At 40.5% G+C, this 57,671-nt stretch carries 55 protein-coding genes and 2 pseudogenes (1 of these 57 cut by a window edge); 15 read left to right on the top strand and 42 right to left on the bottom strand.

Translation table 11 applies throughout. The features are described 5' to 3' along the window. Window positions 1-273: 273 nt before the first annotated feature. On the top strand, window positions 274-1,443 hold the full coding sequence (locus tag NKF87_RS01160) for a hypothetical protein (protein ID WP_055181723.1): 1,170 nt from the start codon (window positions 274-276) through the stop codon (window positions 1,441-1,443). 215 nt (window positions 1,444-1,658) lie between these two features. Here NKF87_RS01160 and NKF87_RS01155 read toward each other — a convergent pair. The 15 genes and pseudogenes from NKF87_RS01155 to NKF87_RS01085 form a co-directional block, all read right to left on the bottom strand. Continuing rightward, window positions 1,659-1,820 (bottom strand): annotated as a pseudogene (locus tag NKF87_RS01155) (sporulation transcriptional regulator SpoIIID); the annotation flags it as partial. Then, window positions 1,807-3,366, bottom strand: coding sequence for a recombinase family protein (locus tag NKF87_RS01150; protein ID WP_055284194.1), 1,560 nt, complete (start codon window positions 3,364-3,366; stop codon window positions 1,807-1,809). The pseudogene NKF87_RS01155 and the gene NKF87_RS01150, both read right to left, overlap by 14 nt. Before the next feature lie 138 nt (window positions 3,367-3,504). Next, window positions 3,505-4,164: a hypothetical protein gene (locus tag NKF87_RS01145; RefSeq protein ID WP_253583824.1), complete on the bottom strand. Its 660-nt coding sequence runs from the start codon at window positions 4,162-4,164 to the stop codon at window positions 3,505-3,507. Between the two features lie 33 nt (window positions 4,165-4,197). Further along, complete coding sequence (locus tag NKF87_RS01140) at window positions 4,198-4,722, bottom strand: hypothetical protein (protein ID WP_055284192.1); 525 nt, start codon at window positions 4,720-4,722, stop codon at window positions 4,198-4,200. A 6-nt stretch (window positions 4,723-4,728) separates the two neighbouring features. Continuing rightward, the gene (locus tag NKF87_RS01135) at window positions 4,729-4,995 is read right to left on the bottom strand and encodes an ECs_2282 family putative zinc-binding protein (protein WP_055284191.1); all 267 of its coding nucleotides are present in this window, start codon (window positions 4,993-4,995) and stop codon (window positions 4,729-4,731) included. A gap of 15 nt (window positions 4,996-5,010) precedes the next feature. After that, window positions 5,011-5,715 (bottom strand): RloB family protein, encoded by a 705-nt coding sequence (locus tag NKF87_RS01130; RefSeq protein WP_055284190.1) that lies wholly within the window; start codon window positions 5,713-5,715, stop codon window positions 5,011-5,013. Continuing rightward, window positions 5,708-6,934 carry an AAA family ATPase gene (locus NKF87_RS01125; protein ID WP_055284189.1) on the bottom strand — a complete coding sequence of 409 codons (1,227 nt, stop codon included), beginning with the start codon at window positions 6,932-6,934 and terminating at the stop codon, window positions 5,708-5,710. The genes NKF87_RS01130 and NKF87_RS01125 overlap by 8 nt, the downstream gene beginning before the upstream one ends. Window positions 6,935-7,125: 191 nt before the next feature. Then, entirely contained in the window at window positions 7,126-7,290 is a 165-nt protein-coding gene (locus NKF87_RS01120; protein ID WP_172677227.1) for a hypothetical protein, read from the bottom strand. A 68-nt stretch (window positions 7,291-7,358) separates the two neighbouring features. Continuing rightward, window positions 7,359-8,147: an ATP-binding protein gene (locus tag NKF87_RS01115; protein WP_055284188.1), complete on the bottom strand. Its 789-nt coding sequence runs from the start codon at window positions 8,145-8,147 to the stop codon at window positions 7,359-7,361. After that, a complete protein-coding gene (locus NKF87_RS01110; RefSeq protein WP_278336659.1) occupies window positions 8,147-8,641 on the bottom strand; it encodes a replication initiator protein A in 495 nt (164 codons plus the stop codon). Before NKF87_RS01110 ends, NKF87_RS01115 begins: the two co-directional genes overlap by 1 nt. Before the next feature lie 657 nt (window positions 8,642-9,298). Then, window positions 9,299-11,023 (bottom strand): hypothetical protein, encoded by a 1,725-nt coding sequence (locus NKF87_RS01105; protein ID WP_055284187.1) that lies wholly within the window; start codon window positions 11,021-11,023, stop codon window positions 9,299-9,301. A gap of 282 nt (window positions 11,024-11,305) precedes the next feature. Next, window positions 11,306-11,419: pseudogene (locus NKF87_RS01100) on the bottom strand (sporulation transcriptional regulator SpoIIID); the annotation flags it as partial. 104 nt (window positions 11,420-11,523) lie between these two features. Next, on the bottom strand, window positions 11,524-11,859 hold the full coding sequence (locus tag NKF87_RS01095) for a hypothetical protein (protein ID WP_242859264.1): 336 nt from the start codon (window positions 11,857-11,859) through the stop codon (window positions 11,524-11,526). Between the two features lie 12 nt (window positions 11,860-11,871). Next, the gene (locus NKF87_RS01090; protein ID WP_055284185.1) at window positions 11,872-12,279 is read right to left on the bottom strand and encodes a helix-turn-helix domain-containing protein; all 408 of its coding nucleotides are present in this window, start codon (window positions 12,277-12,279) and stop codon (window positions 11,872-11,874) included. Window positions 12,280-12,432: 153 nt separating this feature from the next. Further along, window positions 12,433-13,014, bottom strand: a complete 582-nt coding sequence (locus NKF87_RS01085) for a manganese efflux pump MntP family protein (protein WP_022415450.1) — start codon at window positions 13,012-13,014, stop codon at window positions 12,433-12,435. A gap of 355 nt (window positions 13,015-13,369) precedes the next feature. Here NKF87_RS01085 and NKF87_RS01080 point away from each other — a divergent pair, with 355 nt between their 5' ends. The 3 genes from NKF87_RS01080 to NKF87_RS01070 all read left to right on the top strand — a co-directional run bounded on the left by NKF87_RS01080 (window position 13,370) and on the right by NKF87_RS01070 (window position 15,654). Then, window positions 13,370-13,960 carry a pseudouridine synthase gene (locus NKF87_RS01080; RefSeq protein ID WP_226853323.1) on the top strand — a complete coding sequence of 197 codons (591 nt, stop codon included), beginning with the start codon at window positions 13,370-13,372 and terminating at the stop codon, window positions 13,958-13,960. Between the two features lie 114 nt (window positions 13,961-14,074). Then, the gene (locus NKF87_RS01075; RefSeq protein WP_006426148.1) at window positions 14,075-14,761 is read left to right on the top strand and encodes a helix-turn-helix domain-containing protein; all 687 of its coding nucleotides are present in this window, start codon (window positions 14,075-14,077) and stop codon (window positions 14,759-14,761) included. Beyond that, the gene (locus NKF87_RS01070; protein WP_226851847.1) at window positions 14,761-15,654 is read left to right on the top strand and encodes an IS3 family transposase; all 894 of its coding nucleotides are present in this window, start codon (window positions 14,761-14,763) and stop codon (window positions 15,652-15,654) included. Before NKF87_RS01075 ends, NKF87_RS01070 begins: the two co-directional genes overlap by 1 nt. A gap of 134 nt (window positions 15,655-15,788) precedes the next feature. Here NKF87_RS01070 and tig read toward each other — a convergent pair whose 3' ends face one another. Next, window positions 15,789-16,904, bottom strand: a complete 1,116-nt coding sequence (gene tig / locus NKF87_RS01065; protein WP_242859261.1) for a trigger factor — start codon at window positions 16,902-16,904, stop codon at window positions 15,789-15,791. A 249-nt stretch (window positions 16,905-17,153) separates the two neighbouring features. Here tig and NKF87_RS01060 point away from each other — a divergent pair, with 249 nt between their 5' ends. Next, window positions 17,154-17,594 carry a hypothetical protein gene (locus NKF87_RS01060; protein ID WP_055284182.1) on the top strand — a complete coding sequence of 147 codons (441 nt, stop codon included), beginning with the start codon at window positions 17,154-17,156 and terminating at the stop codon, window positions 17,592-17,594. A gap of 27 nt (window positions 17,595-17,621) precedes the next feature. On the opposite strand, the gene NKF87_RS01055 is transcribed toward NKF87_RS01060, so the two are convergent. The 20 genes from NKF87_RS01055 to NKF87_RS00960 all read right to left on the bottom strand — a co-directional run bounded on the left by NKF87_RS01055 (window position 17,622) and on the right by NKF87_RS00960 (window position 39,860). Further along, on the bottom strand, window positions 17,622-18,077 hold the full coding sequence (locus tag NKF87_RS01055; RefSeq protein ID WP_055284181.1) for a DUF1934 domain-containing protein: 456 nt from the start codon (window positions 18,075-18,077) through the stop codon (window positions 17,622-17,624). An 8-nt stretch (window positions 18,078-18,085) separates the two neighbouring features. Continuing rightward, window positions 18,086-18,907, bottom strand: coding sequence for a glutamate racemase (gene murI, locus NKF87_RS01050; RefSeq protein ID WP_055284180.1), 822 nt, complete (start codon window positions 18,905-18,907; stop codon window positions 18,086-18,088). Between the two features lie 219 nt (window positions 18,908-19,126). After that, window positions 19,127-19,720 (bottom strand): DUF6553 family protein, encoded by a 594-nt coding sequence (locus tag NKF87_RS01045; protein WP_242859260.1) that lies wholly within the window; start codon window positions 19,718-19,720, stop codon window positions 19,127-19,129. A 70-nt stretch (window positions 19,721-19,790) separates the two neighbouring features. Continuing rightward, entirely contained in the window at window positions 19,791-20,756 is a 966-nt protein-coding gene (locus NKF87_RS01040; protein ID WP_055284179.1) for an alpha/beta hydrolase, read from the bottom strand. Window positions 20,757-20,859: 103 nt separating this feature from the next. Beyond that, window positions 20,860-21,828, bottom strand: coding sequence for an ABC transporter permease (locus NKF87_RS01035; protein WP_055284178.1), 969 nt, complete (start codon window positions 21,826-21,828; stop codon window positions 20,860-20,862). Window positions 21,829-21,844: 16 nt separating this feature from the next. After that, window positions 21,845-23,329 (bottom strand): sugar ABC transporter ATP-binding protein, encoded by a 1,485-nt coding sequence (locus NKF87_RS01030; protein ID WP_055284177.1) that lies wholly within the window; start codon window positions 23,327-23,329, stop codon window positions 21,845-21,847. A 95-nt stretch (window positions 23,330-23,424) separates the two neighbouring features. Beyond that, complete coding sequence (locus NKF87_RS01025) at window positions 23,425-24,420, bottom strand: sugar ABC transporter substrate-binding protein (RefSeq protein WP_055284176.1); 996 nt, start codon at window positions 24,418-24,420, stop codon at window positions 23,425-23,427. A 93-nt stretch (window positions 24,421-24,513) separates the two neighbouring features. Beyond that, the gene (locus NKF87_RS01020; RefSeq protein WP_055284175.1) at window positions 24,514-25,983 is read right to left on the bottom strand and encodes an ATP-binding cassette domain-containing protein; all 1,470 of its coding nucleotides are present in this window, start codon (window positions 25,981-25,983) and stop codon (window positions 24,514-24,516) included. Then, window positions 25,983-27,029, bottom strand: coding sequence for a sensor histidine kinase (locus NKF87_RS01015; protein ID WP_055284174.1), 1,047 nt, complete (start codon window positions 27,027-27,029; stop codon window positions 25,983-25,985). The genes NKF87_RS01020 and NKF87_RS01015 overlap by 1 nt, the downstream gene beginning before the upstream one ends. 12 nt (window positions 27,030-27,041) lie before the next feature. After that, window positions 27,042-28,655, bottom strand: coding sequence for a response regulator transcription factor (locus NKF87_RS01010; protein WP_117598598.1), 1,614 nt, complete (start codon window positions 28,653-28,655; stop codon window positions 27,042-27,044). A gap of 273 nt (window positions 28,656-28,928) precedes the next feature. Then, the gene (gene pfkA, locus NKF87_RS01005) at window positions 28,929-29,909 is read right to left on the bottom strand and encodes a 6-phosphofructokinase (protein WP_055284172.1); all 981 of its coding nucleotides are present in this window, start codon (window positions 29,907-29,909) and stop codon (window positions 28,929-28,931) included. 80 nt (window positions 29,910-29,989) lie between these two features. Beyond that, entirely contained in the window at window positions 29,990-33,466 is a 3,477-nt protein-coding gene (locus tag NKF87_RS01000) for a DNA polymerase III subunit alpha (protein ID WP_117598597.1), read from the bottom strand. A 79-nt stretch (window positions 33,467-33,545) separates the two neighbouring features. Next, a complete protein-coding gene (locus tag NKF87_RS00995) occupies window positions 33,546-33,794 on the bottom strand; it encodes a hypothetical protein (protein WP_055284170.1) in 249 nt (82 codons plus the stop codon). A gap of 59 nt (window positions 33,795-33,853) precedes the next feature. Next, window positions 33,854-34,693 carry a S1 RNA-binding domain-containing protein gene (locus NKF87_RS00990; protein WP_055284212.1) on the bottom strand — a complete coding sequence of 280 codons (840 nt, stop codon included), beginning with the start codon at window positions 34,691-34,693 and terminating at the stop codon, window positions 33,854-33,856. 47 nt (window positions 34,694-34,740) lie between these two features. After that, window positions 34,741-35,460 carry an acyl-[acyl-carrier-protein] thioesterase gene (locus tag NKF87_RS00985; protein WP_055284169.1) on the bottom strand — a complete coding sequence of 240 codons (720 nt, stop codon included), beginning with the start codon at window positions 35,458-35,460 and terminating at the stop codon, window positions 34,741-34,743. A 2-nt stretch (window positions 35,461-35,462) separates the two neighbouring features. After that, window positions 35,463-36,134, bottom strand: coding sequence for a stage II sporulation protein R (gene spoIIR / locus NKF87_RS00980; RefSeq protein WP_028086527.1), 672 nt, complete (start codon window positions 36,132-36,134; stop codon window positions 35,463-35,465). 131 nt (window positions 36,135-36,265) lie between these two features. After that, a complete protein-coding gene (locus tag NKF87_RS00975; protein WP_117598596.1) occupies window positions 36,266-36,943 on the bottom strand; it encodes a GntR family transcriptional regulator in 678 nt (225 codons plus the stop codon). A gap of 2 nt (window positions 36,944-36,945) precedes the next feature. Beyond that, the gene (gene ispE, locus NKF87_RS00970) at window positions 36,946-37,821 is read right to left on the bottom strand and encodes a 4-(cytidine 5'-diphospho)-2-C-methyl-D-erythritol kinase (RefSeq protein WP_055284166.1); all 876 of its coding nucleotides are present in this window, start codon (window positions 37,819-37,821) and stop codon (window positions 36,946-36,948) included. A 35-nt stretch (window positions 37,822-37,856) separates the two neighbouring features. Beyond that, window positions 37,857-39,413: a DUF3794 and LysM peptidoglycan-binding domain-containing protein gene (locus NKF87_RS00965; protein ID WP_117598595.1), complete on the bottom strand. Its 1,557-nt coding sequence runs from the start codon at window positions 39,411-39,413 to the stop codon at window positions 37,857-37,859. A gap of 27 nt (window positions 39,414-39,440) precedes the next feature. Then, window positions 39,441-39,860 (bottom strand): protease complex subunit PrcB family protein, encoded by a 420-nt coding sequence (locus NKF87_RS00960; RefSeq protein ID WP_242998924.1) that lies wholly within the window; start codon window positions 39,858-39,860, stop codon window positions 39,441-39,443. Between the two features lie 102 nt (window positions 39,861-39,962). Here NKF87_RS00960 and NKF87_RS00955 point away from each other — a divergent pair, with 102 nt between their 5' ends. The 5 genes from NKF87_RS00955 to NKF87_RS00935 all read left to right on the top strand — a co-directional run bounded on the left by NKF87_RS00955 (window position 39,963) and on the right by NKF87_RS00935 (window position 45,589). Beyond that, the gene (locus NKF87_RS00955; RefSeq protein ID WP_028086532.1) at window positions 39,963-40,697 is read left to right on the top strand and encodes a lysophospholipid acyltransferase family protein; all 735 of its coding nucleotides are present in this window, start codon (window positions 39,963-39,965) and stop codon (window positions 40,695-40,697) included. 102 nt (window positions 40,698-40,799) lie between these two features. After that, window positions 40,800-42,254: a nicotinate phosphoribosyltransferase gene (locus tag NKF87_RS00950; RefSeq protein ID WP_117598593.1), complete on the top strand. Its 1,455-nt coding sequence runs from the start codon at window positions 40,800-40,802 to the stop codon at window positions 42,252-42,254. Window positions 42,255-42,271: 17 nt separating this feature from the next. Next, a complete protein-coding gene (locus tag NKF87_RS00945; RefSeq protein WP_117598592.1) occupies window positions 42,272-43,336 on the top strand; it encodes a D-alanine--D-alanine ligase family protein in 1,065 nt (354 codons plus the stop codon). Window positions 43,337-43,351: 15 nt separating this feature from the next. Beyond that, the gene (locus NKF87_RS00940; protein ID WP_117598591.1) at window positions 43,352-44,722 is read left to right on the top strand and encodes a UDP-N-acetylmuramoyl-tripeptide--D-alanyl-D-alanine ligase; all 1,371 of its coding nucleotides are present in this window, start codon (window positions 43,352-43,354) and stop codon (window positions 44,720-44,722) included. A gap of 48 nt (window positions 44,723-44,770) precedes the next feature. Beyond that, window positions 44,771-45,589: a Cof-type HAD-IIB family hydrolase gene (locus tag NKF87_RS00935; RefSeq protein ID WP_028087725.1), complete on the top strand. Its 819-nt coding sequence runs from the start codon at window positions 44,771-44,773 to the stop codon at window positions 45,587-45,589. 598 nt (window positions 45,590-46,187) lie between these two features. Here the strand turns inward: NKF87_RS00935 and NKF87_RS00930 are convergent. Next, a complete protein-coding gene (locus NKF87_RS00930) occupies window positions 46,188-47,126 on the bottom strand; it encodes a radical SAM protein (RefSeq protein WP_242998923.1) in 939 nt (312 codons plus the stop codon). A 218-nt stretch (window positions 47,127-47,344) separates the two neighbouring features. Between NKF87_RS00930 and NKF87_RS00925 the strand changes: the two genes are divergently transcribed. The 4 genes from NKF87_RS00925 (at window position 47,345) to NKF87_RS00910 (ending at window position 50,855) form a co-directional block, all read left to right on the top strand. After that, window positions 47,345-48,232, top strand: coding sequence for a DegV family protein (locus tag NKF87_RS00925; protein ID WP_055284944.1), 888 nt, complete (start codon window positions 47,345-47,347; stop codon window positions 48,230-48,232). 71 nt (window positions 48,233-48,303) lie between these two features. Further along, the gene (locus tag NKF87_RS00920; protein WP_117598590.1) at window positions 48,304-49,182 is read left to right on the top strand and encodes a DegV family protein; all 879 of its coding nucleotides are present in this window, start codon (window positions 48,304-48,306) and stop codon (window positions 49,180-49,182) included. A 93-nt stretch (window positions 49,183-49,275) separates the two neighbouring features. After that, entirely contained in the window at window positions 49,276-49,962 is a 687-nt protein-coding gene (locus NKF87_RS00915) for a helix-turn-helix domain-containing protein (RefSeq protein ID WP_055284358.1), read from the top strand. Next, on the top strand, window positions 49,962-50,855 hold the full coding sequence (locus tag NKF87_RS00910) for an IS3 family transposase (RefSeq protein WP_226851847.1): 894 nt from the start codon (window positions 49,962-49,964) through the stop codon (window positions 50,853-50,855). Before NKF87_RS00915 ends, NKF87_RS00910 begins: the two co-directional genes overlap by 1 nt. 102 nt (window positions 50,856-50,957) lie before the next feature. On the opposite strand, the gene NKF87_RS00905 is transcribed toward NKF87_RS00910, so the two are convergent. The 3 genes from NKF87_RS00905 to NKF87_RS00895 form a co-directional block, all read right to left on the bottom strand. Further along, a complete protein-coding gene (locus NKF87_RS00905) occupies window positions 50,958-52,454 on the bottom strand; it encodes an alanine/glycine:cation symporter family protein (protein ID WP_117598354.1) in 1,497 nt (498 codons plus the stop codon). Between the two features lie 235 nt (window positions 52,455-52,689). Beyond that, on the bottom strand, window positions 52,690-53,634 hold the full coding sequence (locus NKF87_RS00900; protein WP_207731582.1) for a DMT family transporter: 945 nt from the start codon (window positions 53,632-53,634) through the stop codon (window positions 52,690-52,692). 16 nt (window positions 53,635-53,650) lie between these two features. Beyond that, window positions 53,651-54,928, bottom strand: coding sequence for a serine dehydratase subunit alpha family protein (locus tag NKF87_RS00895; RefSeq protein WP_117598389.1), 1,278 nt, complete (start codon window positions 54,926-54,928; stop codon window positions 53,651-53,653). A gap of 174 nt (window positions 54,929-55,102) precedes the next feature. Here NKF87_RS00895 and NKF87_RS00890 point away from each other — a divergent pair, with 174 nt between their 5' ends. Continuing rightward, on the top strand, window positions 55,103-55,975 hold the full coding sequence (locus tag NKF87_RS00890; protein ID WP_117598355.1) for a LysR family transcriptional regulator: 873 nt from the start codon (window positions 55,103-55,105) through the stop codon (window positions 55,973-55,975). 92 nt (window positions 55,976-56,067) lie between these two features. Here NKF87_RS00890 and NKF87_RS00885 read toward each other — a convergent pair whose 3' ends face one another. Together NKF87_RS00885 and NKF87_RS00880 are read right to left on the bottom strand one after the other, a co-directional pair. Then, the gene (locus NKF87_RS00885) at window positions 56,068-56,994 is read right to left on the bottom strand and encodes an exonuclease domain-containing protein (RefSeq protein ID WP_117598356.1); all 927 of its coding nucleotides are present in this window, start codon (window positions 56,992-56,994) and stop codon (window positions 56,068-56,070) included. Window positions 56,995-57,137: 143 nt separating this feature from the next. After that, window positions 57,138-57,671 carry the end of a glycoside hydrolase family 13 protein gene (locus NKF87_RS00880; RefSeq protein ID WP_117598390.1) on the bottom strand. Its footprint extends 1,113 nt past the window's final position, so the window shows 534 of its 1,647 coding nt (coding positions 1,114-1,647); its start codon lies beyond the right edge, outside the window — the gene reads right to left on this strand; the stop codon is at window positions 57,138-57,140.

The raw sequence follows: 57,671 nt of genomic DNA, 5'->3' as shown, positions 1-57,671 counted from the left end.
CTTTTTGCAATTTTTAACAACATTTCATACATCCGATTTATTTATCTCTTCTATTAATATATCCATTTTTATATTAGCATTTCAATAAAATTTTTTCAATTCATAATAATTATGCATAGTTTATTTTTATTATCTACTATCATTTTATCTTATGTGCACAATTTGTAAACAACGATTGACTTCTATTTAATTATATAGTATCTTATTACTATGCGTTTTATATAAGCTGGGAAACTTGGATAAAATACGTGTATAAAATATTGGAGGTTTTTTATGGGAAACAAAAGAACAAAAAAATCCATCAGTCTTGAAGGATTCGTCTTTCTGGCAATCTTTTTAGGAATTTTCGGTGGTATGGGTATGAAAATGGGCGGTGTCAATATGCTGAACACATTGATGAACACCGGCTACCAGCTGCTTCTTGAGACAGTCTTCTATATTATGGCAATCGCGGTTCTTGCCGGAGCCATTTCAGGACTGTTCTCAGAATTCGGTGTCATTTCGATGGTGAATAAATTACTGTCACCGCTGATGAAGCCACTTTATAATCTGCCGGGTGCCGCAGCACTCGGTGTAATCACTACTTATCTGTCCGACAATCCGGCAATCCTGGGACTTGCTGAAGATAAGAATTTCCGTAAATATTTCAAGAAATTCCAGCTTCCGGCTTTAACGAACCTTGGAACATCTTTCGGAATGGGACTGATTGTAAGTACATTCATGATCGGTCTGAAGTTAAAAGGTGGACACGCCGGAACTGCTGTACTGGTCGGTAACTTTTCCGCTATAATCGGCAGTATCATCAGTGTCCGCATCATGCTTCATTTCACCAAGAAAGAATATGGAACCGAAGAATACTGCATACAGTTCGAAGAACATGAAGACATGGATGCCATCATGAATACCCGCGAGATCCGTGACGGAGGCATCGGCGGACGTGCCATCGAGGCACTTCTTGAGGGTGGTAAAAACGGTGTGGATGTCGGCCTTGCCATCATCCCGGGCGTTATCACCATCTGTACACTGGTCATGATGCTGACCAACGGCGCATCTGCAGACGGAACTTACACCGGTGCCGCTTATGAAGGAATCGCTTTCCTTCCATGGCTTGGAAAGAAGCTTGAATTCATCTTATCACCGCTTTTTGGATTCACAGATGCATCCGGAATCTCCGTTCCGATCACGGCACTCGGTGCTGCCGGTGCCGCAATCGGACTGGTACCGCACATGGCAGAAGCCGGAACCGTCCTCGCCAATGACGTAGCCGTATTCACTGCAATGTGCATGTGCTGGAGCGGATACCTCAGCACACATGTGGCTATGATGTCTTCACTTAAAGTGAACAAGCTAACCGGAAAAGCAATTTTAAGCCACACGATCGGTGGACTCTGCGCCGGGGTCGCCGCCAACTGGATCTTTAAACTGGTGATGTTGTTCTTATGATTATGAAGGCTGTGTTTTTACAATTCGAGACATCATAATTCTTGGAAATAATTAGTTGTATAAAAACTCCGCAAGGATATTCGAATGAATCGTCTATATATGATGCTTCTCCAGAATATCTGTGCGGAGTTTTTTGTTCTGTTGTTATCTTTTATCCCATGAAATCGACTCGTTGCTGTCCGAAATTATAAGAGCTTTTTGTTCTGTTACTCTCTTTATCCTGCGTGCCGATGCTGATGAAGATATTTCTCCCGGGTGGCAAGTCCGCCGCGGATGTGGCGTTCCTGTTTGTTCACGTCAAGAACTTTGCGGACGCTCTGCGCCAGGGTCGGGTTGATCTGCTCCAGGCGGTCGGTGCAGTCTTTATGTTTGGTCGTCACAATTTAGAACGGTTTCATTTTCTTCAATTAATACAGACTCATCTAACCCAAGATCTCCAAGCAAGCGTAAATAAATATCTACATTTCCATCCTTATCTACTTCTATCTTCTGAATCAATCGCTTTAACTGCTGATTGGTCATCTGGTGTACATCAGTAATGTCTTCAATTTCTTTAAATGTATTATTTAAAATATTCTCTAACTGTTCCCCTTTGGTTAAATGATAAGATACCATCTTGAGTTCATTTTCTATTCGTTCCATTTCCTGGCGAGAACCACCAATCTTCTCATTCAACTCTTCACGAGAAATCAAATCATCCGTATACATATCCATATATTTTTGTCTGGTCTTTTGCAATTTAGCAAGTTCTGCATTTAATTCTTTTTCGTACTCTACATTTTCATCTTTAGCTTTATATACACGCTGAAACTCATTTACCACATGAGCAATCACTTTTTTCTTTTGTTTCAATACATTTGTAAAATATTCCTGCAGAACTTCAATGAGTTCTTCCTCATCCACAACCGTTTTATTGGGGCAGCTATCTACGCCCCGGCCATTTCGCCCCGAGCATACCCACCGTACATACGTGTTCTTATAAGTACGAACCGTTCTACGGAAGGACCAGCCACATTCTTTACATTTGATCAATGTCGAAAACAGATGCTTATTACTCTGCCGTTCGTGACTAAGATTAAATGCATCATGTCTGCCTCTTAAAATCTCCTGTGCTTTTTCAAATGTCTCATCTTCTATGATTCGAAGTTCCGGCCGCTCCACTACCATCCATTCTGTCTCGTCCTTATCTCTTCTCTGACCTGTTAGGAAATCACTGACTTCTTGCTTGCCATTGATAATTTTTCCAGTATATATTTCATTTGTCAAAATACGGCAAGTTGCATTCTGACTCCATTTGCAATTTCGTTTTGTCTTATAACCTTTTTCATTTAGCATATTGGCAATCTTAGCAGCACCGTAACCTTCTTCTGTGTACCACTTGTAAATCTGCTGTACAACTTTAGATTCTTCTTTATTGATTGCAAGATTAAAATAATCTCCGATTGTTTTGTCGTATCCATATACAATATTCGGAACTCGTCCTTTTTCTGCGTTCATCTTCTTTCCAAATTTTACACGCTTGGAAGTATTGGCACTTTCTTCCTGTGCTAGAGCTCCAAAGATGGTAAGTACAAATTCGCTGTTTCCCATGCTGGTCATATTTGCGGTTAAGAACTGCGTTTCGATTCCCAATGATTTTAGCTTACGGACATTTTGTAAAAGATCTACAGTATTTCTTGCAAAACGAGAGATGTCTTTTACAACAACCATATCAAATAATCCCTGCTCTGCATCAGCCATCATGCGAAGAAATTCTTTACGATTTTTAATTTTAGTTCCGGAAATGCCTTCATCTGCATATACTCTTACTAAAGTGTCCCCTGTGCGTTTTGTGTATTCTGAGAAAAATTCCTTTTGGGCTTCCAGACTGTTGAGCTGATCGGCTTTGTCGGTGGAGACTCGACAATAGGCTGCAATGTTCATAGTATCACCTCTCTGTTATAGCTGTATCGTTCTGTTACATCTTTTATTATATATCCAAAAAAGAATTTGTAAACAAAAAAAGGAAGTAGATCACCCCTTTCATTAATAAGTGTTCTACTTTCTTCAACACATACTTTATTATTCTTTCCAAATAAATTTCTTGGGCAAGCCATACTTTTCCACTAATTCATCATTTGTAGAAATCATTTTCTCATGAAAATCTTCCATTCCGCTTGCTGCCTCCAATGTTTTCAGTTCGCGCATAGAAGAATTATAAAAAATTGAAGGATTTACTTTTTCTCCTATCAAATCATATCTAATACACGATGCTAACAAAGGCATTGAATAGAAATAATATTTATATGATTCTAAATCTCCTTTACCATTTTCAAGTTTCATTTGAATACTATTATAGGAATCAAAAAATAGATTTACAAGTTCAGTAGAACCATACGCCGCAATCTTCCCTTTAATGTTCTCTAACTCTTCCGAATGCATTTGCATATAATTAGGATAATTACTATCTATTTTTATAAGTTCATCAGCTTCACCATTAGCATCGGCAACTAAATAGAATACTGCTTTACTTCCATGACTTGATAAAGTCATATATTCACTCATCAAATCATCTGCCAATTCTAACCTATTAGAAAATCGTTGTTCTTTGAGAGTTGAATTAATTTGTGCAAACCCCAAATATACACCAATGACCGTACATATTGCAGTTATAAACATTATAATTAGTTCTATCAGATTTTTTGATTTTTCGATCTTATCTATCACATTCTTTAATTTCACTGTTTTCTCCTTCTGTATTCCCTATTCATATTTTCAACAACTACGCAATTGCTCGTTCAAAAATTCATTTCCCATTTCATCTTCCCATTTCGAAATCACCTTAAACTTAGGAGCTGATTGCATATGTATTACAACACATTCTTCAAAGCTATTTCCTGGTTCAAGATATTCAAATGGCATCTTGTCTTTCATAATAATGACACTATATTCTTTAGGAATAGAAACCTCAACATTATATGCTGTTTCATTACCTGAATTCCACACTTTCAATCTATAACTTCCTTTTGAAATCTTAATAACTCTTGCTTCTATATTAGCTTTTTTCTCCTTATTTTCTTCTGCTTGAATCTTTTCTAATTCACGTTTCTTTAATGCCAATTCATATTCCTTTAATTTTTCTTCCACTTCTGATAACTGAACTTGTACCTTCATCGTATCATTAGAACGTTTCAATGCAATAAGTGAGACAATAAAAGCCGCTATCGGCATAACGTACAATGCTACGCCTTTTACAACTTCTATTACAATATTAAAACAATTCACAATTTCCTCGTTCATCTAAGACTATCTCCATTTCTTTAGTACTTTCGATAATTCTTTTTCAAATTCCTTAACAGCCTCTTTTTTTATATCCTCTATATTAGCCTCTATTACTTCTTGATTTAATTCAATCAACTCAGCTTTCGTGAAAATCTTTCCACAATCCGAACATTGCATCTTTGTTTCATCTGGAGCCTCCTTTAATTCACAGTCAATATCATTTATTATTGAAAATTGATCATTACCGCATACATCACAATATAATTTTACATTTCTACTTAAATCTTTCATTCACACTCTTCCTCTCTAGTCAAAACATTTCTTCTGTTTCCCCGGCAAATACTTCGCCAGTTCCTCCACCAACTCATACACCTTCGTTCCTGGTGCTATCTCCGCAGGTGTTTTCCCTTTTCCATTGTTAATAATCCGTCTTGCATATCGAATTGCCAACTTCGGATTTCCACCATTCATCAGCGTCTCAAATATGTCATCCATATTCTTCTCATACTTCCCAATTCCCAGTTCCTGAAATTTCTCATTCAAAAACTTTTTATACTCAGATCTGTGATTATTTGCCGTATAATATGCAAAATGTAACATGAACCAGAATTCGATACACTCGTTACTCCACGCCGCATGATACTGAATATCCGGATTCTTTTGATTTAATACTTCTGCCCGCTGGACTACTCCATTGACATCACTGGATGGGAAACTGTCTTTATCATAGACACACCATATCTGCCCTTTCGTAATCTTATTCTCACGCACATACTCTTCAGCCTTTCCGATTACCCGCATCGTCTCAGCCTGGCAGCCTTCAATTTCAATCAAAACCATATCTCGATAAATGGGATTATCTTCAATATACCGTTTGAATCCTTGAAAATATTTAGGTTCCGTTGCTTGTCCCTCGCAGAAAATGTAGTAGCGGAATTCTTTCTTCTCCAGATATTCCTGCCGACGTTTCTTCTTCCAGTTGTCTTTCTCTTTTCTGCCTCTTTTAGCCATTCACCGTCCCCCAATCTATAATCTTTCTGAGGTATGGATCTGCACCATATTTCCCTTCCAGATACTGTTTATCGAACTTGGCATCCTTTCGTACAGATTCACCTTTCTTATTTTTAAATTCTACAAGAGAATATAATTTTGAGTTCTGACGGTTTCCTTTTGCTACAAACCAGATTTCATCTCTTCTGAATACTTCACTGTTCATAGTAGACAGATCATGTGATGTAAAAATCAACTGTGCACCCTTTTTATTTTTTTCCATATTACTGAAAGTCATAATAAGGTATTTAAGTAATACCGGATGTATCTTTGCATCCAATTCATCAATCACAAGTGTCGTTCCTCTCAATAAACTTTTTGCAATAAATGGGAGCAATCCAAATAATTTCTTTGTTCCACTGGATTCATCAAATAAATTCAATTCTGCTTCATATTCATCTACTACGTGTTTTGTAAATACTTCGATCCGGTCATTCTCCTTTTCTTCTACACGGAAATCTACAATATCCAAATCCATCTCCTGAATCATCTGAAGCATCAGTCTTTTTACATCCTCTGACTTAGAAACAGCCATTCGTAATTCCTGCATAGGATTTCCATAATTCAGGAAATCAATCTCTTCATCAAACCAGTCAAGCACATCCTGTACCACTTCATTTTTGCTGTAAGTAATTCCAAGATACGATAACAACGGCAATGTATCGGATAATTCATCACTGGTTTTCAATCTTGCAAATGCACCTTTCAAATTAATTTCATCTTCATCTCGTTCAAAAAGTGCTGATTTCCGCCCTGTTTCTAATTTTATACGATCCAACCTTTCGTATTCGATTACTTCTTTTTTTACGGTTAATTCATAGCGATACTCTGCCATTGCCGTTCTAAAAAACAGTTCAAATTCTGTTGGCTCATTTCTTGTTTCTTCATCAAAAGCAAACGGCTCTATCACAAGCTTTTTCATTTTTATTGCAATCTCTTCGTTATTACTTGTAGCATATAATGGTCTCAACACCTTCGTAACCAGACTGTGTAACGCTTCAAGAACATTAGATTTGCCTCCACCATTTGGTCCGTATACAGCAGATACCGGTAAATATAATTCCTCATCTTTATCTTTTATAATTCTGTCTTCATGCTCAGAAATGGCGGCAGCCTGCATGTCAAATGTTACCTCATCCCGTATACTCTTAAAATTTTTCACTGTAAATTGGCATAACATCTTATTTACCTCCATTAGTCCAAACTTCTTGCCTATATCCTTATTATATTCCGTTTTTTTATTTTAGCAATAGTTTTATGAGATGAAATCTCATATTTTATATTATAATTTACATTTCGGCAATTTTCGGCAAAATTATACACCTTAGACTTCATATTAATGACTTTCAATCCATTCCTCATCTATCCGCTTTATCCCAGTTCACATTCATTTACTTCCATCTGCACCATATTCTCCCGCAATATCTTCTCCACCTTCTCAGTATTCGCTTCTATCATCACTTTCAATATGTAATCGGCGGTTACTTCCACCGGATTTGGATTATGAAATCGATAGTTCAGTTTTCTTTTCGCCACGGTGAAGTTTCCACCTCCTCCCTGCTCACTCTTTGTCCATTACTATGAAAATTCCTCCTGAAATAGTCCTAGATTTTCAGAATGTTTTTCATAGTCTGCATATTGTCATTTGCCATGGCTTCTCGTCTGCTGACTCCATCAATTTTTACCGGAATACATCTTTCCAGAATTCTGTCATAAATTCTTTTCTTCTCAATTTTTGTCTCTTGTTTTAATTGTGCTAAAGGAAGATTTGTTGTGATAATCAAAGGTTTCCCCGATCGATATCTCCAATCAATCACACCGAAAATATTTTCTAATGCATACTCACTGCTCCGTTCTACACCAAGATCATCAATAATTAAAAGCTCATATCCATTCAATAATCTGATATATTCTGTCTTGTCTTCAGCTGCAAACAAATCATTTAATATGGTGTTGAAATTTGTCATTTTCACGGTAACTTCTTTTTCCAGCAATGCATTCGCAATACAAGCAGCCAGATAACTTTTTCCTGTTCCAACTGGTCCCCAGAACAAATATCCCATATGGTTTTGCTTCATTTTTTGCCAGTTTGTTACATATTCTTCTGCGATTCTTATAACGCCACTATCTCTTTCTACATTTTGAAATGTAAATCCCTCCATTTCTTTTTCCTCAAAGCAGATTTTCTTATTTCTTGCGATTAGCTCCCGATGCTCTTTTTCTTTATAATATTGTGCCTCTTCTGCATATGCCTTCCTTTCACACGCACACTGCCTGTGATGCTTTCTCATTTCAAGCAAAGAACCTTTTGGATAAAATGCTTCTACGGGTTCTTTACAAACAGTACAATGCATCAATCCATCTGCGCCTAAATATGTTTGTATCTCATACATCACAGGCTTTCTCCCTCCCCACACTCATAATTCATCTTTTGATTCTTTATACTGTAACTACTTACTCCATACTTATTACTTGAGTTATTTTTCTCTATTACTTTATTAGATGCCGTATTTATATCCTTCGTAGAGTTATCATTCTGACCATATGAAAGCTCATTTTTTAACTCTCTATCGGCTTTCTTTATATCTGTCTGTAATTGTACCTTTCCAGAAACCTCTACTTTGTCTGGTATCATTACATACATATGTCTTGGTTTTGAAAATCCACCAAATTTCCGAATTAGCAGTCCTGCATCATCTAGTTCTTTCAAAGCCTTTTTAACAGAAGATTTGCACTTCCAGGTTTTCTGTGATAGTTCTTCAATTGGAAATATTGCATATACTCTTCCATCCTCATCTGTCCAATTATTCTTTCGTGATATTCTCGCCCGGTCATACAACAGCATATAAATAATTCTTGCATTCTGACTTAGCTGTAATTCCAGCAAGAATTTTGGAAATTAATAATACTGCTTCTGCCGCTCCTGCTCATTCATGTACAAATATTTCATTTGTTTCTTCCTCACCTTCTCAATATTTGAGGAAATATATTTTTGAATTTTATATCCACAAAAATTTATCCCTCTATATATACAAAGGGAGAGGGCATAAAATACAGCCCCCTCATCAGAATTTTTTTAATTTTTTCATAATTTCATTACTGTGCATCCCAAAATTCCGCATAATCTTAAAGATAAGCAGAGAACCAGTTAAGGTACTATAAATCCCTAGTGAATCTCGCTCTTTGTTATTTCTTTCTTCTTTTTAATCTGAATTTTTATACAAGAGCAAGATTCACCTGTGTTTAACAAGTTTATTCTTGATGAATATTCTATTTTTATCCTCTTGATTCAATTTCATCTTCATCTAATTAGCTTCCATCAAAGATTTCCGCACCATTTACATGATATTTTCTTTCAAAATATTCAAAAAAGCACCCGGCTTCTGCCAGATGCTCTGTAAAAAATATTCAATTTTTACCTGCTTACATTTTCAATGTAGCCAATATAATATTCCTAATTTCTAAATATTATTTTCAATTATTACGATACGGTATTACCCGGATGGATCTTGCTCTTTATTATTCATGTAGAATTTCTTATATATTAATTACTTTGCAGAATTGACTGATAAATGCTATTATCAATTTCTAGTCTTTCCATTTCTCCAATAGTCTCTTCTCTATTACTTATACGCAATATTTTATCGTTCCACTCTCTAACAACATCTTGAAATAAAAGATATTGAATTGATTTTATAATTTTCGAAGCACTATATATTTTTTTATCCGTCACTAAAACAGCTAAATCTGTTAATTCTGTGTTTCGAACAACTATTTCATTATTTGAATCGATTTTTTGCCATTCAACATATCCTGAAAGTAAAGAAGGCTTCTTTTCTGCAAGAAGTGTATATAAATCTTTATATACATATTTTTGTTCCATATCATACGCAAAATATGGGGTAATTTTTCCATCCACCGGATTAATATATATATGATTATAATAATCAATATCGACAATGCAGCCATGAATACTACCATCTCCACCAATTGATTTAATTACTTTAGAGATATTCAACAATTTATCCATGTAAGAATTCATTATTGTTTTTATATTAGACACATATTTATCGAGATTTTTGTAATAATAATTCAATTCATGATAAAGCTGTTTTGGACTACCTCCATTTAATAGCATCAGTTTATTACTACGATTATAATATACAAACATATGTGCAAAGCCCTTTTTTAATAATACAATTTGCTTTCCATCATTTTTCTTTTTTAATCTAACATTTTTCCCAATATTAAAATCAATATATTGTTCATATGTAATCTTATAAATACCATCAGAATAATTTATAAAGCTATCATATGTACCGTTAATTAAAAAGTATCTCAAATCGTAATCATCACTAGAATATCCAACCTGATTGTCTGCGAAAACTGTTTTATCTGAGGACATATGAAATATATTATGGTGTGTATGCCCACTAAGATAGATGAAATTAGAATTATAGCCCCTTTCACTCCAATTATCCAGCGGACAATGGGTTGCAATAATAACATTATAATTAGATAATGCTTCTAATACTTTTAAATATGCTTTTTCACTTTTTTCTGCTTGTATAATATCTTCCGCAAGCGTAGGAACAGCATCTCTATATAATCCTATATCAGCATTATATATACTACCTTCTGATGTTAAAGTTTTACACTTTCCGGAAAAACCTAGTCCTCCAAATACAATCATTTTTGCTTTTTCTGCATACACTTGTATTTCATCAATTGCTAACTCTGATAATTCATTTTCCGAAATTACATGATGATGACTGAACGAAAGTAATTCTCCATTTCCTGTTCTATCATCATAAAAGAATGCCAATTCATTTTGTAGCATTATCACATCATGTTTTTTACAAATAACTCGATACCTTTTAATTATTTCATCTAAATCAGAAACCGCCATGTCATAAGCCCATATCTCATGATTTCCCAATACAAAAATTATAATACCATCTCTGCGCATTCTAAGCTGTGAAAAAAAATAATCCACATTTTCTGTACAACAATCAATATCTCCCACTATAATCAATGGATTATCCCCAAATGGATCATCTCCGTTCATCTTTTTAATAACATGATTTATATATTCCTTATCAGAAAAATCCTTAAATCCCTTTTTCATTTTCATATCACAATGAATATCACTTATATAAAAAACTTTTCTTCTTCCCTGCATTGTCATATTATTATGTACACAAGGCAAGGAATCAACAACTGGTTCGAGAGCACATATTTCTTCATAAATATTCTCACATTTTCTCAATTAAATGGTCCCCCAATCCTTTCAATATATCTTCCTTTTTATTTTCTTCTGGTATATTTTTAATGTAAATCAATTATCCTAATCAATAATTCCATTTTCATTATCTAAAATATAACACCTATCTATTTCCTTTTCAATCTGCTATCTAACTTCATATAAAAACACTAAAAGCAAGCCCAAACAAATATTTCCACCCAAATATTTCTTCAAACTTGCTTCCTTCTATATCTTATTTGATTGAATATATTATATTTGTATAACGTTCTATTTTATTACTACTATATGTATCGTACTCTTACTAACCCCAAACTCCTTCGCGGTCTGACGCACAGTGGCTTTATGTTCGATGATATAATATGCGATTTCTACTGCCCTCTCCTCAATGTAATCTTTCATAAAAATAACCCCTGCATAAATTGTTTTTTACAATCTATGCAAGGGCATTTTGATGTATGTCTGCATTTTCCTTTTGTACTTTCGGAGTTTCCCTTATATAAGCCTTATAAACCAACTCTTCCTAGACACACCAGCAATCCAATCGCTCCGACAGCCACAAACACTAACCCCATACCGGCTGCCTTTTTCCTTTTCTCCATAACCACTAACTGTCTGCTGTCTATGGAATTCATCGGATAGTTCCTTCGACCTATTAGATATAGTAACAACCCACTCGAATTATTCCCGTTCGCAGCAAGCAGTCCCCATAATTTTGGATGTTTTAATCCACGGGCGGCTGCATCCATCACCGTTAACTGATAGATCTGATATACCGTTTCCATAGCTCCGACAACTGCGGCCGCACCAAATATCACAGCCAATACAATATTTTTATCCATCATATTTCTCCCTTAAATACGTCTGATAATCTGATAAAGCAATACTGCTGAGCTCACAATAGCCAGACAAAATACCATAATCAGATAATATATCTTATCCGGCAGGAACATACTTAAGGTAATCAATAGAATAACCGTGATAATATTAAGTATGATCGCTCCTATCAATTTTTGATTGCTTTTGACTACATTTGTGCTTTCTTCCAGATGTTCCATCATTCTTTCGTCCCCTTTCAATAAATCATCAAGACTTATGGAATAAAGGCTGCTCAACTCAATGACGCTTATAATATCCGGATAGGATTTTTCATTTTCCCAGTTTGAAATGGTCTGTCTGGACACATTGATCTTTTCTGCAACTGTTTCCTGGGTAAATCCGGATTTCGTACGAGCGTCTTTTAATTTTTTCCCAATTTCCATATCTGCGTTTCTCCTTTCAGGAACATCTTTCCACATTGCGTGTCCAATGTCTATCAAACTTCCTTTACATGACCGTTTTTCGCATCAATTTTCGTGTCAAAATTATTTTACACAGCGTATTTACGCAGCCTGCCACCGGGGACAGAAAAAAAGTCACATTCCCCGTCCCCATGACACAATTCCGATTCCTATCAAGATTACACCTCCCAGAACATCTGCCTTTCCTGACAGCTTTGTTCCCAGAGTCTTACCGAGGCACAGCCCTGTCTCACATATCACAAACGTTACCACTGCCACGATCAGTGAACAGACTACAGCCATAACCAAATCATACCCGGCAGTGGTAAATCCTACCGACAACGCATCAATCGATGTTGCAATCCCCTGCATCATAAGCACGGCAAAACTTAATCTTTTCACTTCTTCCTTTTCCTCTTCACTCTGCATAGATTCTTTGATCATGCTTCCTCCGATATACAAAAGCAAAATCAATGCGATCCACGGAATGAACTTCTGAAACTGTCCAAAAACCTGTACGATCGTATGCACACATATCCATCCTATCATAGGCATCAGGAACTGAAAGAATGCATATACTCCCGCAATATAAGCCATTCTTGATTTCTTCATATTTTTTTCATTCATTCCATTTGCCAGCGAGACAGAAAATGCATCCATTGCCAGTCCCACTCCAAGTAAGACACTGTTCATAAAGAATAAAAAATTCCACTCCATTATCATTTCCTCCAAAATTAAGTTCAAACGCATGACAACAAAAAAACCAGATACAGCAGCTGCCTGCCATACCTGGTCTATACTTTCTTTATAGGATAGAGAGAGTCCACGCATAGATATTACAGCTACACATGAGTCTCACAAATTAAAACAAGCCAGATCCATCGATCAGTATGTTGACTTGTTGCGTTATACGCCTGTTACTCCCCCATCGGTCATTTATCATCTAAAAGAAAATATCATAATTAATAAATTTTGTCAATAAGCAATCATTTATTCCTTTTTCTGTGGTATGCTTTACACAGAGATTTTCCCCGGAACAACTCTGAAAAGAACCAATAAAGGAGTCACAACAATGCCTCACTACTACATGTTTCACAAACCTTTCGGCTGTGTCACTGCCAGACGCGATGACCGCTATCCGACGGTTATGGACTATTTTGAAGAATTACATAATGACAGGCTTTCTCCGGTCGGACGCCTTGACCGTGAGACGACCGGACTTCTCCTGATCACGGATGACGGTATCTTCAATCAGAAGCTCACTCATCCTTCCTATCACAAAGAGAAAACTTATGAATTCACCCTTCTCGGCAATCTGACACCGGAACTGGTACACAAGCTGGAAACAGGTGTCATTCTGAAAGGCGCCGATACCCCGACCGTCCCGGCTGAAATTACCGTAACAGGACATGCGGTAATGTCCGATATTCTTTCCACATTACCGGTGGAGATTCAGAAAGATATCCACAAAAACCGTCCTGAACACCCTGTTACCTATGGAATAATTACCATTTCCGAAGGGAAGAAACGTCAGATCCGGCGCATGATGAAATCGGTCCACTGCTGCGTGATTGAATTGAAACGCATTTCCATCGGAAATATTGTACTTGATGAATCGCTGCGTCCCGGTGAGTGGAAAGAAATCTTTCCGGATAATGCTTAAGATAAAAAAACTCCCCGTCTATTCTGCCGCACCAGAATGGTGCCATGCCAGAAACTGATATGCTACCCTCATATAGGACAATGAAATATAAAAGTCCTATATGGGGGTATTTTCATGTTCAGAAAGAGTAAGATAGAACCAGTAGAAAAAGTAAAAATAGTCGAACGCTACCTTGCAGGAGAAATTGGCATACAGCAAGCAGGAAAAGAATTAGGAGTTGATCATCATAGTATTCGAAATTGGATTTCTATTTATCAGTATGATGGACCAACTGGATTACTCAATCAACCGAAAAACAAATCTTATTCAAAAGATTTAAAAATATCTGCTATAAATGATTATCTTAACGGAGAAGGATCTCTTCAGGATATTTGCACAAAATACGGAATTCGTTCACACAGACAGCTTTCCGATTGGATTAAGGTGTATAATTCTGGTGGAATATTAAAAACATCCACTGGAGGTGCTTACATGAAAAAGGCAAAGAACACTACACTTGATGAGAGATTAAAAATAGTAACAGATTGTCTTGCAAATGATAAGAATTATGGTGCAATGGCACTCAAATATGATTGTTCCTATCAACAAGTTCGCAATTGGGTAATACGATACGAAAAGATGGGTCAAGCGGGTCTGGAAGACAGACGTGGACGTCGTATAGCTTCTCTTCCAAGCAGAACACCTGAAGAAGAGCTACGTGACAAGATAGCTGAACTGGAAAGAAGAAATCTAGACTTACAAATGGAGAATGATCTGTTAAAAAAAGTCAGAGAACTGGAAAGGAGGGGTCGCTATCTTTAATCCATCGGTTAGCCGAATATGAAGCCATCCAAAAACTATCGTCTACTAAGCATTATCCCATAGATAGACTTTGTAAATATCTTAATGTTACACGTTCTGCGTATTACCGCTGGGGAAAATATCCGAAAAGTAATAATGAACTTCGAAACGAAAGACTATCCACTGAAATCCAAAGGATTCATCACCAGCATCCAGATATGGGATACCGAAGGATTCGTGATGAATTAGATGGACATAAAGGAATTCATGTGAATGATAAACGAGTACTTCGTATTTGTAGGAAATACGATATAAAATCAAATATTAAATGGAAACCTAAGAGTTGTACCAGAGGAGACAGAAATCCTGATCACATAGCAAAAAACTATTTACACCGTGAATTTCACGCCGAAAAACCGAATGAAAAGTGGCTTACAGATGTTTCTGAATTTAAATACTACAACGGAATAGAAGTTCATAAAGTTTATCTGAGTGCTATTTTAGATTTATATGATAGAAGGATTGTTTCCTTTAAAATCAGCGATCATAATGATAATCCATTAGTTATGGACACGTTTGATGAGGCTGTTCGTCAGGAGCCAGATGCACACCCATTAGTTCATTCTGATCGAGGCTTTCAATATACAAGCGCACAGTTTTATACTAGATTAAAAAAACATCATATGAAGCAGAGTATGTCTAGAGTTGCCCACTGTATTGACAATGGACCAATGGAAGGGTTTTGGGGAATTCTAAAACGAGAAATGTATTATAAACAGCGTTTTAATGACAGAAGCTCTTTGATTACTGCGATAGCTAATTACATAGATTACTACAACAACCAACGACTTCAAAGGAAACTGCATGTAATGACACCAATGAAATATCATGAGCAATATACAAAAGCAGCATAAAATATCGCCAGCCATAGCATGGCTGACGATACAAAAATTTATTATTTTTTATTGTCCTCTTGACGGGGAGCATACCAAACTCCGGGGAAGTTTTTTTATCTTTATATTTTCTTTTGCTTTCAATTCAGTCCGGCTTAATTGCCTGAGTCTGAACTACTTGAACTTGATGAATCACTCGAGCTTGATGAACTGCTTGAGCTTGTCTCAACCTGAATGCACTGGTTAGCCAGCCATTCTTTTACAAGATCATTCAGTGCAATCTCTTTCAGTTCTGACTTGGATGCGGCTTTCTTCAGAGCCTTCACACTGTCGTATCCGTATGCATCCGCAATCTTCTTAAGCTCTGTCTTATAAGTCTCATCATCTAACTTAATGTTCTCTTTATCTGCAATTGCCTTTGTTACCAATGTCTGCTTTACACTGGATTTTGCAGCTTTTGTTACCTGCTTTTCGAATTTCTCAACAGTTGTTCCCATCTGCTGTTCGATCAGATCATCATATGACATATTGTAAGCTTCTGCAACAGATTTGTACTGAGAGATCAGAGAATCTTCAATCTTCTTTACATCTTTCTCAGGGTATTTCTTAACTTTTGTATTATCAAGAACCTTCTGCCATGCTGCCTGCTGTAAAGAATCATTATATGTCTTCTCGTTATCTTCCTCGAGAGACTTCTTCACTTCTTCTTTATATTCTTTTACTGTCTTAGATTCCTTTGACACCTTCTTTACAAACTTGTCCGTAAGCTTCGGTGTCTTCTTTTTGGAAATAGATTTTACTGTAATTGTAAATGTAACATCTTTTCCTGCCAGGTCAGAACTTCCGTAATTCTCCGGAAACTTTCCGTTCCAGTCAAAGGTATCGCCTGCATTATGTCCGATGATACTGTCTTCAAATCCATCGATGAAAGAGTTTGAACCTATCTCCAATGGATAATCTGTGGATGATCCGCCGTCAAATGCTTCTCCGTTCATCTTTCCGACAAAATCAATTGTCGCTGTATCACCTTTCTTTACTGCACGGCCTGTTACTTCTTCTGTTGTCGAATTTTCATCCAGTACTGATTGAATCTGTGTATTCACATCATCATCCGTTACTTCACTTGGTTTGTCAACCTTATCTACTTCAACGCCTTTATAAACAGAAATCTTAATATTCTCTGTTTCCAGACCTTTGGCAGACTGGCAACCAGTCATCATAAGAGAGACTGCCATAACACCTGTTAATAACATTGCCACTTTCTTTTTCATAGTGCACCTCGTTTTATTATTCATTTTAAGGTGGGCATCATAATCCCATCTGATTTCTTGGTATACGTTTACGCATACTATTTTGTTATATCACATTTAGAAAAACTTTCATAGCATTTTCACATATATTTCATTCTTTTATCAAATTTTTCATTTTGAAATCGTCTACTTTTCCCGTATACTTCTTGCACTCCCACCAAAACAATGTTAGAATATTTGTTATGGAATATAGAATATAGGAGGTTTATTGTGAAGACATTTACAATTGTATTATTGGTAATCCTTGTGATTTTGATCGTTGCATGTGTTGTATTATATTTCGTTGGAAAGAAAGCCGAGAAGAAACAGGCAGATCAGCAGGCACAACTTGATGCAGTTGCACAGACTGTTTCCATCCTGGTTATCGATAAAGGTCGTATGAAATTAAAAGAAGCCGGCTTACCGGATATCGTAATCGAAAATACACCAAAGTATCTTCGTCGTTCTAAAGTACCGGTAGTAAAAGCCAAAGTCGGACCAAAGATCATGACACTTATGTGCGACGCACAGGTTTATCCTTTGATTCCGGTTAAGAAAGAAGTAAAAGCTACTATCAGCGGTATTTACATCACAGCAGTAAAAGGTGTAAGAGGTCCGCTGGACGTACCGGAAAAGAAAAAGGGATTTTTTGCAAGATTAAGAAACAAATAAGTACTTAATAAATAACAGCATTGGAACCTATCGACCCAATGCTGTTATTTTTATGTCTATATTACAGTCTGCAACCGGATCTCCGTTGATGTCCAGCGCATAGTTCACATGTACCGTGATCTTTTCATCCTGTTCTTCGAACCGGATATCTTTTGTAAATACCCCGATCATCATCTCACCGTATGGTGTCTCATACTGTGTCATATTGATCTTGTCTTTCTCGAATACCATATGCGTATTTGTAATCCCGCTCTTAATGATCTCAACCTTCCGGTCATCCATAATTCTGACCTTATTCTTGATCGTTCCCGGAATTCCTTCTACCAGTTCATCATAAATCACATAATGTTTTCCGTTTTTTTCATAATAATTCGCAGGTGCGATCACTTCGATCGGTTCATTTCCCGGCTCATCACCCTGCGCTTCTATCCCGGTCACATCCTGATGCAGACCGGATATACTTAATAATACGTCTTTTGTCATATATTCTCCTAATAATCTTCAATATCAATTGCCTGTGTCTTATCTACATCATATGGCAGGATTGAATTGGCAAATTTCTTAAATTTTTCTGCTGCATCACTGACATAAAAATCATATGCCGCCGGTTCTCCCGATGTATTGGCAATTTTCTGCTCTTCCAGTATCTGCTTCAAATCCATCGCTGTCTCGTACGCCGGATTTACAATATGTACAGACTCTCCAAAATATGCCATAATCCGGGATCTGAGAAGCGGATAATGGGTACATCCCAGAATCAGTGTATCAATCTCCGACTTTCTCATATCAGACAGATAGATATCGATCACTTCTTCTGTGATCTTATGCTTTGCAAATCCTTCTTCTACCAGCGGAACAAATAACGGACATGGTTTTCCTATAACTTCCGCTTCCGGCATAAGTTTTCTGATCTCTTTGGTATAAGTCTCGCTCTTGATCGTTGCCTCTGTACCAAGTACGCCGATCTGACCGTTTTTCGTCTCTCTTACGGCAGCTCTTGCTCCGGGTACGATCACTCCAATGATCGGAATATCAAATTCTTCCTTCACCGTCTCCAGCGCCAGTGCACTGGCCGTGTTGCATGCGATCACGATTGCCTTTACATTCTTTGTCTTCAGGAAACGGATGATCTGTCTGGAAAAACGGATAATGTTATTCTTTGACTTACTTCCGTATGGAACTCTTGCTGTATCCCCAAAATATACTACATTTTCATTCGGCAGCTGACGCATGATCTCTCTTGTGACGGTCAAACCGCCGACTCCCGAATCAAACACACCGATTGCTGCAGTGTTCCTGTTTTTATTTTCCACGATATTAAATCTCCTTTTATGAATACTCCACCATATTTTACTATTGTACCGTCTTGGACGTGCATTTTCAAGTAGTAATTCTCCGACATTTTTAAAAACAAAAAATCGCTGTAATCCAATAAATTCAATGGATTCAGCGATTTTTTATTTTTAAATTCTCAAAGACCAAACTATAAAAATAAACATTCGTTCTACATAAAATTTAGAAATAAGATTATTCTAAAATGGCAGATTATTTTCCGAAAAATATTCTTTATTCGGGTATAATTGTCTAAAAGCCAAAAGTGCTGCTTCCTGTAATAATGCAAACTCTTTGTCCATATGAAGCAAATGTGGTGCCTGAAATGCGATCATATTAATTTGTTGTGCTATTTTTTTCGCAATTCCTTCTTCTGTTAGTTGTCCCACTCCAAATACAAATGATGTAAAATCTCGACCATTTCTGCTAACCTCAATATATTTCAAAAATACATTCTGAAGTTCTTCTAGAAGAATTTTATGATACAATTCGTCCCGACTCTCTATTTCCGACATTCCCAAAGTATCAATAATCTGCATTCCCTGCTTTCTTCGTTTTCCTCCCCAATCTATCGTTATGACCTCTGCCAGATATTTTAAATCCAAAAGGCATCCTACAAATTCATCTTTCACAGGACTACTTTTTCCATATCTTGCAATCCAGAGTTGGTTCCGATACTGTTCTTCTTTCCTTTCTCCATTACCTGTATTTTCTCTCAACAATTCCATTCTTCTTACTGGATTTGTTTCCTGATAAAAAATTGTTGTCCACGTTTTATCCATTTTTACATTCATTCCTTTCGCACTGCTCAAGGCACAAAACATCATGAAAAATGTTCGCTTGTTACAGGCAGGCAGCAAAGATTTAATTATTAACAAAGTCAGCTGCTAATTCCAATGCTTCAAAGCTTTTTCCATAAGTACGATTAATGAATCCATGAAGCATCCCTTTCAAAATATGATATTCTACCTTCACTCCTGCATCTTGAAGTTTCGCCGCATACTGTAAGCCCTGATCTAAAAGTGGATCACATTCCGCCGAAATAAAACACGCAGGCGGAAGTCCTTTCAAATTATCTTCCAACAGTGGCGATGCTAATGAATTTTTAACATCTTCCTCATTTTCAAAATAATGTGCCATCGGATTATTCATACAATTATAATTAAGAAAATATCCGACTTGATAATGTTGTTCTGAATCTGTGATTTCTTCTTCATAATTTGTGGTCAGTGGATAGAAGAGTATCTGTTTCCGAATTTTCGGTCCTTCTTGATCCCTTGCCATAATCGAAACTGCTGCTGCAAAATTTCCGCCAGAACTATCACCTGCCACACTAATATTTCCCTCATCTCCATAGTATAATCCAATATTATTTTTTGTCCATACTAGAGTTTCATATGCCTCATTTAGTCCTGCCGGAAACTTATACTCCGGCGCCAGATGATAATCTGGTGCCACCACAATCATATTACCGGTATATGCAAGATATCTGCACACATACTCATATACTTCTATACTGTTCATCGAAAAACTTCCGCCATGGTAATAGATCAGAACTGGAAATAGTTCTTCCCCTTCTGGTTTGTAGATTCTTGTATTCACATTTCCTTGCGGTCCCAAAATCTTTACATCTTCTGTATCAATCTTCATCAGATTCGGATAACAGATGCAATGCCTGATTTCTTCCGTTATCTCAGCAACAGATTCATAATCATTCTTTTTTCTCCATCTTGCTAGATGTTCCATATCCATTTCCTGAGATGGATAAATGATTACCTCTGGTGCCGGCTCTCCATATTCCGGTTCCATGAATTTTCTGTAATTTGTCATGTCTTCCCCTGCCTTTCCCTATTTTCTTTCATACACTCTTCCGAATAACACAAAGATGTGGTTTACACCACATCCCTGCGCGAGGATATATCTATGATTTGATCTATGCTGCTTTCTTAACCTTCTTTCCTCCTGCAATCTGTTTCTGGATTCCATCCAGACATACAGCTCCAAGGAAGATGCATCCTCTGATGACCAACTGATAATATTCGCTGATATTCATGATTGTCATACCATTGGTCAGAACTCCGATGATCAGTACGCCACATACAGCTGTAGAGATTTTTCCTTCTCCGCCTGTCAGACTGACACCACCGATGACTGCTGCTGTCAGACAGTCCATCTCCATATTCTTTCCTGCTGTCGGCTGTCCGGAACTGATACGTGCCAGCATGATGATTCCGGCAAGTCCTGATAAGAATCCACCGATTGCATATGTAGCAACTTTTAATTTATTCGTATTGATACCGGATAATCTTGCTGCTTCTTCGTTACTTCCGATTGCGTAGAAGTGTCTTCCGATATATGTACGGTTCAGTACCAGTGCCGCGATAATAATCACAATAATGAATACGATTACCGGGATTGGGATTGGTCCGATATAACCCTGTCCGATCATCTTTGCATTCAGCGGCAGATTAGATACCGGCATTCCTCCGCATACGAGGTATGCAATTCCCTGTAAGATGATCTGAAGTGCCAGTGTTCCGATCATCGGGAAGATTCCTGTCTTTACAATGATCGCTCCTGTAACCAGTCCAACCAGTGTTCCACCGGCAAGTCCGCATAAGTAAGCCGGTAACAGTCCCCATCCGAACTTGGTCAATAATACTGCAACCAGTACCGATTCAACGGAAATAACGGAACCAAGCGACAGGTCGATACCACCTGCAACCATTACAAATAACAGTCCGATCGTTGCAATTCCCATGATCGAAGATTGTCTGATAACCGTAAACATATTCGACATCGTCAAGAATGACTCTGGCCGCAAACATCCAAATAAAATAATCAGTACTATTAATATTACCAAAACAAAGTATTGTTTTATAAAGCTTTTCAACTTATCCATATCTCTTCCTCCCATCTTAGTCCGTTATATTCGACGCATACTTCATAATCTGATTCTGCGAGAATTCTTCTCTGTCAAGTTCGCCTACAATTCGTCCTTCTGCCATGACCAGCATTCTGTCTGACATTCCCATGATCTCTTCCATCTCTGATGAGATCATGATGATTGCAAGCCCTTCGTCCGTCAGACGGTTGATCAGTTCGTAAATCTCCTGTTTTGCCCCTACGTCGATACCTCTTGTTGGCTCATCCAGTATCAGGATCTTCGACTCGCTTGCCAACCATTTCGCAACTGCAACTTTCTGTTGGTTACCTCCTGACAGATTTCCTACCAGTTGATTGATGGAAGGAGTTTTTATCCGAAGTGCATCTTTGTATTTGTCTACACACTTATTTTCCTCTTTAAAATTAATGAATGTCATCTTTGACAGTTCTCTTAAGATTGGCAATGTAATGTTCCACCGGATCGACATCTTCAGAAGTACTCCTTGATTCTTACGGTCTTCCGAAACATATGCAATTCCATGCTGGATCGCATCTTTCGGAGAATGTATGGTAACTTCTTTTCCGTCTACGCAGACCGTACCGGAATATTTTTTATCTGCTCCGATGATCAATCTTGCGATTTCTGTTCTGCCAGCACCGACCAATCCTGCCAGTCCGACGATCTCACCCTCACGGACGGAGAATGTTGTCTCTTCATTGGATGATCCGCACAGATTCTTTACTTCCAGCAATGTTTTTCCTAATTTTGGATGTCTTTCCGGATAGGTCTCTGTCAGTTTACGGCCAACCATATCATATATTAACTGATTCTTATTCGTATCTTCTTTGTTAACTGTTTTGATTACTTCGCCGTCACGCATTACCGTAATGCGGTCAGCCAGTTCAAATATCTCGTCCATACGGTGAGAGATATAAATAATCGAAACGCCCCTTTTTTTCAGATTCCTTACGAGTTTAAATAAAATCTCAACTTCATTATCCGTAAGCGGTGCCGTCGGCTCATCCATGATCAGAAGCTTTACATTTTTTGCCAGTGCCTTTGCGATCTCTACCAGCTGCATATACGCTACAGTCAAATCTTTGATTCTTACATTTGGATCAATATTCGTATTTAATTCTTTTAATATCTTTTTTGTACGCTCTGCCAGTTCCTTTCGGTCAATGAATATGCTCTGGTTGACTTTCGTACCCATATATATATTTTCCTGTACAGTCAGTTCCGGTGCCAGATTGAATTCCTGGTAGATTGCTTCGATTCCGATCTGGCTCGATAAGATCGGATTCAGTTCTGTATATTCTTTTCCCTCATAAATAACTTTACCTTCATCTGGTGTGATTGCCCCCGTAATCGTTTTAATCATCGTCGATTTACCTGCACCGTTTTCTCCTACCAGTGCATGTACCTCGCCCTTCGCAACTTCAAAAGAAACGTGATTTAAAGCAACTACGCCCGGATATCGTTTTGTAACATCTTTTATTTCCAAAATGTTTTCCATATAGCTTCACCGTCCTTATGCTCTTTCTGGAAAAATTAATGGTATGAGTACGACGCCTCATACCATTAATCTTCCATACGTTCTTTCTTCGTCTGCTACTCTTCGATGCTCTTCTTATATTCTGCTACGTTATCTGCAGTAATTCCTTCTAATGGGAATAATTTTTCTCTTTCTTCTAATTTTCCGTTCTTAGCAAGTTCAACTGCCATATCGATGAAATAGTTAGCATTTTTCAGCATGTTTGTACTTACAGTTGCTTTGAAAGCTCCGCCTTCTTCGATTGCTGCAAGTGCATCATCTACTGCATCTCCGCCGAACATACCTAATTTATCATTTTTAATTCCTGCTGATTTAAATGATTCGTATACACCTAATACACCAGCATCGTTGATTCCTACAACAACATTTAAGTCTTTGTTAGACTGTACCCATGCATCTCCGACATCTACACCTTCCGGAGTGTATCCTGCTTTTGCAGTTACTTCTACATTTGCATTTGGAGCAAGTTCTTTTAATGCGTCAAGGATACCTTCTTCTCTTGTTACCAGGAATGGATAATCCGGGTAGTTGCAGACACCAACTTTAACTTTTTCGTTCTCTTCAAAGTTATCGTTGATCCATTCTGCTGCATTTTTACCGATTGCATATCCATATTCATGGTTGTCGATTCCGATGAATCCTGATGTTCCGTCGATATCTGAGTCATAGGAAATAAAACGTACACCTGCATCTTCTGCACTTGTTGCAGCATCTTTTAATGCATCTGCGTCTGTTACATGACAAATAATAACGTCACATCCTGACTGTACAAAGTTCTCGATTCCTGTGATCTTATCGCTGATCTCCGGACACTCTTTTGCTGTGAAAGTTACGCCTTCTTCTTTCGCATATTTTTCAATGTTCTTGATCAGATGTGCAAAGAATGCGTCCGACATATCACTTACAACAAATCCGACTTTTACCTCTCCGTCACTCTTCTTACCTGAATCGGAAGATTCTTTCTTCTCATCTCCCATGCTGCAGGCTGCCATTGACAGAACCATCGTCAATGCAAGTGCTGCTGCCACTAATTTTTTCACGATCTTTTTCATTTCTTCTCCTCCTTCGTTTAAGTGATTGATTATGTCTCTATTATATTGTCCCGCCCATCCTCAAACAATGTGGGGGATTTTGGAAAAAGTGGTCTAATTTTGGAACATATCCGGAAAATATGATTTTTCGACAGATTCTTTTATCTTATTTCCGTCAATTTCTATGATCCGATCACAGATTGGTGTCAGATCCGCTACATTTGCACTACTTATAATCACACCCGTCCCTTTATGTGCAAATTCCAGAAAAATGCGGTACAAAAACTCCCTGCTCTCCACATCCAGCCGCAGAAATGGCTGAAAACAGCAAATCGCTTTCGGATTCACCCACAACCATCTGTGGAAAATCAGCCTCATGGCCTCTCCTTTGGTCAGACCGATTGCCTTATCCTGGATGTTCCTCTTCTTCAAATCCAAAAATTCATATTCTTTTTGTCTGATATACTCTGTAACTCTGCTGTTTACAAACATTCGTTTTCTCGCATTTTTCTTATATATTGGCAATTCTATATTCTCCAGAATCGTCAGTTCTTCAAATATATGATCCTGATATTTACTTCCGTCTATGATTCCAAGCCCGCTCCGGACAGCTCCATATTCCTGCTCTGCTTGATATTCTTTTCCGCCAATCCTGATAGAACCGTTATAAAATCTTCTTCCCAACAATGTCCTTCTGAGTTCCCGGCTAAATTTGTTCTGTACGTCATAGATTCCAAGTATTTCACCGCTTCTGCAGCCAAAGGTTGTACTACTGATATAAAAGTTACTCAAGTCTCTGACCTCAAATGCATAGGTGTTCTTAAGACTATGTTTCAGATCTTTTTCTGCTGTATTCGCACTTCCGGTCATGCAATTCAGTATTTTCTCTTTCTCGTATTCCCCTTTATAAAATGTGGTGACATTTTTCCCCTGCCGGATCACATAAGTCTTGTCTGCGATCTCGGTAATCTTGTCCGGATAACTGTTAATCCATAAGATCGAGGTCCCCTCTTCTTTGATCTGATTCAATATCCTGATAATCTTATCCATCCTCTGCCAAAGATAATCATCCATCAGGTCATTGATCACAATCAGCTTTGCCCGCTTGACATATGCCCGCAGTACTCTCAGGATACGCTGTTCGAATGCATTCAGTTCTCCCACTTTTTTCCCTGGCGCAATGTCGATACCGAATTTGGCAAAGACAAACTGCGCCTGTGTCTCCATCTTTTTTCGTGACACGCTCCGTTTGAAATAATTCATCTTCTCAACGATATACAAATTCTCCGCAACAGACAATTCCGCAACCATCGGTTCATCATTATTGATAAAAAAGATACCACCCGCATGTTCCACGATTCTTTGACTCATCTGTGTATAACTCCTGCGATTGAACACGATCTCCCCGCTGTCAATCTTCTCCTGCCCGAACAGAATGGAAAATACATCTTCCTTCCCGCTGTCTTCCATCCCGATCAGATTAACAATTTCTCCGTTCTGGATATTCATATAGAATTGATTCAGTACCGTCTTCTTCTGTATGCATTTGCATATCTGTTTTAATATTAAAATATTCTTCTTCATTAACTCTTCATGTAATCCTCTTTTGTGAATAACAGTGGCAGCATCAGGTGCATCTCCGTCCCGTAATTCAACGTACTGGTTGCGATCATATACGCTTCCTTTCCCCAGTACAGTTTCAATCTTCGTTTGATATTCTGTAAAGCCACTCCGTTATGACTGCCCGCCGCATTTTCATCTGTTTTTCCAGCATCTACATCCCGATTCAGCTTATCCAAATCTTCCTGTGTCATCCCAAGGCCATCATCAGCGATCGTCAGCATCAGCTTATCATCCGCCGAAGATATATGGATCTTGATCACGCCTCCTCCAATCTTCATCTCCAGACCATGATAAATGCTGTTCTCCACGATCGGCTGTAAAATCAGTTTTGGTATATAACAGTTCTGAACATCCTTTTCCGCTATCCCGTGATAGACGATTTCAAAAGAAATACGGTCACCGAATCGGTGCTGCTGGATTTTGAAGTAGTTACAGATATTCTTCAGTTCATCTTTCAGGTATACAAATGTTTCTTTCCGGCTGATGTTATATCTAAAGTAATTCGCCAGCGCCTCCGTCATCTCTGCCACTTTTTTATCCCCGTTGATCAGGGCCTCTCCCCTTATAACTTCCAGTGTATTATAAAGGAAATGTGGATTGATCTGATCCTGAAGATTATTGATCTCTGCCACCTTCATCAGTATCTCTGCATTTTTCTGTCGGATCGTTATATTTTCCAGAGAAGATATGATTTCCTGAATTTCTTTGATTAGGTCTCTCTGGGCAATATTGGCATCCGCAAGCGTCTCTGTCTTCCTGTCCTTCCGTTCATGAACTATCTTTTCCAGTTCACACCACGGGCGGTACATATCCCGGTATACTTCTGCAAAATAGACCACAAATAGAATACAGTCAAACACTAGAAGCCCGACTTTCACCTTCATACTCAGTCTTCCGGCAAAACATACCGCTCCCATCGTCAGAATAATCACTCCGGCAACCAGGATTCCTGTCCATATCAGTCTGACGATTGTTTTCTTTGAATAGCTTACTTCCTTTTTCCGCATATTACATCTCCATTAAGAATACAATTTTCTGTATTCGGATGGTTTTAATCCTATATTTCTTGTAAACAGTTTGCTGAAATGTCTGGTATCATGATAGCCGACAGCATCTGCGATCTCCGCAATGCTTTTTCCGGTATCTGCCAATAATTCCTTTGCTTTTTCAAGTCTGCAGAACATCACATATTCCGTATAAGTCATCCCGGTTTCTTTTTTAAACAGTGCACTCAGATATGAAGCATTCAGACTTACTATATCTGCCAGATCATTCAGGCTGATCTCCTGATGATAATTTTCTTCTAGATATGTTTTGACTTCTCTTACCGGTCTGATGTCTTTGTCTTTCTTTTCTTCTTGCACATACTGGATCACTTTTGTCACATATGCTTTCGTCGCTTCGGTCAGCTTTAATTCTGTCCGTTCATTGTCGATCCGTTCGTTCCACTGTTCGAAGTATTCTTCCATCTTTTCTTTCTGTGCTTTATCCAACGTCTTATTCAACAGATCCACATAGTAGATCAGGGTATCATACAGCATAACCGGTGAATAGTTGGTAATCTCATAGCGGATCATCCTTACCGCCTCATCTATACATGCAGCCGCATCTTCCGCCGATCCGCTTTCTATTTTTGCAAGATAATTCTGTCTTTTCACCGGTGTAATAATTGTTCCGACCGGTCTTCTCTGATAATCAAATTCATCATAATAAAGAATCTTGCTCTCCGGGTTTTTGATCCTGTATTTTACTGCATCCATGGATTCGACAATGCATTTTCTTGTCTCTTTGAATTGTCCGGTTGCTTCACTCACTCCGATCACAACCGAAAATCCTTCAAAATTCTTGACGTAATCATCCAGATCTGTCCACAGCTCTTCAATCTTTCTTTTTATTTCCTCTTCATCCTCGTTTTTATAATTAAAAAGTACCACAATGCCTGAATGTGTATATGTACTGATCGATTCAGAGAAATCTTTTCCAAATTTCTCCACATACTGTTCGATTTTATCCTGCAGATATTCCGCACTTTTTCCAACCGCGCCACGGATATCCACTTTTACAAAAACGGCTCTGTATTCTCCATCTTTAAATTCTGTATTGTATTCCGCGTTGACTGCATTTCGGCTGATATCTGACTCCAGATTGTCTTTCTCATTTGCCGCCAAAACGGTAGTCAGGAAACGTCTCTTCATCTTGTCCCTCGCTTCCTGTACCTTCCGGCGCAGATGTCGTTCTTCTACGATCTTCTGTTGTTTCACATCCAGTTCTCTGCCTATCTCCATCATCGTTTCTCTTAGTTTCTCTTCGCTAATCGGCTTCAGCAGATAATATTTGACCCCGTATTTCATTGCATTCTGTGCATATTCGAACTGTTTATACCCGCTGATCATTACAAATACTGCCTGTATTCCTGCCTCTGCCGTCTTCTGGATCAGCTGAATTCCATCATACCCGGGCATCCGGATATCGCTGATGACTACATCCGGCTTTTCTTTCTGAATAATATCAAATGCATCCGTTCCCGTATTGGCCATCCCTATGATCTGAAATCCCATATCCTCCCAGTCCAGGATATTTGCAATCAAATTACATATCATCTGTTCATCGTCTGTTATCAGTACTTTTAACACTTTAACCACCTCATACCTAACTAATGACCTCAGTATATCATATCTTTTTTTATTTTTGGTTTAATTTTCGAACTTTCGACATTCTATGTCCATTATTTTCTTACAATTTATACAATATCCGTCCTGTCTTTTGTAATCATACTTTATAAAATCCTTTTCTTCCGCTTCTGAAATAATCCTCAGAAACAAAAAAGTTACCCATCCGGACACATAGCTTTACGCCATTGTATCCGGACAGATAACTTTTTTATAATTTTCTATTTTATTTTCTGATTACAGAGCCAGCTCTTTTGCAATCTCATACTGGTAAGCAGGAATTCCTTTTGTCATTCCAAGTGCTTCATCAATATCGAAGTCTACATACTCGCCATGTTTGTAACCTACAACACGGTTTGTCTTTCCTTCAAGCAGAAGATCTACGGCTTTTGCTCCCATGATAGAAGCGTATACTCTGTCTTTACATGTCGGGCTTCCACCACGCTGCATGTGTCCGAGAATCGTTGCTCTTGTCTCCATACCGGTTGCTTCTTCAATTCTCTTAGCCATGTTCATAGAATCTCCAACACCCTCTGCATTGATGATGATGTAGTTCTTCTTTCCACGTTTTCTTGATTCCTGAATATCTTCAATGATCTTCTCTTCGTCATAATCATGCTCTTCAGGCATCAGGATCTTCTCTGCTCCGTTTGCAATACCGCACCACAGTGCAAGGTATCCTGCATCTCTACCCATAACCTCGATGATAGAGCATCTCTCATGAGAAGTTGATGTATCACGTACTTTGTCAATAGCCTGCATAGCTGTATTAACGGCTGTATCGAATCCGATTGTATATTCCGTACAGGCAATATCCAGATCGATCGTTCCCGGAAGTCCGATTGTGTTGATTCCGAAGTTAGCAAGTTTCTGAGCTCCGGCAAATGATCCGTCACCACCGATGACTACCAGACCATCAATACCATATTTTTTACAGATAGCTGCTGCTTTCTGCTGACCTTCCTCTGTACGCATCTCTGCACAACGGGCTGTCTGAAGAATTGTACCTCCACGCTCAATTGTATCGGATACGTCTCTGGCTGACAGATCGATAATTTCCTCGTTTAAAAGTCCCTGATATCCTCTTCTGATACCTCTTACTTTCAGTCCTTTACTCAGTGCTGTACGAACAACGGCACGGATTGCTGCGTTCATTCCAGGAGCATCTCCACCACTTGTCAATACACCTATTGTACGAATTACTTTTTTGTCTGCCATGATTCATTCCTCCATTGTATTAGTTTGTTCCAATTATCTTTTAACCATTATCATTTCTCTCCGATGATATTGTACATGAATTAATGCACGCTTTCAATGGGTTTTTCTATAACTTTTACACAACTTTCACCAAGATAATTCGTCAATCTGCTCAACAACACCTCATCTGCTGTCACATTCCAGCCTTTTGGCAGGCGTTTTACTGCTTTTTCTTTTTTGCAATAAATGATAACTTCATCCATTCCTTCAGAGACTTTCAAAATATCCTGCAGCATTCCTTCCTGCCGAAGATATGTCTCTTTATCCGGATACTGCAGCCATAATTCTTTTCTCGTCTGAGCAAATGGAATCACCTGTTCGCAGATCAGTTTGCTCGCTGCATCATCTTCCTCTGATACACGGCCCTTGATGAATACCTTGGCTTCCTCATTCAGATATATCTGATTCTTTTCAAAATCTCTCGGGAAGATCACGACTTCTACCGATCCAACCAGATCTTCCAGTGTGATAAATGCCATCACTTTATTTGTCTTAGTATACTTGATCGTCTTATTCGTAATCATACCTCCGACAATCTCTTTTGCGCCGTCATGCACCTTCGTTCTTCCGGTTTCATCATCCAGTTGGAAATCCAACGTCGTCCTGGATATATTTTTTCTCCATTTTTCTTCATAGTCTTCCAGTGGGTGTCCGCTCAGATATACTCCGAGCACTTCTTTTTCAAATGCAAGCTTTGTCTCTTTTTCATACTCGCCAACATCCGGAAGTGGTATATCAAATTCTGATTTCTGATCATCACTTACGATATCGAACAGTGAAAGCTGTCCCGTCATAGAGTATTTCCGCTCCCGGTTCACCTGATCCAGAATCTGCACATAGACCACCATGAACTGCTTTCTTGTACCACCCAGACTGTCAAATGCTCCGGACTTGATAAAGCTTTCTATCGTACGCTTATTGACCTCTTTTCCGGACAGCCGCTCGATAAAGTCTTTCAGGTTGCTGAATGGCCCTCCGTTTTTTCTTTCTTTGATGATCGATTCTATCACCGGCTTTCCGATACTCTTGATCGCCGCCAGGCCATAACGGATGTTACCGCTGTCAACGGAGAAGCTTCCCTCTCCTTTATTGATATCCGGCGGAAGGATCTTAATTCCCATCTGCCGGCAGCTGTAAATATACTCTGACACTTTCCCCGGATTATCGATCACGGAAGTCATAAGTGCTGCCATAAATTCTACCGGATAATAATATTTTAACCAGGCTGTCTGATAAGATACCACCGCATATGCCGCAGCATGCGACTTGTTAAATGCATATTTGGCAAAATCAATCATTTCATCATAGATCTTATTTGCCGTCTTCTCGTCGATTCCATTGGCAATACAGCCTGGTACGCCCTCATCCGGATTCCCATACACAAAGTTCTGACGTTCTTTCTGCATGACGTCGCCCTTCTTCTTGGACATTGCTCTTCGCAGGAGGTCACTTCGTCCGAGTGTATAACCTGCCAGATCACGCACGATCTGCATAACCTGCTCCTGATATACGATACAGCCATAAGTCGGCGCAAGGATCGGCTCCAGCTGCGGGCAGTCATAGGTAATGCTTTCCGGGTTATTCTTGCCTTTGATATACTGCGGGATGAAGTCCATCGGACCCGGACGATATAACGAAATACCGGCGATAATATCTTCCAGATTCTGTGGCTTCAGTTCCTTCATGAAGTTCTTCATACCGGCGCTTTCAAGCTGGAATACTCCGTCCGTCTTTCCTGTTCCGATGGATGCAAGGACTGCTTTATCATCATAATCTATCTTATTGATATCAATCGTCTTTCCACTGCTGATACCTGCCAGACGTTCTGCATCCTGGATAACTGTTAATGTACGGAGTCCCAGGAAATCCATCTTCAAAAGTCCCAGTTCTTCCAGGGTTGTCATGGTAAACTGTGTCGTCACAGAGCCATCGGATCCAAGTGAAAGAGGCACAAACTCCTCTATTGCCCTCTGACCGATCACGACACCTGCCGCATGCATGGATGTATGTCTCGGAAGACCTTCCAGTCTTCTCGACATATCGATCAGTTCCTTTACCTGTTCATCTTCCTGATACAGTTTCTTGAATTCCGGATTCATCTTCAGAGCTTTATCTAACGTAATATTCAGCTCTGTCGGCACCATCTTCGCAATGCTGTCTACAAATGCATATGGAAGATCCATCACACGTCCCACATCACGGATGACTCCGCGGGCCGCCATCGTACCAAAAGTTACGATCTGTACCACCCGGTCTGCACCGTACTTTCTTCCTACATAGTCGATAACTTCCTGCCGCCTTTCGAAACAGAAGTCCACGTCAATATCAGGCATGGATACTCGTTCCGGGTTCAGGAACCGCTCGAACAGCAGCTGATACTTGATCGGATCAATACTTGTGATTCCCAGACAATACGATACGATACTTCCTGCCGCCGAACCTCGTCCCGGTCCGACCTTGATTCCCTGTGTTCTTGCATAATTGATAAAATCCCACACGATCAGAAAATAATCCACATATCCCATAGATTGAATGACCGACAACTCATACTCCAGACGTTCTTTCAGCGAATGATCCCCGTCCGGATAACGTTCTTTCAGGCCATCAAAGCAAAGCTTATTCAGATATTCCCAGGAAGTATATCCCTCCGGCACATCATATTTCGGCAATTTTGTAACACCGAATTCAATCTCCACATTACAACGGTCCGCAATCTTCTGTGTATTCTCCAGTGCCTGCAGCGCATACGGAAACAACTGCCGCATCTCTTCCTCAGACTTAATATAATACTGTCCGCCCTCATACCGCATACGGTCTTCATCTTCCAGTTTCTTTCCAGTCTGGATACACAGCAGAATATCATGTGGCTTTACATCTTCGGCATAGGTATAATGTACATCATTCGTCGCAACAAGCTCAATCCCCGTCTCCTGAGCCATACGAAGGAGCGACTGATTCACGATCTGCTGCTCCTGCATCCCATGATCCTGCAGTTCCAGGAAAAAATTTCCTTTTCCGAAAATGTCCTGATACCGGAGTGCTGCTGCCTTCCCTTCTTCATACATCCCACGCAGGATATTCTTCTGTACCTCACCGGCCAGACATGCACTGAGCGCAATGATCCCTTCGTGAAATTCCTGCAGTACTTCAATATCTACCCTCGGTTTATAATAATAGCCTTCCGTAAATCCTCTGGATACGATCTTCATCAGATTGTGATATCCGATATCATTTTCTGCCAGAAGTACCAGATGGTAGTAACGGTCATCACCGCTTCCGACAGCTTCTTTATCGAATCGGGATCCCGGTGCAACATAGACCTCGCACCCGAGAACCGGTTTGATTCCTGCTGCTTTTGCCGCACGGTAAAAATCAATCACGCCATACATCACACCATGATCCGTAATCGCCACACTGTTCATCCCGAGTTCTTTTACCCTGGCTACACATTCTTTAATTTTATTTGAACCATCCAACAGGCTGTACTCTGTATGGACGTGAAGATGTGCAAAGCTCATAGCTTTCTCCCTTCCTGTTAAATATATTGAAAAAAGGTGCTCCCTTCAGGGAACACCCTATCAAACATTCATGTTTGCCTTAGTCTTCTTTTCCAGTTCCAAGAACCATGAATTTTACAAGTTTATCGATATCCTGTGGCTCATGAGCAACGATTTCCAATTCCGGAATTCCTCCGTTAGAGAAGATATTTGCCATAGATACATACTGAGATAATTTTGACTTTAAGTTCAGTCTGTCACCTTCACCTGTTACAAGTTCAACTTTTCCTTCACAAGAATCAACTACTTTGAAAAATCCTTCGATATCGGTAATGTTCTGTACTTTCATTTCTCATTCTCCTTTTTTATTTATCTTGTTTTTAATAGTCTTAACGCTTTTATTATACCTTATTTCTTTTTCATTTCAATATTCTTTTCTGAAATTTTTATACGACCTTCTTTAAGAAGTCTTCCGACAGCACGTTTGAACGCATTTTTACTCAATCCGAATTCCTGTTTGATCAGTTCCGGATCCGCCTTGTCATTAAACGGAAGCTTCCCGCCATATTCTTCCATGCGTTTCATGATCAGCGCTGCATCCTCATCCATCTGAAGAAATGCTTTTTCTCTGACACTTAAGTCTAATTTTCCGTCCTCTCTTACTTTCAGGACTCTGGCAGATACACGATCGCCTACTTTTAACCTGCCAAAAGCTTCTCTCTTTGGAATTAATGCACTGTAACAGTTATCCACTGCCACAAACACGCCAAAGTTATCACTCGTCTCGTAAATGATTCCTTCTACATGATCATCCTTTTTATATGGAGAATCTGTACGAAGCTTCTCATATACTTTCATCGTTGCACAAAGTCTTCCGGACTTGTCCACGTAAAGTGCAACCAGAACTTCATCACCTTTTTTCACTTTCGCAGTCTGCTCTTTGAATGGAAGAAGAAGATCTTTCTCCAGTCCCCAGTCAAGGAATGCACCGATTCTTCCTGTGTCTGCAACCTTCAGTACAGCCAGTTCATCCAGCGTGATCTTCGGTTCCTGTGTGGTTGCGATCAGACGGTCGGAGGAATCTTTGTATAAGAATACTTCTACCGGATCTCCGACTTCTACATCTTTCGGCACCTGTTTTTTCGGAAGCAGAACTTTGTCATCTTTGTTTCCCAGATATACTCCGAACTCCACTTCTTTGACGATCATCAATCTTCTTTTCTTTCCCAAATAATCTGTTAATCCCATATATTTCCTCTCTGTTTCCTTCTCTTTTTAATGTATCTGTTACCTGCTTACGCAAATCTGAATTCGATCACTGCATACGGCTTTGCATTTTCATCACATAATTCAACGACTGTTCTGTCATCTTCTGCTGCAATCCGCGGATAGATCATATCACCATATACTGCAGATTTCTTATATTCCACTCGCATCTGGTGTACTTCTTTGTCTTTCGGAAGCGACTCCAGTGCCATCTGTACATACTGGCAGTTATTAACATGCTCATTCGTGTCGATATGATATCTGCGCACCGGAAAGCTTTCCAGTTCTTCCGATTCTGTTGGAAGAGGAATCTTTCTGGATTCGTATGTCATCTCATATGGCTCTCCGGTTCCATATGGGGCAATCTCTGATTCATCCGGTCTTGCCGGACGTCCTCTCTCTATATCCATGTATACCCACAGGGAATTGGCATATGCGACATCGTTTCCATTCTCATCTGTCATGCAGAAATTACGCTCCCCGAACAATCCCTTGAAATCTGTCGCCCAGGTACTGGTCTGTATCTTCTCTCCTATCTCCGGATACCGTTCTACGACTACCTGCCACGACGACAGGATCCAGGCTCTTTTCCGCTCGCTGCAATGCATGATTCCCAGTCCGAGATCTTCCGACTGAAATGTGCTGCAGTCCTGAAAATAATTCACGATCCCCGGCAGTGTGATTCTTCTGGTATGATCCACTTCACTGAACCGGATTCTTCCCTCTGTAGTATATTGATTGTCTCTCATAGTTAGTCTGACTCCTTTGTATGCTCTTCTTCCGTATTCTTATCGGAATTCCCGAAGAAAAACCATTTTATCTTGAATTCCGAAGCAGCAGTTACCATCTCATATTCTTCTGCACTGAGTGCTTCTTTCAGTTCTTTTTTTCCGTCTTCATCAACCACCGCACAGGTCGCATTGGTAAAGCACAGGCTCGGGTACAGCACGCACCACCAGTTATGTCCTTTTCCGCTTCCGAGAGTGATCCTCAGCGCCTCATACTCTCCTTCCGGAAATATGATATCACCATACCGTTTATCCGGGAAATAGCAGCTCGTCACCTTTGCCTGTGCCCGGTATGACACGCCTTCTTTTTTTAACACTTCATCAGCAGTCTTCACCAGTTCCTTCTGATGCTTTTTCACCCAGTCTTTCGTTAACTGTGCGCTTTTACGCTCCGTTTCCGGCATCTGTGATTTCATATAGCTAAGTACCGTATCCCGGACGTGCAATTTAATCCGCTGATCCTTCACACTGTTGCTTTCTGCGATCACATGAAAGCGGAACACTTCCTCTGCCAGCGTTTTCTGCGTCTGTGCAATCTCTGCATGAACAACTTCCATACGCCGTTCCATAATCCCGGTTGTCAGCGCAAATGACAGCAGACATGCTATGATCAGGCAAATTCTTTCCCGTTTCATCTATGTATCTCCTTCCTGCCTCTTACCGTTCACGGATACTGCATGAACGGTAATTTTTACTGATACAGGAAGTCTCGACACAATGGTTCTTATCTATACACTCCTGGCATACTTTCTGAATTTTTTGTTTTCTAGCTCTGCTTTGTACGAATCACATCGATCACGGTCGTCACCTGATTATCGATATGTTTACACATAACATCTGTTGCAGCTTTCTTCTCACCTTTGCTGATATACTCGATAATTGCCGCATGTTCTGCAATGAGCTGTGGATGTGCTTCTTCACGCTTCAGATATTCCACACGATAACGGTACATCTGTTCACGCAGGTTATTCAGAAGCAGAATCAGTTTCTGATTATCCGTTGCCATGTAAATGATATCATGGAAACGTACATCTGCTTCGGCAATCTCTGTGATATCCTTGTTTTTTAATATCATCCTGAACTCTTCGGCCGCTTTCTTCATCTCTTCGATCTCTTCAGCCGTAATCTTCTCACATGCAAGCTGAACCGCCAGTTCTTCCAAAGCCTTTCTGACTTCCAGAACATCCCGCATATTCTTCTCTGTGATCTCTGCAACTTCTGCGCCCTTTCTCGGGATCATCAGCACAAGTCCTTCCAGCTCCAGCTTACGGATGGCTTCACGAATCGGAGTACGGCTGACACCCAGTTTATTGGCAAGCTGGATCTCCATCAGTCTTTCTCCCGGTTTTAACTCGCCTCGAAGAATCGCCTGTCTCAAAGTATTGAACACGACATCTCTAAGTGGCAGATACTCATTCATGTTTACTTTAAAATTCGGTTCCATGCCTATTTCCTCCTTGCATTATGTATGCCGGTCACATACACCTGCTTTGCTAATTGCTTTTCTCTTATCTTTGCTGCTGCTTTTCTTGCTTTCTCTTTCGTCTCATAAAGGCCGAATACCGTTGGACCACTTCCGCTCATCATCGCATTCAGTGCCCCCTGCTCCTTCATGACATTTTTAATCTGTTCAATAACCGGATATTCTTCGATTGTTACTTTCTCCAGTACATTTCCCATCCGGGATGCTACCTTTGTAATATCCTGGTCATACAGCCCATCGATGATTCCGTCAATATCCGGATGATTCTCAATCTCATGGGAATCCAGCTTCTCATAGACCAGTTTTGTCGACACACTGATCGGCGGTTTTGCGATCAGCACATGGCATTTCGGACATGCCGGAAGTGGTGTGAGGATCTCTCCTATCCCTTCTGCAAGAACGGTTCCGCGCATAACACAATAAGGAACATCTGCTCCCAGTGTCACGCCTCTTTCCATCAGTTCTTTCTGTGAAAGTCCAAGCGAAAACATACGGTTGATCCCGAACAGTACGGCTGCCGCGTTCGAACTTCCGCCTGCCATTCCTGCCGCTACCGGTATATGTTTATCTAATGTGATCTTCACGCCTTCCTTTACATGAAACTCCTTCATCAGAAGGTCTGCTGCCTGATACGCCAGGTTATTCTCATTCACGGGCAGATAAAAAAGATTCGTCAACAATTCTATACCCGGTTTTTTCGTCTTTTCCATCCGGATCTGGTCATACAGGTATACCGTCTGCATCACCATCCGCACATCGTGATAACCGTTCTCTCTCCGTCCCAGAACATCCAGACCCAGATTAATCTTTCCAAGTGCTTTCAATTCCATTTTATCCATCTTATTTATCTCCTTACATTTTGTATACAATGTTCTTACAGTATACCCAAATTTTGCTTAAAAATCAATATTTTATCGCCTTTATTTATACCTTCTTTTTCCATATAATTAACTTCTTTTATATTTTCCACCGTTGTGTTATATTTTTTTGCAAGATTCCATAATGTATCCCCCTGTTGTACGAAATATCCGACAATTCCGGGACGGCTTTCCAACTCTTCGGTATCCATCGGGCGGAATTCCGCAGATTCAATATTCTGTATCTGCACCGGTTCTTTCTGAAAACAGTTGAATGCCAGAACGGCTTTCACTTCTACTTCACCGCTTCCCATGAGATTTACCGAAAGCTGCTCGACCGTACAATCCATATCTTCCATATCCGGTTCGCCGCCCCCGTTTTCCAGGAGATAACTGAACGGAACCATTCCATTCCATACGCCAAACGGCGTCTGATCATCTTCCCGCACATATAAAAACTGCAAGTGCAGCACACCGTCGATATGTACACCATCCGTTTCTGCTTTTACTGTTTCCATCTGAATCTTTCCTTTACAGTGACAGATCTGCAAGATATCCTCTTTCAGTTCCGGCAGTGTTAATTCCTCACTAATCCTGCATTTGGAATGATTCTGGAGTTTTAATCGGAAGAACCTCTTTTCTTTTACCTCCGGAATACAGATATGATCCAGCATATACAGATCTTCCAGTATCTGGATCTTCTCCTCCTCGTAGACAATCAGACGGACTTGCAGCGTTGCTTCTATGCCAAGAATACGCATCTCGCCGTTCTCATCCATCCGCGGCTCTACATTGATATCCGTAAGATGTAATTCTGACTGATGATACATTCCGGGCATCACACCCATGCATTCGATCTGCCCCTCATACGGAACTGTCCGGCTTATCCAATCCGTCTTTCCTTCTGCCGTTTCGTACAGGCAGAACATGTTAAGTTCACCACTAATCAGCAGTTCATCTGTTCCTAACTGTGTATCCGCTTTTCCACCTGTCACATCCGTCCACAAAAGTGTGCCGATATGCTCCTTTGTACCGCTCAATGTGACCTCTTCTTTAATCCTGTAAGTATCTTTTCCGGTAGCAAATACTTTTAGAATCTCTTCTTCTTTCATTTTCTTAAAAACCGGAGCTTTCTCTTCTACATCGGTTGTAATCTCTTCACCGGTACACTTTTCGGTTCCGATGGAAATCTCTGCCAGTGTCTTGATGTTCAGTTTTCTTGAGTGGATCATCGTTACAGTAACCTCGGTGTCAGACGTCTGAAGCACCAGGTTTCCTTCCGGTTCCTGCTCCAGATAGATCATCTCTTCAAATGGGATCCGCCCTTCCAGGCTTGCCGGTACCGGAACCATCTCATCTGCCATATAGAGAACTTTGAACTCCAGTTTTCCCGATACTTTCAGATAGCTTTCTACCTGTTTCATCTCCTCTACCCGCAACATCCCATTACTTAATATAATCTTTCCCACATCCCGTTTTGCCTCCGGAACATTATAATCCCCGTCAATATAGAACTGGTCATTTACTGTCCTTCCATTTTGAAATATACGGATCTCTTTTTTCTGATATTCCATTGTTCCTGCCTCCTTTTACAACATCTTTTATTCATATATAATTTGCTTTTCCGTGTACGGCATCTTTATGACAATGTATGGATATGTCTTTTTCTTGTGTATTTTTTCCTTTTTCTCCGGGCCCTGAAGCGTTGTACGGATAACCACTGTATCCACTGTCTCATAACATGCATTTACTTCAATGCTGTAGCCGGTCGTCTGCTGTGTCCCGTACCCCCGCACTACATACAGGTATGTTTCTTCCTTTCCTGTATCTGCATAACTGATCCACATTTCCTTTTTTCCAGCTTCTTTTATCTCTTCTTTCAATTGTTCCGGAATCTCTTCTTTCTTTACAATCTCATATATAACATCTCCTGTTTTCTGTTCTTCTATCGTGCCAAAACTACAACCGGAAAGCAGCATTGTAACTGCGATCACGGTTAAGAACATTTTTATTCTCTTCAATACAGCCTTCTTCTATTTTCTCTCTACTATCTTACACACTATGGGTGTAAAAAATGCGGATTTTATGCTATGATAAAATAACTAGAATGAAAAGGAGTATTCATTATGAGAATTATACCAGTTGCCTTATTCGTGATCTTATTCCTGATTATCGGCATTCCGGTTCTTGGAATTGAATGGCTGATTGGGAAAATCAGCAAAAAGACAATGGATTATTCCAGTCTGCGGATCGTCCAGTGGGCATTTAAAGTGATTGTCCGCCTTGCCGGGATCGAGCTCACTGTCATCGGTGAGGAGAATGTTCCGGACGAGCCGGTTCTTTTTATCGGAAACCACAGAAGTTATTTTGATATCGTGATCACGTATGCAAGATGCAAAAACCTGACCGGTTACATTGCCAAAAAAGAGATGCTCTCTATTCCGCTTCTCCGCACCTGGATGAAGCGCCTCTACTGTCTCTTCCTTGACAGGGAGAATCCGAAAGAAGGCTTAAAGACTATCCTTCAGGCAATCGATTATGTAAAACACGGTGTATCTATCTGTATCTTTCCGGAAGGTACCAGGAACAACGGCGAAGAATTATCTTTACTTCCGTTCCACAACGGTTCCTTTAAGATTGCAGAGAAGACCGGATGTCCGATTGTACCGATGAGTCTGAATAATACCTGTGATATTTTTGAAGGTCATATACCTTTCATTAAGAAAACACACGTTATTTTGGAATATGGCAAACCAATCTATCCGAAAGAACTGGACAAAGACGAGAAAAAACGTATCGGCGAACATTGCAGTAACATCATCCGCGAGACTATTCATAAGAATCAGGCACTTGTTTAGTGCCTGTTTTTTTCTTTTACATTTATTCTCTTAAGTGCTATAATAAAACGGTATAACTAAAAAAGAAATGTACTGCAAACAGCAGTAAAAAGGAGTTTGAAAATGAGCAAACGCAATCTTACCTTGCTGACCGATCTGTACGAGCTCACCATGATGCAAGGGTATTACGAAAAAGGGCAGAATGAAAAAGTTATTTTTGATGTATTTTTTCGTCAGAACCCTTGCAACAACGGATATTCTGTATGTGCCGGTCTTGATCAGGTAATTGATTATATAAAGAATCTGCATTTTACTTATGAAGATGTAGATTATTTAAGAGGTCTTGGGATTTTTAAAGAAGACTTCCTTCATTATCTGAGCGGTTTCCACTTCAGTGGTGATATCTATGCCATCCCTGAGGGAACCGTCATATTTCCGAAGGAGCCTCTTCTGAAAGTGATTGCTCCGATTATGGAAGCGCAGCTTGTTGAGACAGCGATCCTGAATATCATTAATCATCAGTCACTGATCGCAACCAAGACTTCCCGTATTGTATTTGCCGCTAACGGCGATGGTATTATGGAATTCGGTCTGCGCCGTGCACAGGGTCCTGATGCGGGATTATATGGTGCAAGAGCAGCGATGATCGGCGGATGTGTCGGCACATCCAATGTGCTTGCCGGACAGATGTTTGATGTCCCTGTTATGGGAACCCACGCACACAGCTGGATCATGAGTTTTCCGGATGAATACACTGCATTCAGGACTTACGCAGAGATGTATCCGGACAACTGCACACTCTTAGTTGACACATACGATACGTTAAAATCCGGTGTCCCGAATGCCATCCGTGTATTCCGGGAATTCAAAGATTCCGGAAAACCACTGAACAAATACGGAATCCGCCTGGACAGCGGTGATCTTGCATACCTTTCAAAAGAAGCACGGAAGATGCTGGACGATGCAGGCTTCCCTGAAGCTACCATCTGTGCTTCCAATGATCTGGATGAATTCCTTCTTCACGATCTGAAGATGCAGGGCGCAGCCATTGATTCCTGGGGTGTCGGTACCAACCTGATCACATCCAAGGACTGCCCTTCCTTCGGAGGTGTGTACAAGCTGGCTGCCATCCAGAATGAAGAAGGCGAATTCGTTCCGAAGATAAAAATATCTGAAAATACCGAGAAGATCACCAATCCTGGTAATAAGACGATCTACCGTATCTATGAAAAAGAGAGCGGTAAGATCAAGGCAGACCTTATCTGTTTTGCCGATGAAGTCATCGATACCGAACAGGATCTGCTTCTCTTCGACCCGATAGAGACATGGAAAAAGACGAAACTTTCCGGTGGCACCTATACAGTACGCGAGATTCTTGTACCTGTCTTCAAAAACGGCGAATGCATTTACAAATCTCCGACATTAAAAGAGATTGCCTCATATTGCTGCACGGAAAAAGACACTTTATGGGATGAGACCAAGCGTCTCTTCTATCCGCACAGAGTTTATGTGGATCTTTCCAAAAAACTCTACGATGTTAAAAAATCACTGCTGGATCAGATGAATATGACAGATTAAAGGAGGACTTATTGATCATGAAAATTATAGTATTAGCAGGCGGACTCAGTCCGGAAAGAGATGTATCCTTACTTTCGGGAGCCGGAATCTGTAAAACTCTCCGGGAGATGGGACATCAGGCATTTCTTCTGGATGTGTTCTTCGGCCTTCCATACGATTCCGATAAATTAGAAGAAATATTCGACCGTCCGGACGGCGGGCTTGAGATTTCCAAGGGAATCTCAACATCTGTACCGGATCTGGGTGCACTTCGCAAATCACGCCCGGATCAGTCACCTTCCGAAATCGGACCAAATGTTATTGAACTCTGCCAGATGGCTGATATCACATTCATGGCTCTTCACGGTTCCATCGGTGAAAACGGAAAACTTCAGGCAACTTTTGATAACCTGGGAATCAAATACACTGGACCGAACTCTCTTGGATGTACATTATCCATGAACAAACTGGTCACAAAACAGATTTTCAAAACCAGTGGTGTCCCAACTCCAAGAGGAACTTCACTGACAGTAAAAACGAAAGATACCCGTCTGGATGAACTTGGATACTACCTTCCACTGGTTGTAAAGCCATGCTCAAACGGATCTAGTATTGGTGTATACATCTGTCACACAGAAGAAGACTATTATGATGCGATCCACAAATCTTTTGATATAGACAACACAGACGAGGTTGTCATCGAACCATTTATCAAAGGCCGTGAATTTGCCTGCGGTATTCTTGCCGGAAAAGCACTTCCGCTCGTTGAAATTGTTCCAAAGGACGGACTCTTTGATTATGCGAACAAATATCAGGCAGGCGGTGCTTCCGAAATCTGTCCTCCTGTATCACTGGATGCAGAGACACAAGAACTGATCCAGCGTGCCGGAGAACGTGCCTTTGAAGCACTCCGCATGGATGTATACTCCCGTGCAGACTTTATCGTATCCGATGCAGACGGTGAATTCTACTGTCTGGAAATGAATGCCCTTCCGGGAATGACCGCAGCAAGCCTTCTTCCGAAAGCTGCCAAAGCTGCCGGATATGAATACAGCGAACTTTGTGAGGCCATTATTCAGGAATCCATGAAAGCCCGCTATTAAGGAGGATGAATATCCATGAAAAATCTTTCAATTGAAAATATAACCAGAGCCTGCAAAGGGACTTTCCACGGCGATGAGAGTATTCTCAACCAGGAAGTATCCGGTGTCGTGATTGACAGCCGGAAAGTCCAGCCTGGTTACTTATTCGTTGCCATTGACGGAGAACGTGTCAACGCACACAAATTCATCCCGGACACTGTAAAAGCCGGTGCTATGTGTGTTGTCTCCCACGAAGATCTCGGTGAGACGGATTTTCCTTATATTCTGGTAGAATCCACAGGGCAGGCACTGCTTGACATTGCCAAGCTTTATCGTGATTCTTTTGATATGAAAGTTGTCGGAATTACCGGAAGTGTCGGAAAGACCAGTACCAAAGAGATGATTGCCTCTGTTCTGGCTCAGAAATATCATGTACATAAAACACTTGGAAACTTCAATAACGAATGGGGACTTCCGATCACAATCTTCGATATGCCGGAGGATACAGAGGTTGCCGTACTTGAGATGGGTGTCAATCACTTTGGTGAGATGCGCCGCCTTTCATCTGTATCCAGCCCTGACATCTGTGTGATCACCAATATCGGTATCGCACATCTGGAGTTCTTCAAGACAAGAGAGGGCATTCTTCAGGAAAAATCACAGATGATCCAGGATATGAAAAACGGCGGTTCCATCATTCTGAACGGTGATGACGATCTGCTTTGCAAGATGAGTCCTGTCAAAGGTGTCGCTCCTGTATTCTTCGGAACAGGAAGCAACTGTGCATTCCGTGCCGACAACATTGAACCTCAGGGACTCCGCGGAACTTCCTGCACGATCACATTAAAGGATGGAACTTCTTTCGACTGTCTGGTTCCTGTACCCGGCATCCATATGGTAAGCAATGCGATTGCAGGTGCTGCTGTCGGATATACACTGGGACTGACTGCCAGCGAGATCAAAGCCGGCATCGAATCCCTGCCGTCTATCCCGGGGCGTAACCATATCATAGAAACAGACCATATGATCATCTTAGACGATTGCTACAATGCCAATCCAATCTCTATGAAGGCTTCCATCGATGTCCTTAATATGGCAATCGGACGTAGGGTTGCAGTCCTTGGTAATATGGGAGAACTTGGTGATACTGCTGAAGTTCTTCATGCAGAAGTCGGTACTTACGCAGCACAACAGAATGTAGACCTTGTCTGCGGAATCGGAGACCTGACACACGCTCTGGTAGAAGAAGCATCCAGGGGCACACATACCCAGGCACTTTGGTTTGCTGATAATGAAAGCTTCATTCAGGCTATACCGGACATCATCAAAGATGGGGACAATGTTCTGGTAAAAGCCTCCCACGGAATGAATTTTCCACAGATTGTTCATGCTTTGGAAGAATTATAAAATAACAAAAAAGAACGAAACAAACGAGATATTTAAGGAGATTATTATATGGCTTATCAGATTCTCGCCCTTGATCTGGACGGAACTCTTACCAACTCCCAAAAAGAAATTACAAAGCCGACCCTGGATGCTCTGATCGAGATTCAGGAAGCCGGTAAAAAAGTTGTTCTCGCCAGCGGACGCCCGACAAAAGGTGTCGTTCCACTGGCAGAGCAGCTTCATCTGGAAGATTACGGAAGTTACATCCTTTCTTTCAACGGTGGACGTATCACCGATTGCCGGACAAAAAAAGCAATCTACAATAAAATACTTCCGGCTGACTGTGCAAAAGGTGTCTACGAAACGGTGATAAAATATGCCGGACACGGCGTAGACATCCTCACTTACACATCCGAACATATTTTATCCGGCATCCACTCCAATCAATACACAGAGCTGGAGTCCCGCATCAATCAGATGCCGATCATTGATGCCGGTGCTGACTTTTTGGATGTCATCCCTGATGATCCGAATAAATTCCTCGTAACCGGAGATCCCGATATCTTAGACCAGATACGCAAAGAACTCAGCAAACAGTTTCACTCTTATCTGTCCGTCTACTGTTCGGATCCTTTCTTTGTAGAGGTTATGCCGGCCGGAATCGACAAGGCACATTCTTTATTAAAATTACTGACAAGTATCGGTCTTACTGCTGATGAAATGATCTGCTGCGGAGATGGATACAACGATCTGACCATGATCGAAACCGCAGGACTTGGCGTAGCCATGGCAAATGCACAACCAGCCGTTCTTGATAAGGCGGATTATATTACGAAGTCTAATGATGAGGATGGGGTGCTGCATGTGATCAATGAGTTTATGCGGTAATTTAATTTATTAACTGGGAAGCGGCCTCTCAGTCCTTGAAGTAAACAATAGATAAGGCTTCTTGTTCAGGTTCCATACCATAAGAAACACTAAGAGAGTCAGAACCACCTAAAAGCAAAGGAACTACGCTCAAACTCGGCATTCGCCTCAAACACGTTCGCTTCGTTCCTTTAACGGTGATTCTGACTCTCTAACTATTTCTAATGGCATTCCACATTCACAATAATCCTTATCTATTGTTTCCTTCAAGTCGTGACTGGCAGCGGATGTTAATAAATGAAATGCCCAAAAATGTAACCCGGTGGAGGCCACTACCGTTACGCAATTGCCATCTAATTCGTAAGGCATTTGATACACACGGAATAAAACTTGGAAAGGCGTTCCAGTGAATGTGAAAGAGGCGTTGGTAATTCTTAAGGGGCAAAATTCTGCGTTGGGTTTTCAAAATTTGACTGTCTGAGGCGTATGCCGAGTTTCAAATTTTGAAAGCCTGCTTTTAGCAGAATTTTGCCCCTTTAGAATTGACCCGCCGATGGAACCTGAACAGGAACACCTTTCCAAGCTTTATTCCGGTTCGGGTATCCACAGCCTTCCTGAATTAAATCCCAATCCCCTCTAAATTAAATTCCGGTATAAAGCTTTCTTTTGCTGCTTCTCCTTCCTGGATAAAGCCATCTTCCATTCCCAGTTCCAGTGCATAATCTATAACTTTTTCATATTCCCTTTTTGTAACTTTACGGCTAAGAAGTGGATCTTCTGCAACCTGCGGCATAGGGGTGTATTGATTCATAATGCTAATCAGAATCTGGTCTTTGTATGTTTCGAGCAGATATTTTATGACCGCTTTGGAATTTTTTACATGCCCCGGCAGAACCAGATGTCTTACGATCACTCCTTTTTGTATCATTCCTGTTTCTTTATTGATCTGGATATTCCCCGTCTGACGAATCATTTCTTTTAAAGATGCTTTGGCATATTCGGGATAATCCGGAGCCTTCGAATATGCAGCTGCAAGTTCTGGTTCCATGTACTTAAAATCCGGAAGATAGACATCTACATATCCATCCAGCATCTGTATTGTCTCCGGCTTTTCATAGCCACTTGTATTATAGACAACCGGGAGATCCAGACCGGCTTTTCTTGCCATCTCTAATGCTTCTATGATTTGTGGAACATAGTGTGTCGGTGTCACAAGATTAATATTGGCAGCTCCTTCTCCCTGAAGTTCCAGGAATATCTGCGACAGCCTTTCAATCGTGATTATCTTTCCGGCTTTTGCTTCGGCTATATTATGGTTCTGACAGAAGATACAGCCCATCGAACAGCCGGAAAAGAATACCGCTCCGGAGCCTGCATCTCCTGATATACAGGGTTCTTCCCACATGTGGAGTGCTGCCCTTGCTGCCACGATCTCGGCCGTCTCATGACATCTTCCGCGCTGTCCCTCAAAACGGTCTGCATGACAGTTTCTCGGACATAATGTGCAATCCTTTAGAATATTCATGTTCTCTTTTATTCTTTCCATATCTTTATTCATATTTTCTTATTCCCCGTTATTTCCATTATCCCTATCTTCCTGCAGTACCTTTGATGTATGAATATTGTACCACGAATTCCGCAGGCAATTTCATCTTTTTCTTCCTGATTTTTTCGTTATTATTGAATTTCCCCCGAGAAAATGGTACAATTTTTACCACTTGGAGTATACATGAATATTCTAAATATAATAAAACAACAGGGAAGGAAACATGCATTATGAGGGATTACATCATCAGCTGCTGCTCGACAGCAGATCTTACGGAGGAACATTTCAAAGCACGTGACATATCTTACATCTGTTTTCATTTCGAACTGGATGGCAGGGAATATGCCGATGATCTTGGAAAATCTATCCCATTTGATAAATTTTATGCTGCAATGGCCGCCGGAGCCGATACAAAGACTTCACAGGTCAATGCCGAGGAATTCGAAGAATATTTCGAGCCCTTCCTGAAAGCAGGAAAGGATATCCTGCATGTCACACTTTCTTCCGGACTCTCTGGAGTTATCAATTCCGCAATGATTGCAAAAGAAAGTCTTGAAGAACGTTATCCTGACCGCCGGATCCTGATCGTGGATTCTCTTGGCGCATCTTCCGGATATGGACTTTTGATGGATAAGCTGGCGGATCTGCGTGATGAAGGCAAGTCCCTGGACGAAGTCTTCCGCTTCGCTGAAAAGCACCGGCTGAACGTACATCACTGGTTCTTCTCCACCGATTTGAAATTCTACGTAAAAGGCGGGCGCATCTCGAAGACAGCAGGTGCGATCGGCGGTGTACTGAACATCTGCCCGCTCCTTAACATGGATAACCTGGGACGCCTGATTCCACGATATAAGATTCGCACAAAGCGAAAAGTTATCCGTGCCATTGTCGATAAGATGGCAGAATATGCCGATCATCAGACCGACTATACAGGGAAATGCTACATTTCTCATTCCGGCTGTTACGAAGATGCGAAGGCCGTTGCTGATCTGGTTCAATCCCGTTTTCCATATCTGAAAGAAAAAGTGGAGATCAACAATGTGGGAACAACGATCGGAAGCCATACAGGTCCGGGAACCGTTGCACTGTTCTTTTGGGGTGACACACGAACAGAATAAAATATTTGCTATCAAGAATATTTATTCTGTAACTGATAGATAGTAAAGAGTACAAAAGGAGGTTTTCTCTTATGAAAACAGCTGTTATGACAGACACAAACAGCGGAATTATGAAAGCAGAAGCTGACTCGATGGGAATCTTTCTGATTCCTATGCCAGTCATTATCAATGATGAGACACACTATGAAGGAATCGATCTTACCGAAACTTCTTTCTATGAAAGCCTGACAGGCGGAAAGAATGTATCCACATCCCAGCCTTCGCCCGGTGATCTGATGGATCTTTGGGATGACATCTTCGAACAGGGTTATGACGAGATTATCCATATCCCGATGTCCAGCGGACTGAGTGCTTCCTGTTCTTCAGCTATCAGCCTTTCTGCTGATTATGAAGGCAAGGTACAGGTTGCAGACAATCACAGGATCTCTGTCACACAGAGAGAATCTGTCATGCATGCAAAAAAGCTTGCAGAAGCCGGAAAATCAGCAAAAGAAATCAAAGAAATATTAGAGGCCGAGGCTTACAATTCCAGCATCTATATCGCTGTTGACACGCTTGAATTTCTGAAAAAGGGCGGACGTGTTACTGCTGCCGGTGCCGCTCTCGGAAGTGTTCTGAACATCAAACCGATCTTGACAATTCAGGGTGGCAAACTGGATGCTTTTGCCAAGACCCGCGGTATAAAAAAGTGTAAGCAAAAAATGGTCGAGGCATTAAAGAACGACCGTGAGACACGTTTTAAAGATACAGACGACAGACATATCCTGATTGGTGCTGCCGGTTCTAACCTGACAGAAGAAGAGGCTGCGGAATGGAAACAGATGCTTGTAGACGCATTTCCGAACTCTTATGTATATTACGATTCGCTTTCATTCAGTATCGGATGTCATATCGGGCCGAAGGGATATGGAATGGGTATCAGTATTTGTTCGGAAGATTATGACAACTAACAACGTATACAATACCCCCCCCCGGGAGACATCTTGATATGCTACCCTCATATAGGACAATGAAATATAAAAGTCCTATATGGGGGTATTTTCATGTTCAGAAAGAGTAAGATAGAACCAGTAGAAAAAGTAAAAATAGTCGAACGCTACCTTGCAGGAGAAATTGGCATACAGCAAGCAGGAAAAGAATTGGGAGTTGATCATCATAGTATTCGAAATTGGATTTCTATTTATCAGTATGATGGACCAACTGGATTATTCAATCAACCGAAAAACAAATCTTATTCAAAAGATTTAAAAATATCTGCTATAAATGATTATCTTAACGGAGAAGGATCTCTTCAGGATATTTGCACAAAATACGGAATTCGTTCACACAGACAGCTTTCCGATTGGATTAAGGTGTATAATTCTGGTGGAATATTAAAAACATCCACTGGAGGTGCTTACATGAAAAAGGCAAAGAACACTACACTTGATGAGAGATTAAAAATAGTAACAGATTGTCTTGCAAATGATAAGAATTATGGTGCAATGGCACTCAAATATGATTGTTCCTATCAACAAGTTCGCAATTGGGTAATACGATACGAAAAGATGGGTCAAGCGGGTCTAGAAGACAGACGTGGACGTCGTATAGCTTCTCTTCCAAGCAGAACACCTGAAGAAGAGCTACGTGACAAGATAGCTGAACTGGAAAGAAGAAATCTAGACTTACAAATGGAGAATGATCTGTTAAAAAAAGTCAGAGAACTGGAAAGGAGGGGTCGCTATCTTTAATCCATCGGTTAGCCGAATATGAAGCCATCCAAAAACTATCGTCTACTAAGCATTATCCCATAGATAGACTTTGTAAATATCTTAATGTTACACGTTCTGCGTATTACCGCTGGGGAAAATATCCGAAAAGTAATAATGAACTTCGAAACGAAAGACTATCCACTGAAATCCAAAGGATTCATCACCAGCATCCAGATATGGGATACCGAAGGATTCGTGATGAATTAGATGGACATAAAGGAATTCATGTGAATGATAAACGAGTACTTCGTATTTGTAGGAAATACGATATAAAATCAAATATTAAATGGAAACCTAAGAGTTGTACCAGAGGAGACAGAAATCCTGATCACATAGCAAAAAACTATTTACACCGTGAATTTCACGCCGAAAAACCGAATGAAAAGTGGCTTACAGATGTTTCTGAATTTAAATACTACAACGGAATAGAAGTTCATAAAGTTTATCTGAGTGCTATTTTAGATTTATATGATAGAAGGATTGTTTCCTTTAAAATCAGCGATCATAATGATAATCCATTAGTTATGGACACGTTTGATGAGGCTGTTCGTCAGGAGCCAGATGCACACCCATTAGTTCATTCTGATCGAGGCTTTCAATATACAAGCGCACAGTTTTATACTAGATTAAAAAAACATCATATGAAGCAGAGTATGTCTAGAGTTGCCCACTGTATTGACAATGGACCAATGGAAGGGTTTTGGGGAATTCTAAAACGAGAAATGTATTATAAACAGCGTTTTAATGACAGAAGCTCTTTGATTACTGCGATAGCTAATTACATAGATTACTACAACAACCAACGACTTCAAAGGAAACTGCATGTAATGACACCAATGAAATATCATGAGCAATATACAAAAGCAGCATAAAATATCGCCAGCCATAGCATGGCTGACGATACAAAAATTTATTATTTTTTATTGTCCTCTTGACGGGGAGCATACCATCTCCCAGGGGTTATTTTTTATGACTTATTTATCATTTTCAATATATTTCTTATTAATGTCTTTCCACATTTCTGTGTCTACACCATCCCATGTAAGTTTATCCGGATTATAGTATGGATCTTTCTTTTCTTTCATCTGTGATTCATAGTCTTTGTAAAGTGCTATTACCTTTGGTGATAGCAAAAGAACAACCAGCATATTTACCCATGTACAGCTTCCAAGTGCCAGATCCGATAAGTTCCATGCGATATCTGATTCCAGATTACCCCAGATAAAGATCAGAACAGGCATTGCGATTCTCATGATCCAAGTAACAACTTTACGTATTTTCGCTTTGGAATCACCCTGGAACAGGTACATAGCTGCTGTCTCTGCTTCGTAATAGTAACTGATCAGACAAGTGAACGAGAACAATGCCAGCATGATCGCAATAAATGTAGGTGCAATCTTGCCCATAACAGTCTTACATGCCAGCTGCACAAAGATCACTCCATTTGTTCCTGCTGCTGCAAGTGCAGGAAGTTCTGCCGAACCACTGCCAACATATCCATTCGCTGTGTTGAAGCAGTCTGTTAACAGGATCATCAGTCCCGATGCGGTACAGATGATAACCGTGTCAAGCCATACACCTGCTGCATTCGCCATACCCTGTTTTACCGGATGACTTGTCTCTGCTGCTGCGGCTGTAGGAGAAGCTTCACCCATACCGGATGCACTTGAGAATGTACCTCGCTTAACACCCTGTTGGATGATCACACCGATTGTTCCACCGAAAACTGCATTCTTGGCAAATGCTGCCGTTACAACTTCTTTGATCAGTCCAGGTACTGCTGTAATATTCATTACAATGATTACAATTGCTGCGATCAGATATACAGTTACCATAAATGGTACAATCATAGATGCAATTGCGCTGATACGTTTCACACCACCGATAACCACAACCGCAAGAATCAGGGCAATCACTAATGCACTTACCCACATTGGAATCTTGATCGCATTGTGGAATCCGTCACAGATTGTATATGTAGCTGCTGCAGGCATAAATACAGAAGTTCCGATCATCAGAATCATAGCCATGAATGCACCATATTTCTTCCAGCCAAGTCCTCTCTCCGCACAGTAAGCTCCTCCGCCACGATACTGTCCGTCAATTCTTGTTTTATAAAGAACTGACAACGTACACTCTGCAAAACATACTGCCGAGTTGGTCATACCTGCAAGAATCATCCAGAACAATGCTCCCGGACCGCCCATGTAAATCGCCACTGCAACTCCGGCTACGTTACCTGTACCGACACGCATTGCCATGGTCGTACAAAATGAACCAAATGCTGAAATTCCCGAATCAGAATCCTGCTTATCGATGATTCTGCTCCACATATCCTTAAAATGTACAAACTGGAAACCGTGTAATCTGATTGTAAAATATAACCCACTTCCTACAATCAGTATCAGCATTCCAACGCCCCAGATGTAACTATTCAGGAAATTCACAACGTTGTTTAAACTGTTTAACATATGATATCCTCCATATCCTTTTGATTTGTTAATTTTATCACAATATTTTTGAAAAATCAACAAATTATTCACAATTGTAGATATGTTTTTGGAATTTTTTTGTTTATTTTTACGCATTTATGCATTATATTATTAATTTTTATACCTCCACGCATTGTTTTTCTTGTTAATTTCAAGACAAAAGTCCTCTCGGGAATATTACTCTCCCGACAGGACTTTCTGTAATCTTTTTATATCATTTTTTCTTCTTTGGCAGCGACAAGATGATCACACCCGCTATAATTCCGACAAATCCTGCCAGATCCATTCCCGAAAAAGCCACATGCATAAAGAGTACCGACATCACCGTTGCTGTCAGCGGCTCAACCGATGCAAACAGACTTGCCTTGGAACCTCCGATCAGACGAACCCCTTCCATATAACAGCTAAAGGACATTACCGTACCAAATATGATCACGACTGCAATGCAGCCGATACACTGCCAGTCCAAAAGGATATCTCCCGTCATCGTCCATGGCTGCACAAATGGTGTCAGACCGATTCCACTGATCAGCATTCCCCAGCCGACCATGGAAAAGGTTCCATAGATATCCATCATATTACCCGGTACGAGATTATAAAATACCGTTGCGACTGCTGAAGCAAGCCCTAATACTAATGTTGTCTTTGACACACTCAATTGCGTAAGATTGCCGTGCGTTGCCAGAAGAACCGTTCCTCCAAATGCCAATACCAACGCAAGTATCTCATTTCCCTCAGGCAGTTTCCGGTTTCTGATTGCCAGAAGGACCATAATCATAACCGGTGCCGTGTATTGCAGGACTGTCGCAATTCCGGCATTTGAATCCTGTACCGCCATATAATACGTCATCTGACATCCTGCAATACCGATCACTCCATACACCAGCATACGGAACACATGTCTTTTATTTTTCCAGATACGGAAGATTCCATTCTTCTGCACCATATATGCTCTCATCAGCAAAATAATCCCTGCTATGATCAGCCGGACATTAACCAGCCACGGTGCCATCACTCCTTTGTATTCAAACGAATATTTGCCAAATACTCCGGCGAGTCCCCACAGAAAGCCACCCGTAATCGTCAGTGCAGTTCCTCTTACGATCTCTTTCCGGTCCAGCCTGTCCGAAAGCTGTTCCTTGGATACACTGCTTCCCAAGCTATCACTTCCTATCTTAATCTTCAATCATCATTTTAATGATTTCTTCATTCGTCTCACGCATACCTTCTTTTCCGAGACGTCCGACATTTCTCAATGTCGCCTCTACACCTTTTGTCACGATTCCATCCCCGCCATAAAATTCCTGACCACGGATATACATATTATATCCAAGGATTCCGGCATCTACTGCCGATGCAATCTTTGCCGCACAGGATGCTTTCGCGCCATCGCAGACGATACCTGATACGATTGCCAGTGCATTGACAACCGTATGGATCACTTCCTCATATCCTCCGCCGCAAAGGTAGGCGATACCTGCTCCCGCTCCTGCTCCCGCATTAACCGCACCGCAATATGCTGACAGACGACCGATCGGTGTCTTCTCATGGATTGCTGTCAGATTGGAAAGTGCAAGTGCACGGTAGAGTTTTTCTTTTTCTACGTTCAACTCCTCCGCATATACCATGACCGGTACCGATACCGTAATTCCCTGATTCCCACTTCCGGAATTGATCACAACCGGAAGTTCACAGCCATTCATACGGGCATCGGATCCTGCTGCCGCCATCGCTTTTGCCCGGGTCTTTACATTGTCATCATCCATATCAAGAAGTACTTTTCCTATATTGGCACCATAATCCCCGCGGATTCCTTCTTTTGCAATTGTATAATTATACTCCATCTGTCTGTCAAGAACTTCTTTAATCTCTTCTACGTCTACTGTATTGATAAAGTCCCAGATATCTTTCATATTTAAAAGACTTCTGTCTGTAAGCCCTTCCTCTTCTTCACCCTTGACTTCTGATTCTTTTACAACTTCCCCATTGTGCTCGATCAGCACAATGTTGGTATGATAATTTGCAATCCTTACTTTTGCATACTCATCTCCGTGATATAACGTGACTACAATGTCAAATGTGATACCCTGATCCAGATGTTCAACAGTGATTGGTGTATTCTCTAAGAAATCTTTGATTTTTGCCGAATCTTCCTCTGTCGCCTCTGCAATTACTTCCAGTTCTTTGTCCGGATCTCCTGCCACGATTCCTGCGGATACTGCGGCTGGTATCCCTTTCAGATGATTGGTATTCGGAACGATCACTGATTTTACATTCTTAATAATACTGCCACTTGCCCCAATGACAACTCTGTCCGGCAGACATCCGAGTTCTCTTCTGGCTACCGCTGCCGCATAAGCCAGCGCAATCGGTTCCGTACATCCCATTGCAGGATGTAATTCTTCTTTTAAAATCTGTATGTACGCCTGATATTTTCGATTTGTCTTTTCCATCTCTCTTTTGTATTCCTTTCTTCTATCTATAATACCATAAAACAATTTTTTCTGAAAACGCATTTTATCTTGTTTTTCTCACTTAGACACTGTATCATCAAATAAACGATTCGTAAAATTTAACTTTTTTATAAAATGATTAAAAATATTTTATGCAAGAAGAACGGAGGAATTATGGATTTTCGTGAAATAAACACATTTATACATGTTGCCAATCAGGAAAGTTTTTCAAAAGCCGCCGATGTTCTCGGTTACACACAGGCTGCCGTCAGTATCCAGATCAAACAGCTGGAATCCGAATTAGGCACCCGGCTTTTTGACCGGATCGGCAAACACATTTCCCTTACACATCAGGGAAAAGTATTTTATCAGTATGCTCTGCGCATCACCAGTGAGATTGAAGAAGCAAAAGATGTACTCTCCGGATCCCAGGATCTGAATGGCACACTCAGGATCGGAACGATCGAGTCGATCTGTTCTTCTATTCTGCCGGATATCCTGTCCAGATATCATGCACTTCACCCTGCGGTTGAGATCAGTATCATCACAGATTCCCCGGAAGCTCTTCTTGATATGATGAATAAATCCTGTGTAGATCTCGTCTATTTTATGGATAAACGTATGTACGATCCGAAGTGGGTCAAGATCTTAGAAGAACCGGAAAATATCATTTTCGTTGCAAGTCCGGATCATCCTTGCACAAAAAAAAGTCCTCTGACATTAAATAAAATTATCAGTGAACCTTTTATACTTACCGAAAAAGATGCAAGTTACCGTTTTATTCTGGATCAGTATCTTGCTGCATATGGTCAGGAAATCCATCCACGGGTGGAATCCAGCAGTACCGACTTCATCATTCAGCTTCTGTTGAAAAATGAATTTTTATCTTTTGTTCCTCAGTTTACTGTACAGAATCAGATTGCACAGGGGATCCTGACCCCCATACCGGTCAGTGATTTTGATCTGCATATCTGGCGGCAGATTGTATACCACAAGGACAAACTTCTGACACGGGAGATGAAAGCATTCTTCCAGCTGGTGCAGTAACATTGGAGAAGGGCAGGTTTCCCTGCCCTTCAAACTGTTTTACCGATTTCCGTCAATCTGCAATTTCGCTTAAAATTATCTGTTAATTTCCTCTATTTATCGTTTTTATCACGAATTACTTTCCCTGTTTTTGCATTCTCTTTTTGGATATATTCTTCTAAAGTCGGAAATGCCATTGCTTCCCCGGTACACATTACCAAAAGATCATCCCGGAGTGCTCTTGCTTCTACCGTATCCACTTTTCCAAGTTCTTTCAGCAGGCTAAGACTCTTTTCCTGAATCCCTTCCGATACATCATCCCATTTTTCACGGAATCTGCGCAGCCTGTAGTATACTTCTTTCTCCGATGTATACTTTTTCATAATCTGTAGCATATGCTCTGAACAGCCTTTCAGATCAATGTGTCTGATGATATTTTTCAGATCTACCGCATCGTCCAGCGCATTGTGGCTGACTTCTGTTCCGAGTCCGCAGATGATCTTCAGACTTCCAATCCCCGCACTTTGCAGATCCAGCTTTGCCGAATAGGTTCCTTCTATATCCTTGATCATACGAAGGATTCTGTTCACGATCTTTCTGGTCCGTTTCGATATGTCCTTACGATATTCCAGAAGATCCCGCTGTATCACATACTTATCCGGTCCCCATACATAGATCCTTGATACTTCCCACGCTTCCAGCTGCTCTGCGACTTCTTCCATCACAAGTTCATAATCCGGGGCACTTAAGAGATCTTTCCGCTCTATCCCGGTCATCTCCTGGAACCGGTCATGCAATTTATCTTCTGCATAAATATAGGAATGAAATCTTGTTACTTCTTCAAAATTCTTTCCACAGACTACAAACCCAACCGACACAAGCTTTGCCGGCGGTCCTCCTTTTATCTGGGATGTTAAGAATTCCGTATCCAGGAACGCAACCATCTCGTTGTCGAGTTTTTCTGCGATATTAGGTGTGCTTTGTTTTTTATTTATATTTTTATTTATGCTCTTCTTTGGTTTTTTCCTGATCTTTGCCAATGAAACCACTCCTTGTCATTTCGTTTTGTTCCTTTTGAAATGATACAGGGTGTGAAGGGATTTTGCAAGTATCTTTATTTCTTCCGTTTTATCCAAGATTCTCCGGTTATGTTGTACTCCTCAATTACTCTGTCAAACGGGAACTATCCTGCTTTCACAATATTCGCAGCAGTTCCAATTATCACCGCCTCATATGGACGCAATACATTTCCTTCTCTGTCATCCTCATAATTCCGAATCCAGACTTCCCCATCTTTCCACTCATCAAGCAATGGGCAGCTAACTTCCTCATCCGTAAAGTTTGCACATACCAGCATCTTTGTATGCTCATCTGTTCTCGTATAGGTAAAAATCTTCTCATCTTCCGGCAGAAGAAGGTCAAATTTTCCATCCACAAATACTGGATTTTCTTTTCTTAAACGAATCAGCTTCTGATAATAGTAAAATACCGAATTTTCATCTTCCAGTGCCTCTTTGGCATTGATCCTGATATAATTTGGATTCACGGTAAACCATGGTTCTCCTGTTGTGAAGCCTCCGTTCTCCTCTCCGCTCCACTGCATTGGAGTGCGGGCATTATCACGGCTTCTTGCGTAGATAGACTGCATGATTTCTTCTGGCTGATATCCTTTTTCCAGGCGCTCTTTGTATATATTCAATGTCTCAATATCTTCATA

The organism is Dorea longicatena (assembly GCF_024168045.1).
GTDB lineage: Bacteria > Bacillota > Clostridia > Lachnospirales > Lachnospiraceae > Dorea_A.
The sequence above is the reverse complement of the archived record's forward strand: the minus strand, read 5'-3'. Positions and strand labels throughout refer to the sequence as shown.

Bases quoted from the DNA above. Each gene is read 5' to 3' on its own strand.
- spoIIR (WP_028086527.1), bottom strand. From the start codon at position 36,134: ATGAAACGGGAAAGAATTTGCCTGATCATAGCATGTCTGCTGTCATTT.
- NKF87_RS00925 (WP_055284944.1), top strand. From the start codon at position 47,345: ATGAGGGATTACATCATCAGCTGCTGCTCGACAGCAGATCTTACGGAG.
- NKF87_RS00915 (WP_055284358.1), top strand. From the start codon at position 49,276: ATGTTCAGAAAGAGTAAGATAGAACCAGTAGAAAAAGTAAAAATAGTC.
- NKF87_RS01015 (WP_055284174.1), bottom strand. From the start codon at position 27,029: ATGCGGAAAAAGGAAGTAAGCTATTCAAAGAAAACAATCGTCAGACTG.
- NKF87_RS01040 (WP_055284179.1), bottom strand. From the start codon at position 20,756: ATGACAAATTACAGAAAATTCATGGAACCGGAATATGGAGAGCCGGCA.
- NKF87_RS00975 (WP_117598596.1), bottom strand. From the start codon at position 36,943: ATGGAACCGAATTTTAAAGTAAACATGAATGAGTATCTGCCACTTAGA.
- NKF87_RS01125 (WP_055284189.1), bottom strand. From the start codon at position 6,934: ATGTTATGCCAATTTACAGTGAAAAATTTTAAGAGTATACGGGATGAG.
- NKF87_RS01030 (WP_055284177.1), bottom strand. From the start codon at position 23,329: ATGGAAAACATTTTGGAAATAAAAGATGTTACAAAACGATATCCGGGC.
- NKF87_RS00940 (WP_117598591.1), top strand. From the start codon at position 43,352: ATGAAAAATCTTTCAATTGAAAATATAACCAGAGCCTGCAAAGGGACT.
- NKF87_RS00890 (WP_117598355.1), top strand. From the start codon at position 55,103: ATGGATTTTCGTGAAATAAACACATTTATACATGTTGCCAATCAGGAA.
- NKF87_RS01000 (WP_117598597.1), bottom strand. From the start codon at position 33,466: ATGAGCTTTGCACATCTTCACGTCCATACAGAGTACAGCCTGTTGGAT.
- NKF87_RS01140 (WP_055284192.1), bottom strand. From the start codon at position 4,722: ATGAACGAGGAAATTGTGAATTGTTTTAATATTGTAATAGAAGTTGTA.
- tig (WP_242859261.1), bottom strand. From the start codon at position 16,904: ATGAAAAAGAAAGTGGCAATGTTATTAACAGGTGTTATGGCAGTCTCT.
- NKF87_RS00985 (WP_055284169.1), bottom strand. From the start codon at position 35,460: ATGAGAGACAATCAATATACTACAGAGGGAAGAATCCGGTTCAGTGAA.
- NKF87_RS00965 (WP_117598595.1), bottom strand. From the start codon at position 39,413: ATGGAATATCAGAAAAAAGAGATCCGTATATTTCAAAATGGAAGGACA.
- NKF87_RS01085 (WP_022415450.1), bottom strand. From the start codon at position 13,014: ATGGAGTGGAATTTTTTATTCTTTATGAACAGTGTCTTACTTGGAGTG.
- NKF87_RS01130 (WP_055284190.1), bottom strand. From the start codon at position 5,715: ATGGCTAAAAGAGGCAGAAAAGAGAAAGACAACTGGAAGAAGAAACGT.
- NKF87_RS01160 (WP_055181723.1), top strand. From the start codon at position 274: ATGGGAAACAAAAGAACAAAAAAATCCATCAGTCTTGAAGGATTCGTC.
- NKF87_RS01080 (WP_226853323.1), top strand. From the start codon at position 13,370: ATGCCTCACTACTACATGTTTCACAAACCTTTCGGCTGTGTCACTGCC.
- NKF87_RS01150 (WP_055284194.1), bottom strand. From the start codon at position 3,366: ATGAACATTGCAGCCTATTGTCGAGTCTCCACCGACAAAGCCGATCAG.
- NKF87_RS01020 (WP_055284175.1), bottom strand. From the start codon at position 25,983: ATGAAGAAGAATATTTTAATATTAAAACAGATATGCAAATGCATACAG.
- NKF87_RS01090 (WP_055284185.1), bottom strand. From the start codon at position 12,279: ATGGAAATTGGGAAAAAATTAAAAGACGCTCGTACGAAATCCGGATTT.
- NKF87_RS01025 (WP_055284176.1), bottom strand. From the start codon at position 24,420: ATGAAAAAGATCGTGAAAAAATTAGTGGCAGCAGCACTTGCATTGACG.
- NKF87_RS01045 (WP_242859260.1), bottom strand. From the start codon at position 19,720: ATGAATGTAAAAATGGATAAAACGTGGACAACAATTTTTTATCAGGAA.
- NKF87_RS00990 (WP_055284212.1), bottom strand. From the start codon at position 34,693: ATGGGATTAACAGATTATTTGGGAAAGAAAAGAAGATTGATGATCGTC.
- NKF87_RS01115 (WP_055284188.1), bottom strand. From the start codon at position 8,147: ATGTATGAGATACAAACATATTTAGGCGCAGATGGATTGATGCATTGT.
- NKF87_RS00935 (WP_028087725.1), top strand. From the start codon at position 44,771: ATGGCTTATCAGATTCTCGCCCTTGATCTGGACGGAACTCTTACCAAC.
- NKF87_RS01135 (WP_055284191.1), bottom strand. From the start codon at position 4,995: ATGAAAGATTTAAGTAGAAATGTAAAATTATATTGTGATGTATGCGGT.
- NKF87_RS01075 (WP_006426148.1), top strand. From the start codon at position 14,075: ATGTTCAGAAAGAGTAAGATAGAACCAGTAGAAAAAGTAAAAATAGTC.
- NKF87_RS00905 (WP_117598354.1), bottom strand. From the start codon at position 52,454: ATGTTAAACAGTTTAAACAACGTTGTGAATTTCCTGAATAGTTACATC.
- NKF87_RS01035 (WP_055284178.1), bottom strand. From the start codon at position 21,828: ATGGATAAGTTGAAAAGCTTTATAAAACAATACTTTGTTTTGGTAATA.
- NKF87_RS00930 (WP_242998923.1), bottom strand. From the start codon at position 47,126: ATGAATAAAGATATGGAAAGAATAAAAGAGAACATGAATATTCTAAAG.
- NKF87_RS00945 (WP_117598592.1), top strand. From the start codon at position 42,272: ATGAAAATTATAGTATTAGCAGGCGGACTCAGTCCGGAAAGAGATGTA.
- pfkA (WP_055284172.1), bottom strand. From the start codon at position 29,909: ATGGCAGACAAAAAAGTAATTCGTACAATAGGTGTATTGACAAGTGGT.
- NKF87_RS00950 (WP_117598593.1), top strand. From the start codon at position 40,800: ATGAGCAAACGCAATCTTACCTTGCTGACCGATCTGTACGAGCTCACC.
- ispE (WP_055284166.1), bottom strand. From the start codon at position 37,821: ATGGATAAAATGGAATTGAAAGCACTTGGAAAGATTAATCTGGGTCTG.
- NKF87_RS00895 (WP_117598389.1), bottom strand. From the start codon at position 54,928: ATGGAAAAGACAAATCGAAAATATCAGGCGTACATACAGATTTTAAAA.
- NKF87_RS00920 (WP_117598590.1), top strand. From the start codon at position 48,304: ATGAAAACAGCTGTTATGACAGACACAAACAGCGGAATTATGAAAGCA.
- NKF87_RS00995 (WP_055284170.1), bottom strand. From the start codon at position 33,794: ATGAAAGTACAGAACATTACCGATATCGAAGGATTTTTCAAAGTAGTT.
- NKF87_RS01095 (WP_242859264.1), bottom strand. From the start codon at position 11,859: ATGGATAAAAATATTGTATTGGCTGTGATATTTGGTGCGGCCGCAGTT.
- NKF87_RS01055 (WP_055284181.1), bottom strand. From the start codon at position 18,077: ATGACAAAAGACGTATTATTAAGTATATCCGGTCTGCATCAGGATGTG.